The organism is Vibrio sp. TRT 29B02 (genome assembly GCF_050113655.1).
In the GTDB taxonomy this organism is placed as follows: domain Bacteria; phylum Pseudomonadota; class Gammaproteobacteria; order Enterobacterales; family Vibrionaceae; genus Vibrio.
Genome location: NZ_JBNJOJ010000014.1, coordinates 1 through 57,671, shown reverse-complemented (window position 1 = coordinate 57,671; position 57,671 = coordinate 1). Strand labels below are relative to the sequence as shown.

Here is a 57,671-nt window from a genome sequence, read left to right as displayed (position 1 = left end):
AAAGTCTCCCTTCACGGTACTAGGCATGATTAAGTCGAAGTTCTCTGGTTTTACATTAGTAGAGTTGATTATTGTCATCCTACTTATTGCGATTGTTTCTGCGTATGCTGCCAGTCGTTATGCTGGTACTTCCGGCTTTTCTCCCTTTGTTGCTCAAGAGCAGGTAATTTCGGTTATTCGTCAGGTTCAGGTTAACCGCATGCAATCGAATAGGGAGGCTTCATGCGCTGACGATAGCAATACCGCTTTGCGAATATCTTCAACCTGCTTGGGTTCAGTTGAAGGTTGTGTGCTTTCTAATACACAAAGGAGCGACTGGGTGTCTATCGATGGAGTGAATTTTACTCCAGCTTTGAATTGCTTAGAGTTTAATTTACTTGGAGAGCCAAGTGATGCGGTTAATATACAAATCCGCTCAGGTTCTTCTACCTGCCTAGTCTCGATTGCACAAAATGGTTATGTATCACAAGGGAACTGCTCATAATGGAAAAGGTGGAGTCTCGCTTTAAGGGTTTTACCCTTATAGAAAGTGTGATTGTGATAATTATCATGGGCCTGGCGATGATCACGATTACTAATTTTCTTGTTCCACAAATATCCCGTTCTGCTAACCCTCATTATCAAACCCGAGCAGCAGCGTTGGGGCAAAGTGTGATGACGCAAATTTTGGCACGAGGGTTTGATCATAACAGTGACTTCACTGGTGGAGTTAGGCGTTGCGGTGAAGTAATCGCAGGACAGGCTACCGTTAGTTGTACTGCTCAGGCTGATTTTGGTGCAGAAGAGGACGTTGGGGTTGAACCAGAAGCAATTCGCCCAGACCTCTATAACGATGTTGATGATTTTATAGGCTGTTGGGAGCCACAAGCGGCAAATGGTTGTCGTGATCTAAATTTGTTATTAGCTGATAATAGTTATCGTAATTTCCGCTTGGACATTAGTGTTAGTTATGCCAATGGGACAAGCTTAAAAAGAATTAGACTGACAATCTCGGCAACAAATCAATCCCCAGTTAACTTAAGCGCTTATCGAGGTAATTACTGATGAGAGCAAAAGGTTTTACGCTAATTGAAATGGTGATTACTCTGATTGTCGGGGCGATTTTAGTTTTGGGTATTGCTGGTTTTGTAGAGCTAGGAGCGCGGGGTTATACAGATACTATTGACCGCCAGCGTTTACAAACTCAGGCGAAGTTTGTTTTAGAGAAAATGTCGAGAGAAATACGTCACGCTGTACCAAACCTATTTCGCTCACAAGATAATTGTGTGTTTTTTTATCCAATTGTTTACTCGGGATTCTATGCATTATCAGGGAATGATGTGGAGTTTATTGTTGGTCAACGAGATGACCTCAATGCAAATAGCTTTGACGGTTTATCCCTGATTATTAATCCCACAACTAACCTTGGTGTTCGTGATGACTCTATAATTTTGACCAACAAAGTGTCTGTGTTGGCTAATCAGGTTTTCTCATTAGAAAATGAAGCCAGTAATCTTCGCAGTGAATCAGTGGCTAAACGTTATTATATTTTCAATCGCAATCAAGAGCGTAGTTACTGTATTTCAGCTGGAGTAGGTCAAGGACGAGTCGAACGAGATGGTGATGCTCTTTCAGATTTTGTCGTGATAGGAACTCTTAACTATATCCCCGCGACTGTGCAAAACAACGGATTGGTTCGGGCGAATTTAACTTTTAGTCAAAATGGTGAAACAACGAATTTTGAGCAGGATATACAGGTGATTAATGTACCGTAAACATGAGCAAGGGAATCTCTATGTTGTTGTGATATTTGTGCTTGTTGTTATGGGCTTTTTGGCTACGGCATTAAGTCGAATAGAGCTATCTAATAGCGATGCTCATACTCGCGATGTATTGGGAACACAAGCTTGGTTGTTAAGCCACTCAGTGAACGAGCTTGCATTAACTCTGTTTTATCCCCTTAACTCAACCGAGTCCTCGGTTGCTGCGCATTGCGACCCCGATTCAAACAGTAATACCACAGATGTCTCCGCGGAATTGCAAAATCGAGCCAACGCGCTTATTTCAACGGTTGCAAGCTGTAGAAACGTCGAGCTAAGCTGTACTTTAAAGGGGCCACTCGATGGTGAGACATTCTATATATTCGAGAGCAGTGTGACGTGTGGTTCAGGATTATCTGAGGTCGTGAGAAGTCAGCAAGCATGGGTGAAGGAATAATGTACAATGATTAGGCACTTGAACTGTCGAATTAGACTGTTAACTTTATTGTTCATTACACTGTTGTTGCCTTCACTTGCCGTGGCGAAAAATTACTATCTAAATGATTTAAATGACTTTGCGGCATTGTGTTCAGGTGGCGTCTCATACAGCCCATCTCCTGCCCTAAGGCATTATTACTGTAATGGTCAATTCATCGCGCGAAACAGCACAATATATGTCAATAATGGCTCGACTATTGTTGCGTATGGTGGTTATAACCTAGATAACTCGCAGATTGGGCAGTTAGGTGTAACAACCCAGTTACAATCAAGTAATTGGAGTTCAGTCAGTTACTTCGATGACTCGGTTATCTATGGGAATATTAACTTACACACGGGGCTCCAACTATCGGGTACCTATGTTTACGGTTACCTCAAAAATAACGTTAATCAAAATATCTCGATTAATGACGGGAGCTATATCTCGGGTTACGTAGAGGGATTTGGGCGTATTGAGGTCAAAAATTCACAAGTTTATAGTGATGTTTGGAATAATACGAACCAGTCAATCTACATTCATGCAGGCGCGCATATTGAGGGAGGTATTAATGCGGGCACACAAGTAACCATTTTGGATTCAGTGATCAATGGTAACGTAGTCAATCGATCCAATACGGATATTTACATTGGCAATGACTCTCAAATCAATGGTTACGTTGATGTTGGAACCACGCTTACAATAGATGATTCCGTGATACAAGGGAGAGTCTCCAACCGCAGCAATAATCGGATTTTTGTTACGAATGCCTCACGTGTTGATAGTGACGTCATTAGCTTTGGAGAGGTATTTTTAACCGATGTTGAAATAGTCGGTAATGTACAAAGTTATAATCATCATATCAATTTAGACAACACAGTTGTTCGTGGAGACGCCACGGCAGCAAATAACAGCTGGGCCACAATCTTCTTTCGCAACGAGAGCGTGGTTGAAGGGCAGTGCTTATACAGAACTGATCCAGTCAATGCCTGTGATGGCACAACTCTTAGCCCTATAGCTAAGTATCATTTTGATGAAAGCCTCTGGGCAGGTGGTATGACATATGATGTTGTTGATAGTGTTGGCGGTTATGATGGTCGTGCTGTTAACAATCCAAATCTAAATCATGTCCCTTTCTTGCCGGCCTTAGAGAATAACTCACTAGATTATGGTACTTGTGGTTATGCAGAGTTTAATAATCGCGATAACTCTTTTGTTCAAGTTGACCATTCACAAGGTCTTAGTTTTGAAGACGATTTAGCTGTGTCAGCGTGGGTTAAGTTAAGTGACGGATACCCGCGCTCTGGACAACTGTTTACTATTGTGGCTAAAGATACAAACTATGAGTTTCACATCAATAGCCAAGGAAAAATTTACTGGTATTGGTTGCAAAAAAACAATCAGGTCAAAACATTAACCAGCAATACCACGATACAATTAGATACTTGGTACCATATTACTATTGATTACGATGCGAGTAGAAAGAACCAGCAAGCCAAATTATATATTAATGGTTCTTTAGATAAGGTCGTAGGGGGCAATGGCAAGCGAAAGCTGAAAACTAATTTCGAAGCTTTACGTTTAGGAAATGATGCCAATTTTACCACTCGCTCTTTTAACGGATACATAGACGAAGTAACCATTTTTGACCGTTCACTTTCAGACTCTGAAGTATCCACACTCTATCGGCAGCGACACTTATGTGAACCTACAGAAGAACAACTTACTTTCGTCATAGAGCCTCAGTATGAGTTTGCACTTACCTGTGAGGAGTTACCTGTTCTATTTAAAACCATCAATGAGAATGGCGTAATCACTCAACCAGCAACCCCAAATTTTACAGTCAATGCCAATCCTTTCTCTTCAAGCAAGTGGTGCGATAACGGAAATTGTAGTGTTAATGGTTCAAATTATTCCTCTAGTTTGGTGAATGGACAAAAGACACTGCATTTACGTTCAACTGATGTAGGGAGTTACTCGATTTCAGGTTCATGGAATGGAGAAAACGGTCCAGCTAGCAATCAGGTTAACTTTGTACCGTACAAATTTGCGGCCAGTGATATCAACGTTATTGCTGGAAGAGAATATGAACAATCACTTAGTGTGCTGGCGTGTAATGATGGAGCATCGACAGTGGTCAATTACACTGGCACCCCAACGGTCAATTGGCTGCTGCAATTGCCGTCTACAGGGATAATTGGCAGTACACCGGTGTTTAGCCCGGTTTTTCAAAATAACAGTGCAGTATTGACGCCAATTCAGGTAAATGAATCAGGTGTCTTTAAGGTGCAAGTTCAAGATAGCGCATTTCCGTGCAGTGAATTAAGTGATTGTCCAGAGAGTGGCATTGCAAGTTTGGCGGGTAGCTTCTTGGTTAATGCACGTCCATGGACATTTGCGATTTGTAGTGATGATGATATTTCAGGTACATCGAATGGCGGCGTCGGATATAAAGCCTCGGGGGAGAGCTTTGACGTTCAAGTAAAACCAATTATTTGGCAGAGTGGAGGTGCAGTTTCCGGTCCGATAGAGGTTGCAGGACTATGCAATGTGCCCGTAACTAGGAATTTCTTTGATTCCAATTCCGTCTCAACTGCAGTTGAACTAACTCACCAAATAGACTCACCAACTGGCGGAGATCCTGGTCAACTAACTGGTAAGTTGTCGGTTGAACATGATGAGAAAGCATCCAGTGGTAATTATTTTGAGTTCCCAGATTTGAGTTGGAGTGAAGTGGGGAGTGTTCGTTTGCAAGCCGAAAGCTCAAACAGTTACTTAGGGATGGACATTAATCAAGGTTTCCGTCCTATAGGACGCTTCTACCCAGACTATTTTACCATCGAAAGTAATGCGTGGAATGACTCAGTCACCGCAGGGGCTATTCAAGGTTTTACCTATATGAATCAGCCTTTTGAAAGCGTATTGGCAACTGTTGGAGCGTTTAACGTACAAGGTGGTACAGTGAAAAACTACGGCCTGTTCTCTAATGATTTACAAGCAGTGTTTTTCATGGATAACCAAGATAGGCTGCTCAATGCTGATGCTGCTAGTCTCGCTATGAACTCCGATTATCAAGCCCATCAATGGCGATTGAATAGCTCTCAGATTATCTGGAGTAAGGCTCCTAACTTCACTCCCGATGGTCCATATAATTACTTCTCAGGTGATGCTCTTGAAGTGAGTTTGCAGATAGAACCTTCATTGATAGGCGACCCTGTACGCTTTAAGCAGTCCTCTAGTGACCTCGAACCTACCAGCAGTCAGGTGTTACCTGATGAGCAACCCCGCCTCGTTTTTGGTCGATTCAATATGACAGATGTGGGAGGGGTAGAAGCGGCCACGTTACCTGTACCATTACAAGCTCAGTACTGGAATGGCAGTCGCTTCATCACTAATCCTGAAGATAGTTTCTCCTCCTTTGACAGTACACATTACTGCACAGAAATGATCTGGCCTAACGAGAGCGATAAGGGAGATAATGTTCGTCTAACTGGTGTTGGTACATTGGTTGATGGTGCTTCGTCTGCGATTGTTGCGACACAAAACACCCCGAATCGCGAGCAAATCGAAATTTGGTTGAGACTTGATGCTAGTGCTTCATCGGCCACTTGTAATGGCACCAATAATGGTCAAACTTGGCTAATGTATGACTGGGATCAGAATCAGATTAATGAGGAAAACCCCTCAGCAGTGGTGACGTTCGGAATTTATCGAGGAAATGATCGGGTGATCTTCAGAGGTGAACCGGGCTTAACTGGGCAGTAATTTCTGTGTTTTTTTTGCCCATCGTTAGGAATCTGTTAGAAATTGCGTGTTTCAGCCCATGTTTACACTTCAATGCCTTGCTGTAGCGGCAAGGCATTGGTACATTTAGTGCAATTTTCTATCTTATAATTCTTTCAGGACGAGCGAAGAATATGTTCAAAAAACTTCGTGGCATATTTTCAAATGACCTATCTATCGATTTAGGTACTGCCAACACTCTTATCTACGTTAAAGGACAGGGCATCGTCCTAGACGAGCCTTCTGTCGTTGCAATTCGTCAAGACCGCAACCGTGCGGGCAAAAGTGTCGCTGCTGTCGGACACGCCGCAAAGCAGATGCTAGGCCGTACTCCAGGTAACATCTCTGCAATCCGTCCAATGAAAGATGGCGTTATCGCTGATTTCTACGTGACAGAAAAAATGCTTCAGCACTTTATTAAACAAGTGCATGACAATAGCGTACTAAAACCAAGCCCACGTGTACTTGTTTGTGTCCCTTGTGGTTCAACTCAAGTAGAGCGTCGTGCAATCCGTGAATCTGCGCTAGGTGCAGGTGCTCGAGAAGTTTATCTAATTGACGAACCTATGGCAGCAGCGATTGGTGCAGGTCTACGCGTTTCTGAGCCAACGGGTTCCATGGTGGTCGATATTGGTGGTGGTACGACGGAAGTTGCGGTTATCTCACTAAATGGCGTGGTTTACTCTTCGTCAGTGCGTATTGGTGGTGACCGTTTCGATGAAGCGATCATCAACTATGTGCGTCGTAACTACGGTAGCTTGATTGGTGAAGCAACCGCAGAGAAGATCAAACATGAAATCGGTTCTGCTTATCCAGGTGATGAGGTTGAAGAGATCGAAGTTCGTGGTCGTAACCTAGCAGAGGGTGTGCCGCGTAGCTTTAGCCTAAACTCCAATGAGATTCTTGAAGCACTTCAAGAGCCACTAACAGGTATTGTTTCGGCAGTAATGGTTGCACTTGAGCAATGTCCACCAGAGCTTGCTTCTGATATCTCAGAAAACGGTATGGTACTAACGGGTGGTGGTGCGTTACTTAAAGATCTTGATCGTCTTCTGACTGAAGAAACAGGTATCCCTGTTGTTATCGCAGAAGATCCACTAACGTGTGTTGCGCGTGGTGGTGGTAAAGCTCTTGAAATGATCGATATGCACGGCGGCGATCTGTTTAGCGAAGAATAATTGATTGATCTTGGCGTTATGCCAAGATTGGCAAGATAAGGATCTCATATTCTATGAAGCCTATTTTTGGCCGGGGACCTTCACTTCAGCTACGTCTGTTTTTTGCCGTCATTCTATCAGCCAGCCTAATGCTGGCTGATAGTCGTTTAGGCGCATTTGCCCACGTACGTTATCTGCTCAATAGTGTAGTAGCCCCAATCCAATATTTAGCGGATGTTCCTCGCGTAATGTTTGATGGCGCTTATGAGCGTTTTAACATCCGTCAAGATTATATGGAAAGCACTCGTACGCTTAAGCGCGAGGTGTTACGCCTTAAAAACGATCTACTGCTGCTTGATCAGTATCGTGAAGAAAACCAGCGATTACGAAAGCTACTGGGTTCATCATTTATTCGAGATGAACGCAAGGTGGTGACCGAAGTGATGGCGGTTGATACCTCGCCATATCGTCATCAAGTGGTGATAGATAAAGGTCAGATTGACGGTGTTTATGTCGGACAACCAGTCGCCAATGAAAAAGGCATCGTGGGTCAAGTCACCTTCGTGTCGGCTCACAACAGCCGAGTGTTGCTGTTGACTGATAGCCTTAGCGCCATTCCTGTGCAAGTGATTCGCAATGATATTCGAGTTATCGCCTCGGGTAATGGTAAGTCAGATCGTATCAATCTCGATCACATCCCAATCAGTTTAGATATTGAAGAGGGTGATCTATTAGTGACATCGGGTTTAGGTGGCATTTATCCAGAAGGCTTCCCTGTGGCGCATGTTGCCGAGGTTGAGCGAGATACTGCTCGTGAATTTGCTGTGATTGAAGCGGAGCCTGTGGTTGACTTTGAACGCTTACGTTACTTGCTATTGATATGGCCGAATGATTCTCGTCAGGAGAAGATCCAACAAGTACTGCCTGAGAATTTGGAGGAGTAATACCAATGGCGAATAGTGTACTAAAAGGTAAGCTTGTCATTGCTTGCTCTTTCTTAATCGCATTGACGCTTCAGACCATTCCTTGGCCTGGTATGCTTGACCTACTACGCCCATCTTGGTTGCTGTTAGTAGCTTGCTATTGGGTTTTGGCTCTGCCTCATAGAGTGAATGTCGGCAGTGCTCTGATTTTGGGGCTTCTATGGGACTTGTTGCTCGGCTCAACGCTCGGAATTCGCGGTATGATGATGTCTATCGTGGTCTATCTGGTGGCGTTGAACTTCCTTGTGATTCGCAACATGGCTCTTTGGCAGCAAGCCATTTTAATTGGCATTATGTCGATGGTCTTAGATGTACTGATCTTCTGTGGTGAGTATTTGATTCAGGATGTAACGTTTAATCCCGTTTCTCTTTGGAGTGGTTTGATTAACTGCATACTCTGGCCATGGATGTTCCTCTTAATGCGTCGCGTTAGACGCCATTGGCATATACGATAATAAATGAATACATCACTGATTTTGGCCTCAGGTTCGCCGAGACGCAAAGAGCTGCTTGCACAATTAGGCTACTCATTTTCTGTTGTTGTTACTGACGTAGAAGAGTGTCTTAAGACAGGAGAAAGTGCGCAGCAATACGTCGCGCGGCTGTCTAAAGATAAGGCGATGGCTGCGGCTAAGCTTGAACCAGAATCAGTGGTGATTGGCTCTGATACCATCGTTGTTTGTGACGATATGGTATTGGAAAAGCCGCATGACTTGGCGCATGCTAAACAAATGTTATTGATGCTTTCTGGACGAGCGCATCAGGTGATGACAGCGGTGACTGTCGCAACACAAGAGATTCAAGAAACTGTAGTGGTCTCTACAGACGTATGGTTTAAAACCCTGTCAGAACAAGAAATAGAACAATATTGGCAAACGGGTGAACCGTGCGATAAAGCTGGTAGTTATGGTATTCAAGGAATTGGTGGGCGATTTGTAACGCGTATAGAAGGAAGTTACTACGCGGTTGTGGGCCTGCCTCTTTATGAAACCGACCAGCTCTTGCAAAAATTTTTATAATTTATTTTGAGGTGCGCTCATGAGTGCAGAGTTGCTTATCAACGTGACCCCGAGTGAAACTCGAGTGGCCATGATTGAAGGGGGAACCCTACAAGAAATCCATGTTGAACGTGAAGCAAAACGCGGAATTGTCGGAAACATCTATAAAGGCAAAGTGAGCCGAGTCCTACCGGGCATGCAGGCTGCATTTGTTGATATCGGCTTAGAGAAAGCGGCCTTTCTTCATGCTTCGGATATCGTTCCACATACTGAGTGCGTTGCTGAAAATGAAAAGCAGCAGTTTCAGGTTCGTGATATTTCTGAATTGGTACGCCAAGGTCAGGACATTGTCGTTCAAGTGGTAAAAGATCCTCTCGGGACAAAAGGTGCACGCCTAACGACCGACATTACTCTGCCGTCGCGTTACCTAGTCTTTATGCCTGGGGCGAGCCATGTTGGAGTATCGCAGCGAATTGAGAGTGAAGAAGAACGCAATCGACTGAAAAAAGTGGTCGGTCACTACTGTGATGAAAACGGCGGTTTTATCATTCGTACGGCGGCTGAAGGTGCGGATGAAAAAGAGCTCTCCCAAGATGCAGCTTTCCTGAAGCGTCTATGGTCAAAAGTCATGGAACGTCGCAGTAAGTACAAAACACGTTCGACGCTCTATGGCGAACTTGGTCTTTCTCAACGTATCTTACGTGATTTTGTCGGCACTGAGCTTAACAAAATCTTGGTCGACTCCCGTACAGAATTCGAGAATCTCAAAGAGTTCACTTCGGAATATGTCCCTGAATTAACCGAAAAGCTAGAGCTGTACGAAGGCGACAAACCCATCTTTGATATGTATGACACCGAGAATGAAATTCAACGCTCTCTTGAGCGTAAAGTGGATTTGAAATCAGGTGGTTATCTGATCATTGATCAAACTGAAGCCATGACAACGGTGGATATCAACACGGGTGCGTTCGTTGGGCGACGCAATCTCGAAGAGACGATTTTCAACACCAATATCGAAGCGACTCAGGCGATTGCGCGTCAACTTAGATTACGTAATCTTGGCGGGATTATTATTATCGATTTCATCGATATGGCGTCAGATGAGCATCGCAACCGTGTTCTTACATCTTTGGAAGCCGCACTAAACAAAGATCGTGTTAAAACCAATATCAATGGTTTTACTCAGCTTGGATTGGTTGAAATGACCCGTAAGCGCACTCGCGAAAGCATAGAGCACATCTTGTGTTCTTCGTGCCCTACGTGTGAAGGTCGTGGCAGCGTTAAAACTGTTGAGTCTGTATGTTATGAGATCCTACGTGAAATTACTCGCGTCAATCGTGCTTACGATGCGGATAAGTTTGTTGTCTACGCATCCCCAGCCGTTGCAGATACCTTACATGGTGATGAGTCTCACGCATTGGCAGAGCTTGAAGTCTTTATTGGTAAAGAAGTAAAAATTCAGGCAGAACCTTTGTACATTCAAGAACAATTCGATGTCGTAATGATGTAAAGGTTGTTTGTGAGCTCAACTACCACTCGCCTGCTTAGAATATTGCTTTGGTTCACTGTAACGGTATTAGTGTTTTTAGCGATTACCGTTACAGTGCTGCGTATCACCTTACCTCAACTCAACCATTTCCAACCGCAAATTCAGGCTTGGATCAATCAGGGCTCAGGACTTGATTTTGAAGTGTCTGATTTACATGGTTTTTGGCGAAATTCGCACCCTTCGATATCCCTGAAAGGGGTCAAGGCCAATACGCCTGAGAGCAGTGGTATTCATTTTTCAGCAGATACCGTTGAAGTTGAACTTGATCTATTCCAGTCACTGATTCAGAGGGAGCCAGTCGTTGCTGAGCTCAAAATCTATCAACTTAATCTTGATATCACATCGGTTGAGTGGGCCAATACTGAGCAATCGCCGGAATTGAAGCCTCAAGGCGAGCAGAAAGGGGTATTGGAGCAGCTAGACAAACTCCTTCTACGCCAGCTCGACGGTTTCTCTCTAACTCAATCGAAAATTGATTTTCTCGGTATTGATGGAACGCCTCGCACGCTAGCGATCGCTAAACTGAAATGGCAAAACAATGGCCGTCAGCACTTAGCGGATGGCGAAATCAGTTTGGCTAATAGTGAACTCAATTCTGCGCAAGTTAGAGCCGATTTTGTTGATTTTGGCTCGCTGGTTGATGTGAGTGGTGAGTTCTATGTATCCGCTCAAAACGTCTTAGTGACGCCTTGGTTAACAAAGTATCTTAAGACTGAAACGGGTATTGAAAAAGGCCAACTGAGTTTTAGTAGCTGGTTAACGTTGGAACGAAGCCAACCACTCAATGCCTATGTTGAACTGGAATCTTCTGAATTAAGTTGGAAGGAAGGGCAACGGCATGAGCTGTGGATTGAATCTGGAGTTCTTGAGTTAGAACCTAAGTCAGATGGTTGGCAAGTTAACGCTCACTCACTCAATCTGAGTACAGATGACAAGCAGTGGCCTGTGCTTGACGCAGCCTTTGACTGGCAACCTGATCAGTGGCGATTGAACGTATCTCAACTGGATATTTCGGCTATTACCCCATTAGTTAAACTCGCGCCGGACTCTAAAACCACCACAGAGTTACTTCAGAAGTTATCTTTGGGTGGTTTAATTGAAGATGTGCGAGTGTCTATGGGTGAATCAATAGATTCGCTGAAGTATTCGGCACAGCTATCTCAAGGCACCATGTCACAATGGGAGTTGCTGCCGGGTATTCACCATCTGTCGGCATCGATTTCTGGTACCCCAACTCAAGCTAAGGCGAGCGTTAACTTAATCGACGATGTTTTACCTTATGGTGAAGTGTTTCAAGCCCCGTTAAATATCAAGCAAGGACAGGTTGATATTGTATGGCAAAGAGACGACACGGGGTGGCGTCTATGGGCAGATAAAGTCACTGCGGCGACGCCTGATTTACAAGTTCTTGGCGCGTTTCGTCTTGATTTTCCAGATAACAAAAGCCCGTTTCTTTCCTTCTATGCTGAGGCCAATCTTTTCAATGCGGGTGAAACCTGGCGTTATTTGCCTACATTAGCATTGGGATATGAACTTACAGACTATCTCAGCACCGCCATCCAAGGTGGTAAAGTCAATGCGGCGAAGTTGCTATGGTATGGGGAGCTTGCTGACTTCCCGTATAAAAATAATGACGGTATGTTTCAGGCTTGGGTAGGGCTCAAACAAGCAAAATTCAGTTTTGATACGGCGTGGCCACCAATTACCGATCTTCAGCTTGATCTGTTGTTTCAAAACGACGCAATGTACCTAGATTCACGAAGTGCAACCCTGATGGATGTGACGGCCAAACGCATTACTGGTCGTATTCCAGAATTAGCCGAAGGCGGGCATATAGAGATCGAAGCACAGGCTATCGCACAAGGGAATGCGGTCAGAGATTATATGACGGCATCTCCGCTAGTGGATTCAGTTGGCGCAGCGTTAACAGCGATTCAGGTTGATGGCAAAGTGGAATCCAGTTTCCAGCTTAATATCCCGTTTAGTGCCGATAAGGAAGCAAGAGCTTGGGGATACGCCGATCTTGCCGAAAATTACGTCACCATTGAATCACCACCGATGACATTAGAAGCGGTTTCGGGAAGGGTAGAATTTGACAACGATGTTGTCAGTGCTGCTGGTTTATCCGCCGATATACTCACTCAGCCCGTTTCAATTGATTTTCGTGGGGAGAACATTGCTCAAGGGTATGGTGTAGCGATTAATGTGGTTGGTGACTGGGATGTAGAACCTCTGACTCCTTATCTTGGCAACCGCTGGCTTGATCCTCTGGAAGGTCATGCGCCTTGGCAGATGGATATCGACATTCAGCTTAATGACATTGGTTTCACTTATCAGATAGATACTGAAGCCGATCTAAAATCGATTACCAGTCATTTTCCCGCGCCTTTAGCGAAAGCAAGCGGAATGGCAGGCAAAGGACGACTACAAGCGTCGGGTAACCAAGAAAGCATTACGGCTCGTGTACAATTGCCAAACTTTAAATATCAAGCCGAAATTGATATTCGACCAGACACGCCTGTGTTGACCGATACGAATCTTGTTTTAGGCAAAGGTAGCTTCAAAATTAGTCCGGTTGCTGGACATCAGGCTCAGATCAGGCTTAACAAGCTAGATCTCGATCAATGGATTGATCGACTGGCGAGTGAGCAAGGGCCTTCAGAAGCCGTGTTGGCACAGATGAATACGCCCAAAATTCCCCTACCCGCTAGAATTGATATTGATGCCAAGGAGCTGACGTTAGCGGGTATTGAGTGGAACGATGTCGATTTCTCGGCGAAGAGAAAAGGGCTTGGTTGGTACATGAGTTTAGATAGTCAGGAGGCAAAAGGTGAAGCCTCTTATCTTGAGCCGTATGACTTATCGGTTTCACTCCAGCGTCTGCATGTTTACGTTCCTCAATTGGATTCTGCCGAGTACAAAGATAAAACCATGTTTGACAGTGACGCTCAGCAAGCGCCGTTGATTAGCCATTTTGATCGAACCTTCCACCAGCAAGTACCGAATATCACTCTCGCCATCGATGATTTTTGGCTCCAAGGGTATAAAGTCGGTAAGACTCACCTCGATTTGCAGCGACAGGGCGAGAAGTTGGAGTGGAAGAAGCTGACTTTCGAAAGCGGCAGCAATAAGGTCGACATGAAAGGATGGTGGCAGTTGAACGATACCCTGAGCCATACTCGTTTCGATGTGTCGATGTCTGGTGAAAACAACAGTGATGTTATGGAGCGATTTGGTATCTCTTCAGGCATCCAAAAGGCACCGTTTGAGCTCAATGCTAAGGTCGAGTGGGATGGTTCTCCTTGGTCAGGTAAAATTGATACCCTCAAAGGTGAAGTTAACACCAAACTGGGTAAAGGCACGATTTCCGATGTCAGTGGTGCCGCGCGTTTATTGGGCTTGTTCAGTCTTGATTCGATCATTCGTAAAATGCAGCTCGACTTTAGTGATGTTTTTGACAAAGGTATGGCATTTAACTCCATCACAGGCAGTGGTTCTATCCGTAACGGTGTGTTCTTAACAAACGATATCAAGATGGATGCGGTAGCGGGTGAGATGACGATTAAAGGCCTCGCTAACCTCAATACTAGAACCGTGGATGCTGAGGTGAATTTCACTCCTGACATTACCTCCGGTATTCCGGTGTTAACTGCCTTCGCGGTCACACCGCAAACAGCACTTTATGTCTTGGCGATTACGACAGTTATCTCTCCTGTGGTCGAAGTATTTACTCAGGTTAACTATGAGGTAAAAGGCCCGTTAGACGCCCCTATAGTTAAAGAATTGTCACGTAGTAAAGGGGAATTTAAACTCCCTGAAACGCTAAGAGAAGCGATCAAGTAAGGATTTTTGCTCATGGAACGAGTCGGACTCATTCAAATGACATCAGGGCCTAACCCACAGCAGAATATGGCCTATATTCAACAACAGGTAGGTGAGTTGGCGCGTGCAGGGGCTAAATTGATAGTCACTCCGGAAAACGCTCTGGTGTTTGGTAGCCGTAGTGACTACCACCAACATGCGGAGCCATTAGGGGAAGGAACTATCCAGCACTTCCTTGCTCAGTTAGCGCGTGACAATAACGTTTGGCTGTTGATTGGAAGCATGCCAATCAAGCGTGATGTGGGGGTTACAACAACCTCATTACTGTTTGATCCAAACGGAATACGAGTTGCTGATTATGACAAACTACACATGTTTGATGTAGATGTCGCCGATGGACACAAGCGTTACCGCGAGTCAGAAACCTTCACGCCGGGAGAACGAATTGTCTCCTATCAAGCACCGTTTGCCCACCTAGGGTTGACTATCTGCTATGATGTTCGTTTTCCAACCTTATACAGCGAACTGGCTAGATCTGGAGCTAACCTTATTTTTGTTCCTGCGGCTTTTACTGCAGTAACAGGGAAAGCACACTGGGAAATATTGCTACGAGCACGTGCTATTGAAACCCAATCTTGGCTAGTCGCAGTAAATCAAGTCGGAACACACCCGTGTGGACGTGAAACTTGGGGCCACTCGATGGTTATTTCACCTTGGGGAGAGGTTATGAGTAGCCTTTCTGATCAAGCCGATAATTTATTGGTCGATATCGACCTAACTCAAGTAGAAGAATTAAGAGCAGCGATGCCAGTAGCTCAGCATGCTCGATTCAGCAATCAGTTACAACATTAAGAGCAAAGTATGACCATAAATCACGTAGAAGACGCGTTGTTAAAGACCGCCGGGCTCAGCGAACAAGATATTGCTGATACATTGTCGAGCATAGCAACTCGCCAAATTGATTATGCCGATATCTATTTTCAATCGAGTTGGCATGAATCGCTTGTTCTTGAAGATAGCATTATTAAAGATGGTTCGTTCAATATTGACCGTGGTGTCGGCGTTCGTGCAGTAACTGGAGAAAAGACAGGTTTTGCGTACTCTGACCAAATTCACTTGGAAGGTCTTAAGCAGAGTGCAATCGCTGCTCGCGGAATTGCTCAGCAAGGACAGAGCGGCCGTGTACAAGCATTTACGCGCAGTGATAATCAAGATTATTATGCGGCTGTAAACCCACTGGAAAGTTGGGAAAAAGAGCAGAAAACGCAGTTGTTGAAAGAGCTGGATGCTTATATTCGAACTAAGGAACCGTTAATCAAAGAGGTTTCTGTGAGCCTCAGCGGTGTTCATGAGCAGATGCTGGTGGCGGCAACCGATGGCACTTATGCTGGGGATATTCGTCCGCTTGTACGTTTATCTATTAGCGTTCTGGCCCAAAAAGGTGACCGTCGCGAGCGTGGTAGCTCTGGCGGTGGTGGTCGTTTTGGCTACGACTTCTTCCTCACTGAAACTGACGGTGCAAAAGTCGCTTATCAGTATGCTGATGAAGCGATTCGCATGGCTCTCGTTAATCTAGAAGCCGATGCAGCTCCAGCAGGAACAATGCCAGTTGTGCTCGGCTCTGGTTGGCCGGGTGTGTTGCTCCATGAAGCGGTAGGGCATGGTTTAGAAGGTGACTTCAACCGTAAAGAATCTTCGGTCTTTAGTGGCAAGATTGGTGAAAAGGTGACATCAAACCTTTGTACGATCGTTGATGATGGCACATTAAAAGACTTACGTGGCTCTTTGAATGTTGATGATGAAGGCGTGAACGGTCAATACAACACACTGATTGAAAATGGCGTACTAAAAGGCTATATGCAGGACAAGCTCAATGCTCGTTTAATGGGGGTTAACCCGACAGGTAATGGCCGTCGTGAATCCTATGCACATTTGCCTATGCCGCGTATGACTAACACCTACATGTTGCCTGGTCAGCATACACCTGAAGAGATCATTTCAACGGTGAAGAAGGGCCTTTACGCTCCTAACTTTGGCGGTGGTCAGGTTGACATTACATCTGGTAAGTTTGTTTTCTCTGCATCTGAAGCGTATTTGATTGAGGACGGCAAGATTACTCGTCCAGTGAAAGGCGCAACCCTCATCGGCTCAGGTATCGAAGCCATGCAGCAGGTCTCTATGGTAGGTAATGACCTAAGCATTGACCGCGGTGTTGGTATATGTGGTAAAGCAGGCCAGAGCGTACCTGTAGGTGTTGGGCAACCAACATTGAAATTGGACTCAATTACAGTGGGTGGCACGGAGTAGAAATCGAGTACGCATTGCTTCGAGTACCTAGAGCGGACTTCGTCCTTCTAGAGGTAGCGGTGGTAAGTGAGACAAAAATTGAAGGCAGTGATATTTTTTTAGGAGTTAATTGCCTGAATGTAAAAGTAAAGGGTTGACACTTTGTGTCAACCCTTTAAATTTTCGGAACTCGGAACTCGGAACTCGGAACTCGGAACTCGGAACTCGGAACTCGGAACTCGGAACTCGGAACTAGATCCCGTCACGCTCGATAGGGCAACTCATACAACGCGCACCACCACGTCCACGACCCAGTTCATTGCCCGGAATCGTGAGTACTTCAATTCCTGCTTTATCATATTTCTCGTTGGTGTAGACATTGCGTTCGTAGCCGATCACAACCCCTGGCTTGACCGTCAGTACGTTGTTGGCATCATTCCACTGCTCACGCTCCGCTTCGTAACTGTCACCACCAGTAGTGATGATTTTCAGGTAATCGAGCCCAAGAGCTTGTTCAATAGCATGGATAAAGCTTGGCACTTTTTCGACCTTCATATCACCGTGATCTTTTGGTGTCAGGCGCCAAGTATTGAGATCTTTACGCATGATCTCTGGATAGACAGAGAAGGTGTCGATGTCCATATGCGTCATTACGGTATCAAGGTGCATACATGAACGGTGTTTTGGCAACTCAATTGCGATGACTTCTTTAGCTTGACCATGTTTGAACAGACTTGCCGCAAGATTTTCAACACCTTGCGCGGTCGTGCGTTCAGACATGCCGATAAGAACCGCCCCTTTACCAATAACCAGTACATCACCACCTTCAATATTAGCGTTGTCGTAGTGAAGGTCTTCATCGCCAAAATACTTGATGAAATCTTGTCCTGCGAAGACGGGATGCCAACGATAAATTGCTCGTAAATGATTGGTTTCACGTTGACGTGCAGGCTTCATCATAGGGTTGAGCGACACACCACCGTAAACCCAGCAAGAGGTATCACGAGTAAACAAGTGGTTAGGAAGTGGCTCGATAACAAAGTCGAGTGGACGATGCATGCTAGGCAACATAGAGGCTGACTGAATTGGCAGCTCGGAATACGCTAATCCACCTAGTAAAACAGTCGCTAAGTGCTCATTGTCCATCTCTGCGAGATAGTGGCGCAAATCTTTCGCAAATGTCGGCCCATAGCGAAGGTCGGATATCTGGGTATTGAGCAGCCAAGTCTTAGCTTCCTCGACCGCTAAGGTTTCAACAAGTAAGTCGTGTAGTAGTAGTACTTCAACCCCCTGAGAGGTAAGGGTTTGGGCAAACTTATCATGCTCTTCTCCTGCCGCTTCAACCGCGAGAACGTCATCAAAAAGCAGTTCATGACAGTTTGAAGGGGTGAGGTGGGTGAGTGCTCGCTCTGGACGGTTTAACAGAACACGTCTTAATTGACCAACTTCTGAGCCTACGTACAACTTACTCATTTTGTATCCTTACATTAAGTTTCAGAGCGTATTTATGGCAAGATTGTTATAAAGATGCAAGCGCACTTACTGGATGTAATAACTGTCAAATTTGCTTGTTTTAAATTTTAATTCTAGAAATTAACATAAAGGTGGATTTAAATTTTATTTTTTATTTGTAAGTCGAAGTGCCAAAGTGTGCGTCGCTATGCGTTCTTAGATCATGGGTAGAGTGAGGATAATTTGACCCAGCGAGCATAGCTATGCAGATTTTAACCAGTCAGATTTGTATTGGTATGTTTTTATGCAGATTGAATGAAGAGTAGGATATGCAAAGGGCATTAATAAAAACGCATAAAGGATACGTTGCTAACATCGGTAGCGGATTGATAGATAATTCTGAATCGAGCAAATGATAAAAAATTGTTAATTTGCGATCTTGTGAGGTCGATCTTACTTGAGCTTGGGGTTGTAACAGCAGAAAGATCTGGATCCTGTCATATTCCGGGTAGTAATTTTTCTGGATCCATGCGATATTTCGTCGCTGTTAACTAAGATCAACTATGTCACTATCTGGAGCACTAAATATGTCTCACGAAGATGAATATCTATCTGTCGAAGAATTAATTGAGATTCAAAAGGAAGAGACTCGCGAAATCATCCAAGCCCTGCTAGAAGATGGCAGTGATCCAGATGCTCTGTATGAAATTGAGCACCACCTATTTGCTGAAGACTTCAACACCCTAGAAAAAGCTGTTGTTGAAGCGTTCAAAATGGGTTTTGAAGTGCTTGAAGCAGAAGAGACAGAAGACGAAGATGGCAACAAGCTACTATGCTGTGATGCGACAATGGAATCTGCATTGAACGCTGAAGCTATAGACGCGCAAGTTGAAAAACTGGTTCATCTCGCTGAGAAGTACGACATCATCTACGATGGTTGGGGTACTTACTATGAAGGTGAAGACGCACTTTACCCTGATGAAGATGACGACGACGAAGAGTAATCTCTGACATCGCACCGAATTTAAATACCAGCCACTAGGCTGGTATTTTTGTTTTGTCTCAAAGGCTGAGTATCTTTTGCCTGTTGATTCGCATTATAATCAGGCAACTTTGATCTAGGACAATATTTGCACCGATGAAACTCTCCCTTGCAGGCCTTTGGCAAGTTTCCCCACTGACTGATTTATCTATTCCACAAGATGACATCACGTTTCCAGCCCCTTTAAGTCAGGTTTTACCTAACACCTTATCGGAACAAGACATTGCGGAGCAGGAATGGCACTTGATGCACGATATTGAAGTTGATGAAACAATGCTGAACTTCCCATCGGTAGACTTGATCATAGCAGGTGTTGATTATCACGCTGAAGTGCGCCTCAATGGCGTTGCAGTCTTCGACTGTGATAAATCTCAGCCAGTCTACAAAAAAGATATTCGTCCTTATCTGCAAATGGGTCGTAACCGTTTTGAAATTCTGTTTCTTCAAGACGAAGACGATTGGTTACTCGATGAAGAAGACAGCAATGATCTTTGCCATTTAGGAGCCATTGACACACACAAATTTGATGAACGCATTGGCATCTGGAAGGAACCGTATTTGCAGTTCATCCGCAATGTCCGTTTGGAACATGTGGCCACTGAACAGATTTGGCATCACGGCGGAGGTTGTGAGTTTTTGGTTGATCTGCACTACAAAACCTATTTGCCTGGCTTAGTATCCGCATCGGTGAAGTTTAACGGCATGACGTATAACCTGCCCATTGACGTGCGTGATAACCATGCGAGCGCACTGTTTCAAATTGAAGCCCCGATTTATGCCGATAGCGTTGCTCCAAAACTTGAGGATCTTTATTTGCTCGAGGTGACGCTAGACGGCCAAACCCAACGCTTTCACGTTGGGCTGAGTAAAGAGATGTGTGTATCCCACTATCCGCTTTAGGCGTGACTGCAATGCCAGTTAAGGGTAGCGTCCTGTTTGCGCTGCCACACCTTCTCATGGAAGTAGTAAGCGAAGGTATTAATGGTTGGCTCTATTGAGGCCATGATACCTCCAACAAATGCATCCCCAGTCATTACATAAACCACACCAAATGCGACACTAAAATGCACAGCTGCAAAACTGGTTGTCTTGATTTTTGCTGAGCGCGCAAAAGATTTCAGTAACTGGCTTTTTGTCCAGATCTGCTCGTGAAAATAGAAAGCGACAGTGTTTACTGAAGGCTCGATCATCGCGATCAGGCTACCGATGATCAGATCACCTGTCAGCAGGTATGCCACTGTAAATGCAATCGTAAAGTGAAGAGATGCGAATGTTAGTGTCTTTTTCATCTTGATAGCTCGATGTTGTTGTCGATGGAGCTATTATTGATAACTATTCGCATTAATTAAATTGGCTTGTTTCGATATATTTAATAGGAAAAACCTATTAAAAAAGGGTGCCAACACGGCACCCTTTTGAAACACATAGCCAAGGTTGTTAGCCTTGTGGTTTTACTACCAATACATTGATCGGGGAGTTTTGAACCACTTTACTTGCGACAGAGCCAAGTACGACTTTGTCGATCTTCGAACGTTTGTGGCTTGGCATGACGATAAGATCGGCACCAAGTTTCTCTGCGAAATCAAGAATGGTTGAGTAAGGCTTACCTTCCGCTACATGGACTTTGTAGACGATATCTTCAGAGATGTGCTCTACCGCGAACTCTTTGAGCTGATTTTCAACATCGGCTTTCATTTTCATGGCTGCATCTTTAGGGAAGTAGCTAGCCACCATTGACATGTGAATGCCAGGCAATACATTCAAAAGGTGAACCACCGCATTTGAGTGTTTTGCGTGCCAAATAGCAAGCTCGACAGCTTTATCGGAAAAGCCTTTGTCGTTCAGATCGACAGGAACAAGAATTTGCTTATACATTATTGATTCTCTTCATTGTTACGCGCTCAGTTGTTCCTTTCGAGCTCGTCGTTTTTGGTTTAATGCAAGACCAATTAAGAGGATCAGTGCAGGTACGAACACCCACTCTTTCATTGGTCGATCCGCGGCCACGACAACCGAAGTTATCTCCCAGTCGAAATCGATCCCAGCCGCTTCGGCAGGGCTACCAAACTCAACCATATCAACAACCATGCGGCTGTCGGTGTTGTTGAGCATCAAGCCCATCGAACTGATTCTCTCATCGGCGGTGGTGGCATTATCTTCAAATGGAAGACGTACCGTTTTCGAAATGAAATCACCCTCAAGGTTTTCACCCGATACGATCAGTTCAATACTTTCGCCAACATTCAACTGCTCGGTAATTTGAGAAATTTCAGTACCTGGGTAAAGTTCTTTAGCTGGGTAAATCTGATCCCACCAATAACCCGGACGGAAGAAAGTAAAGGTTAGGAAAAGCAGCAGCACAGTCTCCCACCATTTGTTCTTGGTAAACCACCAGCCTTGTGTTGCCGCTGAGAATATCAGCATTGCTATCACAGACGATATGATCGTAAGCAATAAATGCCACCAACTATCAATTCCCATCAATAATAGCTGGGTATTGAAGATGAACATAAATGGCAAGATTGCTGTACGAATATCGTAGGTGAAACCTTGGATACCAGTTCGAATCGGGTCTGACTTTGCTATTGCAGCAGCAGCGAAAGCCGCTAAGCCCACTGGTGGAGTATCATCTGCCAGAATACCGAAGTAGAACACAAATAGATGGACAGCAATCAGTGGAATGATGAAGCCACTTTGAGCGCCTAACGTCACGATCACGGGAGCCATCAGAGTTGAAACAACAATGTAGTTTGCTGTTGTTGGTAGACCCATACCTAAGATCAAGCTGATCACTGCGGTGAACACCAGCATCATGATGATATTGCCGCCAGAGATAAACTCGACAAAGTCAGTCATTACCAAACCGATACCAGTTAGTGTTACGACGCCAACAACGGTACCCGCTGCCGCTGTCGCGACACCGATACCGATCATGTTACGTGCACCTGAGACCAGGCTTTCGGCAAGATCAACAAAACCGACTTTAGTCTGCTCAGCCACGTCGCCCTCTTTCGATAATACGGCGATTAGCGGACGTTGAGTGATCAAGATAAAGATCATAAATACCGTCGCCCAAAACGCCGATAGACCCGGAGAGAAACGTTCAACGGTTAAACACCAAACTAATACAACGATAGGAAGTAGGTAGTGCAAACCTGATTTGATGGTAGGCCCTGGATCTGGAACTTCCGTTAGTTCAGCATCAATCTCGATCGCCCCTTCTTTCGCATAGCTTGCAGATATCTTCACTAAAGCCACATAAGCAATCAGAAGTGCAACAGTGACAATTGGTGTTGCGGCATCACCAAATACATCTTTAGTCCAGCCAACACCGTAATAGACAGCCCCACTGATCACGCAAAGACCTAAGATGGTGCCAGTAAAAGAAAGTAGGCTATTAATAAATTTAGGCGTATGACGACGAGGCAGACCAGTCATGCCCGCTTTACAAGCTTCAAGGTGAACAATGTAAATTAGGGCAATGTATGAGATCAGAGCAGGCAGAATCGCGGCCTTAATGACTTCGACATAGGAAATACCCACATACTCCACCATAAGGAAGGCTGCGGCACCCATAATCGGTGGTGTTAGCTGGCCATTCGTTGAAGCGGCAACTTCAACCGCGCCCGCTTTCGTTCCTGGGAAACCAACACGTTTCATCAAAGGAATGGTGAATGTACCGGTTGTTACTACGTTAGCAATCGACGAGCCTGAAACAAGTCCAGAGAGACCTGATGCAACGACGGCGGCTTTCGCTGGACCGCCTCTCATGTGACCAAGTAGAGAGAAAGCGACTTTAATGAAGTAAGCACCCGCCCCCGCTCGCTCAAGCATTGCTCCAAAGAGTACAAACAGGAAGACAAACGAAGTTGAAACACCCAGTGCCACACCGAATACCCCTTCGGTAGTCAGCCACAAGTGAGACATTGCTTTGCCAAGGCTCGCACCTTTGTGAGCGATAACGTCAGGCATGTAAGGGCCGCCAAAGGTGTACAATAAAAACACAGCAGCAACGACCATCAACGGGGGACCGAGTGCACGACGAGTCGCTTCTAGAAGTAGCAGCATACCTGAGATAGCGATAGCGATGTCAAACGTCGTAGGTGCACCAGAACGGCCCGCGAGTTCGGTATAGAAAATATAGATATAGGCAGCGGAAAAACTACCCGCTAGCGCAAGCAACCAGTCAACAACTGGAATGCGATCACGTGGTGAATTCTTCATTGCTGGGTAGGCTGTAAACGCGAGAAATACAGCGAACATTAAATGAATAGAACGTGCTTCGGTATCGTTGAGTACGCCAAAGTTAAAAATGAACGGCAGAGGGGATGCGTACCAAAGTTGGAACAGTGACCAACATAGCGGCACAAACCATAGGATGCGACCTGACAGTCCAGCAGGAGCACGCGCACCAGTATCGGATTGAGCTACCATTTCTTGCACATCTTGAGACGGAGTTGTTGTCTTCGACATGTACTTAATCCTTATTATAAATGGTCCGTATATTTATGATTATGAGAACCTTTATTTTGCATCTTTCATTGTAGTGAAAAGATGAAATATTGCTCAGTTGTATGGTTTCTTGGGTATATAACGAGGTAGAGCTTCTAGAGAATGAAACTCAAATTAGAGTCTAGTGTTTTAATGAGTACGAGTTTTAACCAAGGAGGCGAATACCTCCTTGGTTTTCAAAGAGGGCTTATTTAAGTAGGCCGATCTCTTTGTAGTACTTCTCTGCACCTGGGTGTAGAGGGATAGAAAGACCTGATTTAACCATGTCTTCTTTCTTCAAGTTTGCAAACGCAGGGTGTAGGCGTTTGAATGTATCGAAGTTCTCGAATACAGATTTAGCAACGTTGTAAGCAACTTCGTCTGACACTTTTGTCGAAGTTACCATTGTTGCCGCAACACCAAAGCTGTTTACGTCTTTGTCTGTACCACGGTACATGCCAGCAGGAACTGTGCTGTATGCGTAGTAAGGGTTGTTTGCAACGATTTCATCGATCTTCGCACCAGTTGCTGAAACGAGTTTCGCATCACATGAAGTTGTTGCTTCTTTGATAGATCCATTTGGGTGACCAACTACGTATACGAACGCGTCGATCTTGTTGTCACAAAGAGCTTGGGAACGCTCAGAACCTTTAAGTTCAGAAGCCAGTTTGAAGTCTTCGTTAGTCCAACCCATTGCTTCCATAACCACGCCCATAGTTGCGCGGTCACCAGAGCCTGGGTTACCAATGTTTACACGCTTACCTTTAAGGTCAGTAACATTTTCAATACCAGCATCGCTACGAGCGATGATGTTGAATGGTTCTGTGTGTAGAGAGAATACAGCACGTAGCTCTTTGTACGGGCCTTGCTCAGCAAACTTACTTGTACCGTTGTAGCCATGGTACTGCCAGTCAGACTGAACGATACCGAAGTCTAGTTCACCAGCACGCATAGTGTTTACGTTGTAAATAGAACCACCAGTTGATTCTACAGAACAACGGATGTTGTGTTCTTTACGGCCTTTGTTGACTAGCTTACAGATAGCACCACCAGTTGGGTAGTAAACACCCGTTACAGAGCCAGTACCAATAGTGATGAACTCTTGAGCGTTAACTGCGCCAGCGCCCATAACAGCAGCTGCAATCGCACCAACTTTAATAAGTTTGTTCAATGCCATGAATTTCCCTTCCTTTATTCATTATTAACCCTAAGCAATTGTAGTTGCTGTGGGAGTTTCCTATAAACGGAAACGGCACCTTTTCCAATCCGTATGTTGAAAAAGCGGCTGAATAATATCAAAAAATTGGCACATAATTACACGATTGTTAAAGAATATAGACAATATGCCTAGTTGTTCTAACAATGTTTAGTGAATATTTCGAGATTAAAATCTTTTAAAATCATCGAGTTATACTCTGATCTAAACCAAAGAATGATTTATTTAAGATGTGATCTAAATCACGCCGCCAAATTGGCGGCGCGATTTATATTTTGCTGTTTTATATGAAACTAGCCTGTGTATTCAAACAGATCGCACACAGAGGCAAAGAGTTGCTCTGTAGTAATTGATAACGTTGGCGTAATGAAGATGGTATCGTCCCCAGCGACAACACCTAAAATGCCTTCTGATTTGCCCAGTGAATCGAGTAAGCGAGCAATTAACTGAGCGGCCCCCGGGCCTGTGTGAATCACAACGAGTGCATTGTTGTGGTCGATATCTAAAACCAGCTCACGCAAAGAGCTTGAAACTGTAGGCACCCCAAGCTCTGCTGGAAGGCAGTAAACCATTTCCATTTTTGCATTGCGAGTACGTACAGCACCGAACTTAGTCAGCATGCGTGATACTTTTGACTGGTTGATATTCTCAAACCCTTCGTTTTTAAGAGCTTCCACAATGTCGCCTTGGGAGCCAAAACGTTCTTCTTTTAGCAGGGCTTTGAAAGCGCGAACGAGGTTATCTTGTTTTTCTGAATGGCGCATGGTTCTCTTTCTATGTTGGTGAATATAAAAAGCAAGTGAATATTCTCGCATAGCTATGCACATAGTGCCAACTTCAAGCCCAATTTCTGTCTAGCATATCACTGTAAACTTCAAGGTTATTTTCCGTAGAAATGCCTCTTAAATCTTTGTCATCAAAGGTAAAGCAGATCATAATAGCCGCAATGTGTGTAGCACGCTTTAGTCGCATTGCGCAAGGTCGCAAAGCTGACGTTAATTGATTGTAATCAGGTTGTGATTGGTTTAGCTTGAACGCAGCTGATTTTAAATCGCCCTACAAAACATATATAAGAGAATCTTCTCAAGGAGAACTACGATGAAAGTAGCTGTTATTGGTGCCGCTGGTGGCATCGGTCAAGCCCTAGCCCTTCTACTTAAAAACCGCCTTCCTGCTGGTACAGATCTCGCTCTGTATGATATTGCGCCTGTGACTCCGGGTGTTGCAGCAGATCTAAGCCACATCCCAACACCAGTATCAATCAAAGGTTATGCTGGTGAAGATCCAACGCCTGCACTCGAAGGTGCTGACGTTGTACTGATCTCTGCGGGTGTGGCACGTAAGCCTGGTATGGACCGTGCGGATCTATTTAACGTAAACGCGGGCATCGTGAAGTCTCTTGCTCAACGCATCGCAGATGTATGTCCAAAAGCAATGGTTGGTATCATTACTAACCCTGTAAATACCACTGTGCCAATTGCAGCTGAAGTTCTTAAGCAAGCTGGTGTTTACGACAAGCGTCGTCTTTTCGGTGTAACTACGCTTGACGTAATTCGTTCAGAAACGTTTGTTGCTGAGCTGAAAGACAAAGATCCAGGCCAAGTACGTGTTCCAGTTATCGGTGGTCACTCAGGTGTTACGATTCTTCCTCTACTGTCTCAAGTTGAGGGTGTTGAGTTTACGGCTGAAGAAGTAGAAGCACTGACTAAACGTATTCAAAACGCAGGTACTGAAGTTGTTGAAGCTAAAGCGGGTGGCGGTAGTGCGACTCTATCTATGGGTCAAGCGGCATGTCGTTTTGGTCTAGCTCTAGTTAAAGCACTTCAAGGTGAAGAAGTGATTGAATACGCATACGTTGAAGGTGATGGCGAGCACGCACCATTCTTCGCACAGCCAGTGAAACTAGGCAAAGACGGTGTAGAAGAAGTACTAAGCTACGGTGAGTTAAGTGACTTCGAGAAATCTGCACTAGATGGCATGCTTGAAACACTTAACGGCGACATCCAAACGGGTGTTGACTTTGTAAACAAGTAATCCAATTTGAATAATGATAAAGCCGACTTTTGAGTCGGCTTTTTTGATCCTTTTGTTTTTCCTGCTGTACTTACTGAGTAGCAGAGGAGAAATAAGATGGATATTAGGGATCTAGAAAAGGGCATGCTAGTTGAATGCCGCCAGGGAGTTGGAGTCGTGGTCGAGACGGATGAAAGTACACATGCGGTCGTGATCGAAGATCGAAGCTCACATCAAAAGTTTGAAGTTGATGTTGAGGATTTGATTGATGAGCCTCAGCTTCATCATGGATGTGAACGTTACTATTAGCAAAAACAAAAAAGCGAGCATTAGAGCTCGCTTTTTTGGGGATGGCTTCGATTACTTACGTACAGCGATGGCTTCGATTTCGATACCAACATCTTTTGGTAGACGAGCAACTTCTACGCAAGAACGTGCTGGGTAGTGAGCAACATTGTGCTCATCAAAGAACTTACCGTAAACCTCGTTTACTGTGCCGAAGTCATTTAGATCTTTTACAAACACCGTTAGTTTTACGATGTCTGATACAGATAGGCCAGAGGCTTCAACTACTGCTTTTACGTTTTCTAGAGACTGACGAGCTTGTTCTGCGATGTCAGATGATACTTCACCCGTAGCTGGGTTTACTGGGATTTGGCCTGAAGTCAGTACCATGTTACCAAGGTCAACACCTTGCACATATGGGCCGATAGCTGCAGGAGCTGATTCAGTGTGAAGTACTTTAGTCATTGTTATATTCCATCTGTTTAGGGTTACTGGAAGAAAACTCAGTTTGCCGCGAATCTCGTGCTTCGTAAAGGTAAAAATCCCTGCTTGAGTTAAGCAGGGACAAATTCTTACCTGAAGTTAACTCTCAAATATTCATTAACGCTCAGTGACGATTTCACGAGAGAAAACTTTCTCACAGTACTTGCACTTCAATCGAATATCGTTGTTTTTCTCGAATACTTTAAAGCTACTTTCTACTGGCTCACCGTGTGTGATGCAGTTGGTGTTCGGACACTCAAATACATTATTCACTTGTTCTGGTAACTCGAGAGCCAGCTTCTTAACAACTTGATAGTCTTCAATTTGGTTGACCGTGGCATGCGGTGCATAAAGCGCTAATTTGCTTGCCTGCTCTTCAGTGATAAACACATTTTCGATCTTGAGTAGGTCTTTATGACCAAGGGCAGATGAAGGCAGGTTTAAGCCTACGGTTACGCGCTGTTGTGATTTATGCATTGAAAACAGCTTGAGCACCTTAATGCCAATTTGTGCTGGAATGTGGTCGATTACGGTGCCATTTTTAATCGCTTCAACCTGCAATTGAGTTTCTTTGTTCATGGTTTTTTCTCCTCGATTACAGTGTTTCATTTAGTACAAGTGCAAGTAGAGCCTGACGTGCATATACGCCATTTTCTGCTTGTTCGAAGTAATAAGCGTGTGGGGTTTTATCAACATCCACTGTGATTTCATCGACACGTGGAAGTGGATGAAGCACTTTAAGATTTTCACGTGCACCTTCTAGCATGGCTGCCGTAAGAATGTATGCGGATTTAATATGTGCGTATTCAGATTCGTCGAAACGCTCTTTTTGAACACGAGTCATGTAAAGAACGTCTAGGTCTGGAATGACACTTTCCATATCGGTGTGCAAACTGTATTGGATGCCAGCTTCGTCGAGTTCTTCGCAAATGTAATCTGGCATTGCAAGTGCCTCTGGAGCGATAAAGAAGAAGCGGATGTTGTTAAATTTTGCCAACGCTTGGGTAAGTGAGTGGACAGTACGACCATATTTAAGATCACCTACGAAAGCGACGTTAAGCTCATCCAGTCGACCTTGCGTTTCTGCAATAGAGAAGAGGTCCAGTACGGTTTGAGTCGGATGTTGATTTGCTCCGTCGCCACCGTTAATTACTGGGACACCATTAGAAAACTCAGCAGCTAGGCGCGCTGCACCTTCTTGAGGGTGGCGCATAACAAAAGCATCAACATACGAAGAGATAACCTGAACGGAATCCGCCAATGTTTCACCTTTCTTCGCCAGTGAAGTATTACCGCCATTATCGAAGCCAATGACATCACCACCAATGCGTTGGATTGCGGTTTCGAAAGAGAGACGTGTGCGGGTTGATGGTTCGAAGAAGCAGCTTGCAACCACTTTGTTTTTAATTAACTCAGGTTGCGGCTTAGCCTTCAGCTCTCCAGCCGTTTTGACAATCAATTCCAGCTCTTCACGTGAAAGCTCAGGAATTGAGATAATATGCTTGTTATAAAGCGTGTTTGTCATAATCATCTTCCCAGTCATGAATTTTAGGCACAAAAAAGCCCCCCATTAAGGGAGGCTTTAGAAATCGGTGAAAATAGAAAAAACAAGTCCCAGTAAGCGTGTTGGCTTACTCACTGTAATACGCTTTTTAGAGCACGAATTACGTGGCATTGTTTTACTATCTCCAGACAAATTGCCGAGCATTATACGCTGAAGAATGGTGAACGCAAGCGATTACATCGACGGTTTTAGTGTCGAATCTTACCTAAGATTAACTACCGAGTGTGGCAACCATCACAGCTTTAATTGTGTGCATTCGGTTTTCCGCTTCATCGAAAACGATAGAGTGTTCGGACTCAAACACGTCTTCCGTCACTTCCAGTCCTTTCATTCCGTATTTCTCAGCGACTTGTTTCCCTACAGTGGTTTCATCATTATGGAACGCAGGTAGACAGTGCATAAACTTCACTTGTGCATTGCCGGTTTTAGCAATCACATCCATGTTGACTTGATAGGGGGTCATCATTGCGACACGTTCATCCCAAGCTTCTGGTGCTTCACCCATGGATACCCACACGTCTGTGTACAAGTAGTCACAACCTTTTACGCCTTCTTCAACGTTTTCGGTTAAGGTGATTTTTGCGCCCGTCTGATCTGCGATCTGCTGGCAAGTGGCGACCAATTCTGCTTCTGGCCAGAACGCTTTTGGTGCGACAAGGCGGATATCCATCCCCATTTTAGCCGCGCCTACGAGTAGGGAGTTGCCCATGTTGTTGCGTGCGTCACCAAGGTAAGCAAACTTAATCTCATGCAGTTGTTTTCCACGCCCATGCTCAAGCATAGTCAAAAAGTCCGCCAGAATTTGTGTCGGGTGAAACTCATCCGTCAGGCCATTCCAAACCGGCACACCTGCGTACTGACCGAGTTCTTCAACAATGGATTGACCAAAACCACGGTATTCAATGCCATCGTACATTCGGCCAAGGACTCGTGCGGTGTCTTTCATCGACTCCTTGTGTCCGATTTGAGATCCAGATGGACCGATATAAGAAACCTGTGCTCCTTGATCAAAAGCGGCAACTTCAAAAGCACAACGTGTGCGAGTCGAGGCCTTTTCGAAGATGAGCGCAATGTTCTTACCGACCAGTTTCTTCTGTTCGGTGCCAGCATATTTGGCTTTCTTCAGATCCGCAGAGAGATCAAGCAGAAACTGAATCTCTTTCGGGGTGAAATCGAGTAGCTTTAGGAAATTTCGGTTACGTAGATTGAAGGCCATACACCAGTCCTGAATGTTGATTCGGTTTAATGGCTTTAGTTAAACATATTTAACGGCTATTTGTGAATAATTATTTTGAATAAATGCCGAGATATGAATTATATCTCGGCAAAAGTGATTATAAATTCTCTTCGGCGTATTCGGCTAGTCGGCTTCGAACCACACCATTGAGGTGAATGTTGGCACTTCCTTCAAAGTTTTTAAATCGCTCGACCATATAGGTTAAGCCAGAAGTGACGGGGGTTAGATAGTGAGAATCGATTTGTGCTAGGTTACCTGAGCAGACGATCTTAGTCCCTTCACCACAACGGGTTATGATGGTTTTGATCTGAGAAGCGGTCAGGTTCTGACACTCATCGAGCAAGACGAAGGCATTTTGGATCGAACGTCCGCGCATAAAGTTGATCGATTTGAACTGAATATTGGCTTTGTCGCAGATGTATTTCAATGAGCCTTCAGTGCAGTGATCGTTTTTATGCAATGCTTCTAATGTATCGGTGACGGCCGCAAGCCATGGCATCATTTTCTCTTCTTCACTACCCGGTAAAAAGCCGATCGCTTCACCTATGTCTGGGGTGTTTCGAGTGACGATGATTTTGTCAAAGATGCCTTTTTCTATGGTTTGCTCTAGTGCAGAGGCGAGAGCGAGTAAGGTTTTACCACTACCAGCTGCCCCAGTTAGGATCACCAGATCAATGTCTGGATCGAGTAGGGCATCTAGCGCCATTCCTTGATAGATGTTTTTTGGGGTGATATCCCAAGCGCGTCGATGCATCATTCTTTCACGGCTGAGATCTTTAATCGTGATCGTATCTTGGTCAATCTCCTCTACGCGCCCTGCGAAGTCGCTGTCCTCATCGATCATGTATTGATTGATATAAGTAGGCTCAAAGGGTTCGCGTGCGATGGTGTGATAGGTTCTGCCTGCAAGGGTTTTACTTTCGACATCTTGGACGTTGTTCCAGAACTCTCCTTCAATTTGCTGGAATCCTTTTGTCAGGTATTGCACGTCATCAATGAGCTGATCTGTGCGGTAGTCTTCAACAAACCTAACCCCAGCCCCTTTTGCCCGTAAGCGCATGTTGATGTCTTTGGTGACTAAGATGACTTCGCGCGGTGCACGTTTGTTTTGCAAATAGAGCACACCATTTAAGATGCGGTTGTCACCGGCTTTGTCGGCAAAAGCTTTGACGGTCTCTTGCAGCTCAAAGTCAGCCAGAATGGCAATGTGTCCGGTATTCTCTTTCTCTTTGTTGGTGGGGATGCCTTCGGATATCTCATCTGGAGTGGCATCTTTAAACATCGCTTCTAGTGCACGTATTGCGACACGCGCATCGCGAGCAACATCGCGTTTACTGTCCTTGATTCGGTCAAGCTCTTCAAGAACAGTCATTGGGATAACGACATCGTGTTCCTTAAATGAGTAGATGGCGAGTGGTTCATGAAGAAGAATGTTGGTGTCTAGGACAAAAATTTTCCGGTCTGTATCACCCATAAGCGTCTCCTTGCCAGTTGGCGGCCTGCTTACTCTTCAAGCTTTGCTATGAAGAGGATCTCTGCGGTTGGTTGCAGCGATGTAGCCAGGTAATCAGAGTTCGCTGATGGTTTGACTACAAAAACTGCAAACCCGTGTTGAACGTCATCCTATTTGAATGCATCAGTTGTGCCAGTCAGAAACTTGACGTGAAATGATGCTGCTCATAGATAAGTATAAACAGCTTTTTCAACACGCTCTTTTAGAAGTGCCACTGATTTCTTACACTTTGATGTCACACTCAGCTTGAGTAAAAAATTGTTGGTTTTTGAGGCCTTTGTACGTGACCAATGTCACAGCTTCAAGTAAGATTAGCGACCTTTTTCGGCGTAACGACTGACCTATTTTTCCTCGTCAGTTTCCTTTCAAGTTGCGCAAGAGTTACTAAAATAAATAGACCCATTTTCGAACAAATTTAGATGAGGTAGTCGATTCATGACATTTGCTTTGGGCCAGCGCTGGATCAGCGATACGGAGAGCGATTTAGGTTTAGGAACCGTTGTAGCATTGGATGCTCGTACTGTGACATTAATGTTTGCAGCTTCTGAAGAAAACCGCGTTTACGCTCGCAACGATGCGCCTGTAACCCGAGTGACCTTTAACGCTGGCGATGTGGTTGAAAGTCAGGAAGGGTGGTCTCTTAAAGTTGAGCAAGTTGTCGAAGACCAAGGACTACTAAGCTACATAGGTTCACGTGAAGACAGCGGTGAAGACGGTATTGTTCTGCGTGAAATTATGTTGAGCAACCAGATTCGTTTTAACAAGCCACAAGATAAGTTGTACGCGGGTCAAATCGATCGTATGGATAATTTTGTGCTCCGTTATCGTGCATTGGTGAACCAATACGAACAGCACAAGAGCCCAATGCGTGGTCTGTGTGGTATGCGTGCAGGCCTTATCCCTCATCAGTTATACATTGCACACGAAGTGGGTCGTCGTCATGCGCCACGCGTACTTTTGGCGGATGAAGTCGGTCTGGGTAAAACCATTGAAGCTGGTATGATCATTCATCAGCAAGTACTGGCTGGCCGCGCTGAGCGTATTTTGATTGTTGTACCAGAAACGCTGCAACATCAGTGGCTGGTCGAGATGATGCGTCGATTTAACCTGCACTTCTCCATCTTTGATGAAGAGCGCTGCATTGAAGCATTTGCCGACTCAGAAAACCCATTTGATACTCAGCAATATGTACTCTGTTCGCTCGACTTCTTGCGCAAGAGTCGTAAACGTTTTGAACAAGCACTGGAAGGTGAGTGGGATCTACTGGTTGTCGATGAGGCGCACCACCTAGAGTGGAGCCCAGAGAAGCCAAGTCGCGAATACCAAGTGGTTGAAGGTTTAGCGGAGCGTACGCCAGGTGTTCTATTATTGACGGCGACACCTGAGCAGCTAGGTCGTGAGAGCCACTTTGCTCGTCTTCGCTTACTGGATTCTGATCGTTTCTTTGACTACCAAGAGTTCATCAAAGAAGAAGAGCAATATGCGCCGGTTGCTGATTCTGTTAGTGCGCTATTCTCTGGTCAAAAGCTGGCAGACGAAGCGAAAAACCAAATTACTGAATTGCTCTCTGAGCAGGATGTGGAGCCACTTTTCCGTATTATCGAAAGTGATAGCGACGAAGAAGCCAAAGCCGCTGCACGCCAAGAACTGATTGATAACCTAATGGATCGTCACGGTACTGGTCGCGTACTTTTCCGTAATACACGTGCTGCAATCAAAGGGTTTCCAACACGTAACGTTCACCTTCTGCCGATGCTGATCCCACAGCAGTACACGACCTCTATGCGTGTGTCGGGCATGATTGGTGGCAAGATGAGTTCGGAAGCTCGTGCGTTAAAGAACCTATACCCAGAAGAGATCTTCCAAGAGTTTGAGGGGGATGATTCAAGTTGGTGGCAATTTGATAGTCGTGTTAACTGGTTACTTGAAAAAATTACCGAAAAGCGCAGTGAGAAAATTTTAGTTATCGCTTCTCGTGCGAGCACTGCACTTCAGTTAGAACAAGCTCTGCGTGAGCGCGAAGGCATTCGAGCTACGGTTTTCCATGAAGGTATGTCGATTCTAGAGCGCGATAAAGCGGCGGCTTATTTTGCCCAGGAAGAGGGCGGTGCTCAGGTACTGATTTGTAGCGAAATTGGCTCTGAAGGTCGTAACTTCCAGTTTGCTAACCAACTGGTGATGTTTGACTTGCCGTTTAATCCGGATTTGCTTGAGCAACGTATTGGCCGTCTTGACCGTATTGGTCAGAACCGCGATATCGATATTCATGTTCCATACCTACAGGGTACGTCACAAGCCATTTTGGCGCGTTGGTTTGATGAAGGCCTTAACGCTTTTGCAGAAACCTGTCCGACAGGTCGCACGGTTTATGACAAATTCGCAGATCGCCTCATTGAAATGCTTGCGTCAGGCGACACGAGTGATTTAGATGATGTGATTGCTGAATCAGCGGTAATGAACAAAGAGTTAAAAGCTCAGTTAGAACAAGGTCGTGACCGTCTATTAGAAATGCACTCTAATGGTGGTGAAAAGGCGCAAGCAATCGTCGATAAGATTGCAGCAACCGACGGCGATACTAACTTAGTGACTTTCGCTTTGAGCCTGTTTGATACGATTGGTCTCGATCAGGACGACAAAGGTGAAAATGCCTTAGTCGTGACGCCATCAGAGCATATGTTGGTTCCGAGTTATCCAGGTCTGCCTTATGAAGGTGCCACCATCACATTTGACCGTGAAACTGCACTGTCTCGTGAGGATATGAACTTTATCAGTTGGGAACACCCAATGATTCAGGGGGGCATTGACTTACTGATGAGTGAAGGCGTAGGTACGACGGCGGTTTCACTACTGAAAAATAAAGCATTGCCCGTTGGTACAATGCTACTAGAACTGGTTTATAAGGTAGATGCTCAAGCGCCTAAGCGCAGCGGAATCAGTCGTTTTCTGCCAACGACGCCAATTCGCTTAATGCTGGACGGAAAAGGTAATGACCTCTCTTCACAAGTTGAGTTTGAGAGTTTTAACCGTCAACTAAGCCCAGTGGGTCGTCATATCGCAACTAAGCTGGTTTCATCGGTACAGGCACAAGTACATCAGATGATTGAAGCCGGCGATAAGCTAGTGGTAGAAAAAGTCGACGCCATTCGCAGCCAAGCTCAGCAAGAGATGCAAGCGAGCCTCAATGCAGAATTAGAGCGCTTACAAGCATTGAAAGCGGTGAACCCAAATATTCGTGATGAAGAACTTGAAGCGATTGAAGAGCAGATTAAGTTACTCACTGGCTATATTGGCCAAGCTCAGTACCAACTAGACTCGTTACGCATGATTGTGGTCTCTCACAACTAATTGGCGTCCTTTAATTGATAAACCCAGCTCTGAGCTGGGTTTTTGTCGGGTATCATTTATGGCAATGACAGAATACAACCCACCACGTGAACCGTGGGTTGAAATCGTGTTTGAAGACGAGCACATCTTAGCGGTGAATAAGCCGTCTGGTTTGCTTTCTGTTCCGGGGCGAGCAGCAGAACATTATGACAGTATGTGGTCTCGCTTGATGGAAAATTACCCTGATGTTCAGGTGGTTCATCGCTTGGATATGGATACATCCGGTCTGATGGTTTTCGCAAAACATAAACATGCTGAAAGGGCGTTAAAGAAGCAGTTTCAGTATCGACTGACGCACAAAGTCTATTATGCGCGAGTCTGGGGGCATGTCGAGCAACAAGAAGGAGTGCTCGACTTCCCATTGATTTGTGACTGGCCGAATAGACCGCGACAGAAGGTTTGCTATCAAGATGGTAAACCATCGAAAACCATTTTCCAGGTGGTGAAACGAGAAGAGAAAACCACCATCGTTAGATTGCTACCTGTGACAGGTCGCTCTCATCAACTGCGCGTTCACATGCAAGCTTTAGGACACCCAATTGTCGGAGATGAATTTTATGCGGAGCAAGAGGCGTATGAATACTCAAATCGCCTAGAGTTGCATGCGGCGGAGCTCAGTTTTTATCATCCGCGCAGTGAATGGCTGCGTAGTATTTTTGTACCGTGTGACTTCTATCTTGAAGCAGAAGAGATGATCTTTGATTATTTTGATCCTGTGCGAAAATTACCAGACTACAAAACGCTGCCACACCAATAACTGTTTATAAGGCAGCAACAAGGAGGTTATATGTCGCTGCCAACTGTTGTTTTTCTTGATCGAGCAACCATCCCTACGCAAATTGAATTGCCATCACTTCCATTTCCGCATCACTGGGTTGAGTATGATTTCACCGCCCCAGCGTTGGTGGTTGAACGTGCTCACCAAGCAGAAGTGATCATTACGAACAAAGTAGTGCTAGATAGCAATATCTTGAGTCAACTAACTAACCTTAAATTGGTCGCTATCTCGGCTACTGGATTTAACAATGTTGATATCGACTATTGTCAGCAACATGGTATCGCTGTGACTAATGTGCAGGGGTATGCCACTCAGTCTGTACCAGAGCATGTGATTGCGATGATGTTTGCGCTTAAACGCAATTTGAAAGGCTATCACAATGATATAGCGGCAGGAGAGTGGCAACGTAATAAGCAGTTCTGTTTCTTTACTCATCCCATTAGCGATACAGCTGGCTCAACGATGGGGGTGATTGGCAGTGGAGCATTAGGGCAAGCGACAGCAGCTGTGGCTAAAGCGTTGGGGATGCATGTTGTCTTTGCGGAACGCAAAGGGATTTCTCCGTGTCGAGAAGGTTATCTGCCGTTCGAACAAGTACTCGCACAAGCCGATGTGTTAACCCTACATTGCCCGTTAAGCGAAGAGACACGTCATCTTATCGGTCGCAATGAACTGGCTGCGATGAAATCATCCAGTATCGTTATCAACACTGGTCGAGGTGGTTTGGTCGATGAAGAGGCGCTGGTGGATGCCCTAAAACAAGGTGTCATTCGTGGCGCGGGCGTCGATGTCTTTACCGATGAGCCAGCGGATGAATCCAACTCACTTATTGCCAATATGCACTTGCCAAACTTATTACTCACGCCACATGTTGCTTGGGGGAGTGATTCATCAATCCAAAATCTTGCCAATATTCTTATTGATAACATCAGTGCATTTATGGATGGGCGTGAACAAAATCGAGTTGTATAGCGCCCAATTCACTGCCCGGTTGACACCATTTGTTTCAGTCCTTGGTTGAAGAGTTTCATCAGCTCTTCGGCCTCTGGATGTGCTTTGGAAAACAATAAGTAACTGTCATTGGTGAGAAACGGTTTAGGGTTGTATGTGATCAACTCTTGGGTCTCAATTGGCATTTTGCCTAATGTGAATAGACCAATATTTTTCTCTTCAGGAACGAGCTCAACCCTTCGATATTTGAGTAACTGGAAGGCCTTATTGGGGGTTTCAACTCGGTTTATTGTAATCTCTTCATCGGCTAACATTTTGTCGAGATTAACACCGTAGCTATAACCGAGTCCCCCTCCCAAATGTTTCCCTTTGATATCCGCTAAGCTCTGCCATTGGAATGGATAATCTTTACGATGGAAGAAGACAAACTGCTCTTGAGCAACGGGATCACTAAACAGAAAATACTCGGTACGCTCCTGAGCAAACATCCACACAGCCGTTGCAACAAAATCGCCTTCGCTGGCCTGTTTGTATGCGCGTTTCCAAGGGAAAAAGTGAAATTCGACCAGATAACCTTGTTTGGCAAATACGTCAGTAATTGTTTTCCCAACATACCCATAATCTTCAAGCTTTTCTCCGATAAAAGGTGGCCAGTTTCCGGCTGCAATTTTGATGACTTTTGGCTCATCAGGCGTCGATGCTTGGGATGAGAAACAGGCCAAAAGAGCACCAACGAAAGCTAAGTAGTGTTTCATGTTCTGGTCTATCCGAGTTGTTCGTCTCTTAAAATTAGAATAATAATCGAAACAAACCAAGCCCATTCAATAATATAGATGTAAATAAAAAGGCTGGTCGTTGAGACCAGCCTTGATATTATTTAATCTAAGAGAACAAACTTACAGCGCTGCAATTGTTGCTTTTTGCTCTTCTAGCTTACTTAATGTCTCTTTGTAGCCTTCTAGTTTCTCACGCTCTTTCGCAACAACAGCTTCCGGTGCTTTAGCAACGAAGCCTTCGTTACCTAGCTTACCGTCAAGACGTTTGATTTCGCCTTGAGTCTTCTTGATTTCACCATCGAGACGAGCAAGTTCCGCATCTTTGTCGATAAGACCAGCCATTGGGATCATCAGTTCAGACTTAGCAACGAGTGCTGTTGCACACGCTGGCGTTTCTTCACCTGACTCAAGAACACGCACTGACTCAAGTTTCGCTAAAGAAACTAGAACTTGTTTGTTTGCTTCTAGTCGAGCTGCATCTTTTTCGTTTGCCGCTTTTAGCATAACTTCAAGTGGTTTACCTGGATTGATGTCGTACTCAGCACGTAGGTTACGAATGCTGGTGATGAATGACTTAACCCACTCGATGTCATCAAGAGCTTCTTGGTTGAAGTTTGCTTCATCAAACTGAGGAAGCGCTTGAAGCATAATGGTGTCACCTTCAACGCCGTCAACAAGAGGCTTGATGCTCTGCCAAATAGTCTCGGTGATGTAAGGAATCACTGGGTGTGCTAGGCGAAGCGTCTTCTCTAGAACTGTGATTAGCGTGCGACGTGTACCACGTTGCTGAGCTTCATTTCCTTTCCATAGAACAGGTTTGGTTAGCTCTAGGTACCAGTCACAGAATTGGTTCCAGATGAACTCATAAATTGTGTTCGCTGCCATGTCTAGACGGTAGTTATCTAGGTGGGCGTTGAACTCTTGCGCTGCAAGCTCAAACTGAGATTCGATCCACTTGTCTGCAAGAGAGTATTCAACTTCACCAGCACCAAAGCCACAATCTTGCTCTTCTGTGTTCATGAGTACGTAACGGCTCGCGTTCCATAGCTTGTTACAGAAGTTACGGTAACCTTCTAGACGTTTCATATCCCAGTTGATGTCACGACCAGTAGAAGCCATCGCCGCGAGAGTGAAACGCAGTGCGTCAGTACCGTATGGTTCGATACCGTTCTCAAATGTCTTACGTGTGTTCTTCTCGATCTTCGCTGCAAGTTGAGGCTGCATCATGTTGCCAGTGCGCTTCTCAACAAGAGACTCTAGGTCGATGCCGTCGATCATATCGATAGGGTCAAGAACGTTGCCTTTAGACTTAGACATCTTGTCGCCGTTTTCGTCACGGATTAGACCAGTAACGTAAACCGTTTTGAATGGTACTTGTGGTTTACCATTCTCATCTTTACAGAAGTGCATCGTCATCATGATCATACGAGCAACCCAGAAGAAGATGATGTCAAAACCCGTAACCAATACATCTGAAGGGTGGAATGTCTTCAGGTCGTCAGTGTTTTCTGGCCAACCTTGAGTACCAAACGTCCATAGTGCAGAAGAGAACCAAGTATCCAGTACGTCGTCGTCTTGGCGTAGAACCACGACTGGCGCTAAGTTGTTGTTAGCACGAACTTCTTCTTCAGAGCGACCTACGTATACATTACCGTCATTGTCGTACCATGCTGGAATGCGGTGACCCCACCATAGCTGACGTGAGATACACCAGTCTTGAATGTCACGCATCCAAGAGAAGTACATGTTTTCGTATTGCTTAGGAACGAATTGGATTTCGCCATCTTCAACCGCTTTTGTTGCCGTTTCAGCTAGAGGTGCTGTGCGAACGTACCATTGGTCTGTCAGCATTGGTTCGATAACCACACCGCCACGGTCACCGTAAGGAACCGTTAGGTCGTGATCTTTCACTTCCTCAAGCAGACCCAGTTCGTCAAACTCAGCAACGATAGCCTTACGCGCAGCGAAACGCTCCATGCCACGGTATTTTTCTGGGATATCTGTAGAGTAAGCATCGCTTGCTTCACCGTTTGTCGTGAAGACTTCAGCCGCATCACGGATATCAGCGTTGAAAGTTAGGATGTTGATCATTGGTAGCTGGTGACGCTTACCTACTTCATAGTCATTGAAGTCGTGAGCTGGTGTGATCTTCACACAGCCAGTACCTTTTTCCATATCCGCGTGTTCATCGCCTACGATAGGGATGCGACGATCAACGATTGGAAGGATGATCTCTTTACCGATAAGATCTTTGTAACGAGGATCTTCTGGGTTAACTGCAACACCAGTATCACCAAGCATTGTTTCAGGACGAGTTGTCGCAACAACAATGTAGTCTTTGCCTTCGGCAGTTTTGACGCCGTCCGCTAGTGGGTAGCGGAAGTGCCACATATGGCCTTTTTTGTCTTTGTTTTCTACTTCTAGATCAGAGATCGCAGTGTGTAGCTTTGGATCCCAGTTAACGAGACGCTTACCGCGGTAGATAAGATCTTCTTCGTATAGACGAACGAAAACTTCTTGAACGGCATTTGATAGACCGTCATCCATTGTGAAACGTTCACGATCCCAGTCTACAGATGCACCAAGACGACGGAGCTGTTTAGTGATCGTACCGCCAGATTCACCTTTCCATTCCCAGATTTTGTCGATGAAAGCATCACGGCCATAGTCGTGTTTTGTTTTGCCTTCTTCAGCAGCAATCTTACGCTCCACAACCATTTGAGTCGCGATACCAGCATGGTCAGTACCTACCTGCCAAAGGGTATTTTTACCCTTCATACGTTCAGCACGGATAAGTGTATCCATGATAGTGTCTTGGAACGCGTGGCCCATATGTAGGCTACCAGTGACGTTCGGTGGCGGGATCATGATGCTGTAAGCTTCTTTAGTCGTGTCACCGTGTGGCTTGAAGTAGCCTTTCTCTTCCCAAGCTTGATATAAAGCCTGTTCAATTGAAGTTGGGTTGTATGTCTTTTCCATAATCGCCTTTTTTCTCGTCATATTTGGGCTGATCGCTGTGTTAACTGCACTCGCAAACCCTAATCAAATACTTAATGTATATTCATAGGGACTTACTCACTGTTGCCTTGCTTTTCGCCCAACTATTTAGAGAAAATCTTATCTGGTTGATGGTAAATCTTAGTCAATCATTATAAGTGAACTCTCTAGAGTGGAGAGCTTAACTATAAGGATTGACCGTTAGTTGTGTTTGATTTCGATCGTTTGTAGCTGATAACCAGCTTGGCGGTAGATTTTATATCTTTCTCGCGCCAGTTGCTTGGCTTTTTCCTCGCAAGGGACGAAGTCTACCACCTCAGCAAACTTGTTCGCAAAGGTTGTCTCATTTTCAGCCAAATTTATTACTAATTGTCTGTTCCATGAAGGCTTGACCCCTTGATAGCCAATCTCGATATTGGTTGCATATCGCGGACCTTCACCGACTAGATTATGAGCCATAAATTCGCTGCTATCGACTTGCCAAAATCGTTCTGCTAACTGTTCTGCATGTGATTTATTATTGCAGTTGAGGTAGACCTTTGCTCCTTGTTTAGCAAAGTGACGAGTAAGAAACAGAATGTACTCTTCGAATCCATCAGGGGTAGCCTGATGAGATTGTTCAGCAATGAGATAAAATGTAGCGTTCGCCATGTTCTGATCCTTTTGCACACAAAGGCAGAAAATAAAAAAGGGCCTGTCGGCCCTTTTTAAGATGTTGAGGTTTATTCCTCTGTCTCTTGGCCACTGCGATTAAGCAGGAATTGGACAAGCATCGAGACTGGACGGCCCGTTGAGCCTTTTGCCGCACCTGACTTCCACGCAGTACCTGCGATATCAATGTGCGCCCAGTGGTACTTCTTCGCGAATTTAGACAAGAAGCAACCCGCAGTAATCGTGCCACCAGGGCGACCACCAATGTTTGCCATATCCGCAAATGGGCTCTTCAATTGCTCATGGTATTCATCAGCCATTGGTAGACGCCATGCACGGTCACTTGCTTGCTCAGAAGCGTTGACTAGCTCGTGAGAAAGAGGGTTATGGTTTGAGATAACACCGCTGATATGGTGACCTAACGCAATCACACAAGCACCGGTTAGCGTTGCAACGTCAACGACACAATCTGGCTCAAAACGTTCAACGTAAGTCAACGCATCACAAAGAACGAGTCGACCTTCCGCATCGGTGTTTAGCACTTCAACCGTTTGACCGGACATCGTTGTTAGGATGTCACCTGGACGGTATGCATTGCTGCCTGGCATGTTTTCACAACCAGCTAAAACGCCGATAACGTTGATTGGCAGGTTCAGTTTCGCCAATGCCTTCATGGTACCGAATACTGAAGCCGCACCACACATGTCGTACTTCATTTCGTCCATGCCTTCGCCTGGCTTAAGTGAGATACCGCCAGAATCGAAAGTTAGACCTTTACCAACAAGAACGATTGGTTTTGCTTCTGGATCTGGGTTGCCCTTGTATTCCATGATAGACATCATAGATTCATTTTTAGAGCCACGGCCTACTGCTAGGTATGAAGTCATACCCAGTTTTTCCATCTCTTGCTCGCCAATGATTTTAGTCGTAACGCTTTCGTAATCGTCTGCTAGGCGACGTGCTTGTGAAGCTAGGTATGCAGGGTTAGCGATATTTGGTGGCATGTTGCCAAGATCTTTCGACGCTTTAACACCAGAGGCAATCGCTAGACCATGTGCGATCGCTTTTTCACCTAGGTTGAGTTCGCGGCGTGTAGGTACGTTGAATACCAGTTTACGCAGAGGGCGACGTGTTTCTGGTTTGACACTCTTGAATTGATCGAAGGTGTAAAGACCATCTTTCGTTGCTTCTACCGCTTGACGTACTTTCCAGTATGTATCGCGGCCTTTAACGTGCAGTTCCGTCAGGAAGCAGACGGCTTCCATCGAACCCGTCTCGTTAAGTGTGTTGATGGTTTTTTGAATGATCTCTTTGTATTGACGTTCGCCAAGCTCACGTTCTTTACCACAACCAACGAGTAGTACGCGCTCTGATAGCACGCCTGGTACTTGATGAAGTAGGAGCATTTGCCCCGGTTTTCCTTCCAGATCACCACGGCGAAGTAGTGAACTGATATAGCCATCGCTGATTTTATCTAGCTGCTCAGCAACTGGAGAAAGGCGACGTGGCTCGAACACGCCCACAACGATACACGCGCTGCGCTGCTTCTCTGGACTGCCACTTTTTACACTGAACTCCATGCGTACTCCTACATCCTGAAGACAAATAGAACTAAATGTTAGATAATGCCGTCTTACTTGTTGATTCCTTACTCGGAACTATCCTTAAATAAGCGCATTAACAGTTAGCCAAAAAATTTAAAAATAAAAGGTTCAACGGGAAATTATAGTGATTCAATTAAAAAAACAAGTTTTGTATAGGTAATTTCAGCGTGATTATTGTTAGATATTTGATCCGCGAGACACTCAAAAGCCAATTAGCGATATTTTTCATCCTGTTTTTAGTGTTCCTCAGCCAAAAACTGATTAAGGTTTTGGCTGATGCTTCGGATGGGGATATCCCCGCGAGTTTGGTCATGCATTATGTTGCCTTGAGCATGCCGTCGATGGGCCTACTGATGTTACCTCTGAGCCTGTTCTTAGGTATTTTGCTGACTTTCGGTCGCTTATATGCGGAAAGTGAAATTACGGTTATGAATGCTACTGGCATTGGTAACAAATTCTTGATCCGTGCGGCTCTGTACCTTGCTGTCATTACCGGAGTTATTGCTGGTTTTAACTCATTTGTCTTTTCACCCTACAGCCAAGACAAATTGGTTCAGCTTCAAGAAGAAGTTGAAGCGGAAAACAGCGTCGATCTGCTTAAAAAAGGTCACTTCCAAGGTACGCCTGACGGTTCATCAGTGGTTTTCATCGATGATATTGATGGCAAACAACTTAAGCATGTTTTTGTCGCGCAGATGAGACCGCGTGACTCTATATTGCCGAGTGTTTCATTCTCGCAATCAGGTGAGGTGAAAGAGCTAAGCGATGGGCGTCAGGTTATTCGCATGTATGATGGTACTCGCTATGAAGGTGTGCCAACGCGAGTGGATTACATGGTGACGAAATTTGATCAATACGAAGGTCTGATTGGTCAACGAGATGTCAAACGTAAAGGGCGAGATTGGGAAGCGATCCCAACGCTAGAATTGATTCAAAATCCAGATCCAAGAGCGCAAGCAGAATTACAGTGGCGTATTTCTCTCGTGGTTTGTATCCCATTACTGACCATGTTGGTCGTACCTCTATCGGCGGTTAACCCTCGTCAGGGGCGTTTTGCCAAAATGGGACCAGCGATATTAATTTATTTAGCGTACTTCCTTTCGATTAGTGCAACCAAATCTGCGCTTGAAGATGGATCTATTCCAGCATTTATTGGTATGTGGCCAATCAATGCTGCACTACTGTTAACTGCAATCGGCATCAACTCGATGGACAGCATTCCTGTTCGCCGCTTTAAAGATAAATTAAGACAAAGAAAGAAGGCAGCGTAAGTCGTGTTTAAAATTCTCGATCTCTATATCGGCAAAACCATCATTGCCACGACCTCTCTAGTGCTGGCTACGTTTGTTGGCCTGTCTGCCATCATCAAATATGTTGAACAGCTGCGTAAAGTTGGCGAAGGTTCTTACGATCTTATTCAAGCACTGTTTTTTGTGCTGTTAAGTATTCCTCGTGATATTGAAATGTTCTTCCCAATGGCGGCACTGTTAGGGGCTCTAATTGGGTTAGGGATGCTGGCTTCAAGCTCAGAACTTGTGGTGATGCAGGCCGCGGGTTTTTCTAAACTTAATATCGGTATGTCCGTGCTTAAAACGGCAGTGCCTCTAATGGTATTGGTGACATTGCTCGGTCAGTGGGGCGCCCCACAGGCTCAAAAAATGGCACGTGATTTACGAGCTTTTTCTACATCTGGTGGTGCGATCTTATCGGTGCGAACGGGGGTGTGGGCGCGTGATGCCAACGATTTTATCTTTATTGGTAAAGTTGAAGACGACAAAATCTATGGCATGAACATGTGGCGTTTTGATGCGAACAAGCGCCTCGAAAGTGTCGTCCATGCTGCGACGGTAGAGTATGTTTCTGATAATACTTGGACCATGAAGGATGTTGAGCTAACTGAGATGGTTGATGAAGTAGAAATTTCGAAGCAAAGCCTACCTGAGTACAGTTGGACGACCTCGCTAGCCCCAGATAAGTTAGCGGTTGTAACGGTAAAACCAGAAGAGCTTTCTTTGGGCGGACTTTATGATTATGTCAGTTATCTCAAGGCATCGGAGCAAGACCCTTCACGCTATGAGCTAGCGTTTTGGCGCAAGGTCACTCAGCCGTTTTCTATTGCGGTGATGATGCTGATGGCGCTCTCTTTTATCTTTGGTCCTTTGCGTAGTGTGACTATGGGTGCTCGGATTCTTTCGGGCGTTATTGCCGGATTCACTTTCTATATTTCGAGTGAGTTCTTTGGTCCTCTTAGCTTGGTTTACAATATTCCCCCAGTATTTGGTGCGGTCATGCCAAGCGTGGTATTCCTGACCATCGCATTGATGTTATTGCGTCGAAAACTGTAGTGCGAAACATATTAATAAAGGCAGCCAACTGGCTGCCTTTTTCATACCTAAAGAAGTTTCTTTAATCGATACAGCTCTTCAAGAGCTTGTCTTGGGGTGAGATCGTCTGGATCGATGTTCGCAAGCGCTTGCTCAACTTCGCTTGGCTCTGGGATCAAGCTCAGTTGATTGGCGATGTCGACAGCAGGAGATTGGCTTGGTTTTTCACCGTTGAGGCTGAGTTGTTCGAGCTGAGTGAGTTTCGTGCGAGCATTTTTAATTACGCTCTTCGGTACGCCTGCAAGTCCAGCAACGGCAAGGCCATATGACTTACTTGCTGCCCCTTCTTGCACAGCATGCATAAATGCAATGCTGTCACCGTGTTCTACGGCGTCAAGGTGGACGTTCGCCAGATGTGGAATTTGATTCGGCAACTCAGTCAGTTCAAAGTAGTGCGTGGCAAACAAGGTCATTGAACCTAGCTGTTTTGCTAGCCACTCTGCACTGGCCCAAGCCAGAGATAGACCATCGTATGTACTGGTGCCTCGACCAATTTCATCCATCAACACTAGGCTGTTTGCGGTTGCATTGTGAAGAATATTGGCGGTTTCTGTCATTTCAACCATAAAAGTCGATCGTCCTGAAGCCAAATCATCAGATGCACCAATGCGGGTAAAAATACGGTCGATTGAGCCAATTTGTGCAGATTCAGCCGGTACGTAAGAGCCGATATGAGCCAGTAACGCAATCAAAGCGGTTTGGCGCATATACGTGGATTTACCCCCCATGTTAGGGCCTGTAATAATCAGCATCTTGCGCTTTGAGTTGAGCTCAATCGGGTTGGCGATGAAAGGTTCATCCATTACTTGTTCAACGACAGGGTGACGACCATTCTGAATGTGAATACCCGCCTCTTTTGTTAAGTTAGGGCGGCAGTAATCTAAGCTGTCGGCTCGTTCGGCAAGGTTCTGAAGAACGTCAATTTGCGATACTGCTGAGGCGAGATTCTGCATCTGTTCTAGATGAGGTAGTAATAGGTCAAATAACTCTTCCCAAAGTTGTTTCTCGACCGCGAGTGCTTTTGATTTCGAGTTTAAAACCTTGTCTTCATGCTCTTTTAGTTCTGGGATGATGTAGCGCTCGGCATTCTTTAACGTTTGGCGGCGCACATAATGGGGTGGCACAAGGTGACTTTGCCCGCGGCTGACTTGGATGAAGAAACCATGAACATTGTTGTAACCCACCTTTAGGCTGTCAATGCCGTGGCGTTCGCGTTCCTCTTGTTCGAGTTGTTCAAGAAACTCGGTTGCACCATCAGCGAGTTTTCGCCATTCGTCGAGTTCCTCGTTGTAGCCAGTCGCAATAACACCACCATCACGAATAACAACGGGTGGATTCTCTTTAATTGCACGTTCGAGCAAGTCACAAACATCGTCCATTGGTGCGGCAAATTGTGCCAGCTTAACCAAATAAGGGTTGGCTAGGCTGCCCATGCTTTCTGCTAACTCTGGTAACTGCTGCATGGCAAATCGGAGACGAGCCATATCACGAGGTCGTGCACTGCGTAACGCAAGTCGTCCTAAGATACGCTCAATATCCCCGATTTGTTTGAGAACAGGATGAAGTTCAGAATAGACAGCCTGCTCTTTGAGCTCCGTGATAGCGTTGAGACGTTGGTTGAGTGTCTCGATGTCTCGCATTGGCTGGTGTAACCAGCGCTTGAGCATGCGACTGCCCATGGCTGTCGCGGTATGGTCGAGCACTCCCGCCAATGTATTGTCTGTACCACCGGCAAGGTTATGGGTGATCTCTAGATTGCGACGTGTCGCTGCATCGAGGATGACTGAGTGATCTTGACGATCAAAAGTTAAAGAGCGGATATGTGGCAGTGCGGTACGTTGGGTATCTTTTACGTACTGGATAAGACAGCCCGCAGCACACAAGCCGAGTTTGGCGTGTTCAACACCAAAGCCAACCAGATCTTTGGTACCAAACTGTTGGTTGAGCTGTTGCTTTGCCGTGTCGAGCTCAAACTCCCACACAGGGCGACGGCGGTTACCATTACGGCCGTTCATCAACTGAACAGGTTCAAAGTCCTCGGGGAATAGTAGCTCACGGGGTGCGGTACGTTGCAGCTCTGCGGCCATGGCTTCTTCAGTTTCTGGCTCCATTAACTGGAAGCGTCCAGAGGTAACGTCAAGTGTTGCGTATCCGAATTTGCCGTTGTGATGGTAAATGGCAGCGATTAGATTATCTAAACGCTCAGAAAGCAGAGCCTCGTCAGTCACTGTACCCGGAGTGACAATACGCACCACGGCGCGTTCGACGGGACCTTTGCTTGTTGCGGGATCGCCAATCTGTTCACAAATCGCGACGGATTCACCAAGCTGAACGAGTTTTGCTAAGTACCCTTCGACAGCATGAAAGGGCACACCAGCCATAGGAATAGGCTCACCAGCGGATGCTCCACGCTTAGTCAGCGATATGTCTAATAGCTGAGATGCGCGCTTGGCATCATCGTAGAAGAGTTCATAGAAGTCTCCCATTCGATAAAACAGCAAAATATCTGGGTTCTCAGCTTTAAGCTTGAGATATTGCTGCATCATAGGTGTGTGTTTTTGTTCAGCTTTCACGGGCAACGTCTTTCGTTTATTTCTATTGCGGCTTAGGATACGTGAATAGCCATTCTGCGAAAAGATGCAATAGGGGGATTTAGACATGGAATCACAGCAAATTCTGTCACTAAAGTTGGGTGAGCAACTTAACCAACGTGGTTTTGTTCTCACGACAGCAGAATCTTGTACCGGTGGAGCTGTCTCCGCGGCGATTACCGACATAGCCGGAAGCTCAGGTTGGTTTGACCGTGCTTTTATCACCTATAGTAACGAAGCCAAAATGGAGATGCTTGGGGTAAAGGAACAAACGCTTGAGTCCCATGGCGCTGTCAGTGAGCAGACGGTTGAAGAAATGGTAAAAGGTGCGTTGGCCAATTCGAATGCCAACATTGGCGTATCGATCAGTGGTATTGCTGGGCCAGGAGGGGCGACAGAAGGTAAGCCTGTCGGTACAGTCTGTATTGGCTGGGCAGACAAAAGTGGCTGGTTGAAAGTGGCGACCTATTATTTTGCTGGCAACCGTTCTCAAGTGCGTCAACAGGCTGTCGAAGTGGCTTTGAAAGTACTGTACGAACAGTTGAAAAGTGACAGTCAATGATTGCTCGAGTAATTTAAAGTGATTAAAAATCAGATGGATATCATCAAATTTCAAAAAAAATCCCCATAGCTATGGACACTGTATGAATCAACAGTATAATGGCTTTCATTGATTGCTTAGCAAAAAAGCTGAGCGGAAGAATTTGATTGATATTCATCAGCATTAGATGAGTCATTTGGAGAAAGTGATGGACGAGAACAAACAGAAGGCGCTCGCCGCTGCGCTAGGTCAAATCGAAAAGCAATTCGGTAAAGGTTCGATTATGCGCCTTGGTGACAACCGTGCAATGGACGTAGAAACAATTTCTACCGGCTCACTTTCTTTAGATATCGCTCTTGGTGCTGGTGGTCTGCCTATGGGTCGTATCGTAGAAATCTACGGTCCGGAATCTTCTGGTAAAACAACACTAACTCTTGAGCTAATCGCTGCTGCACAACGTGAAGGTAAAACTTGTGCGTTTATTGATGCGGAGCATGCGCTCGATCCTGTATATGCGAAAAAACTCGGTGTAGATATCGATGCTCTACTTGTTTCTCAGCCTGATACGGGCGAACAAGCACTAGAAATCTGTGATGCGCTAGCGCGTTCAGGTGCTATCGACGTAATGGTAGTGGACTCGGTTGCAGCACTAACACCTAAAGCTGAAATTGAAGGCGAAATGGGTGACAGCCACATGGGTCTACAAGCACGTATGCTTTCTCAAGCAATGCGTAAGCTAACAGGTAACCTAAAGCAGTCTAACTGTATGTGTGTTTTCATCAACCAAATCCGCATGAAGATTGGTGTGATGTTTGGTAACCCTGAGACGACTACTGGCGGTAACGCACTTAAGTTCTACGCTTCTGTACGTCTTGATATTCGCCGTACTGGTTCAATCAAAGAAGGTGACGAAGTTGTCGGTAACGAAACTCGCATTAAAGTGGTTAAGAACAAGATTGCTGCACCATTTAAACAAGCTGAGACGCAAATTCTATACGGTCAAGGCTTCAACCGTGAAGGTGAGCTAATTGATCTAGGTGTGAAGCATAAGCTGATTGAAAAAGCGGGTGCTTGGTACAGCTACAATGGCGACAAGATTGGTCAAGGTAAGGCAAACGCAGGTAAATTCCTACGTGAAAACCCTCAAGCCGCGAAAGAAATTGATACTAAGCTACGTGAAATGCTGCTTTTACCGGCAGAAGAACAGCCTGTTGAAGCTGAATTAGGCCAGATGCCAGAGCAAGAAGAATTTTAATTCTGTTTAAGTGAAATCAAAGCCCTGCGAATGCGGGGCTTTGTTATATCTAGAATTTGAAAATAAGTAAGTTATGTTTCAAAGAAAACCACCCACATTATCGAGTAAAGAAGCGGCTATGCAGTTGCTAAGCCGCCGTGATCATGGTGAGTATGAGCTTTATCAAAAACTGAGCTTAAAAGGCTATGAGGATGAAGCGATTCAAGAGGCCATCAACTTTTGCCTCGATCACAATTATCTTGATGATTTGCGTTATGCCAAAAGTCAGATACGCCAGCATGTTTATAAAGGACATGGCGAAAGAAGGATTCGCCAAGAGTTAAATCAAAAGCGTGTCGCCGAGGCTACGATAGAAAAAGCGATGGAGCAAGAGCCTCAAGATTGGTTTGAATTGGCAAAAAGTGCAGCAGAGAAGAAATTTAAAGGGATTAAAGCCAAAGACGCAAAAGAGTACGCCAAACAAGTCCGATTCCTGCAATATCGCGGCTATAGTTTTGAACAAATTAGCTATGCTTTAAATCATGAGGCGTAAGAAATTTTTTCTAATTCGAGTTCCGGTAAGAATGCCTATCCATAATGTAGCCACTATTGTTCCAGACATACTGAGCCGCTTTTTCACGCGCAATAACACCGTCTCTGAGAATGAACGTTTAAGGCAACCAGACTGCTTTTTCTACTGCTTATTAAAGCCCTATAACTTCCGATTACCGACTGTCAGGTTGTGAGAGTGCTATTGCTCTCGAGGGCTCCCCGTTCCTACAGAATAAAGAGCAAAACAGCTTGCTTGATGTAGGAATGCTCCTGAATGCACTGTATCGAATTGACAACATCGTAGCCTACATTTAACCATACGCTTTAAAGGGGAATTAGCCATATTTAGCAAAGGAGTGATGTATGCCGCAACCATGCTATTTAAAGATTATTGGCAAGAACCAAGGTTTCATTACCCACAAAGTAGGTACAGCTGACTCTATCGGGGATAGTTTTGTTGAGAATCATCTCGACGAAATTATGGTTCAAAGTGTCAAACACGTTGTTATAACTCCGACAGATATCCAAAGTGGGAAACCTAACAGTAAACGTATTCACGGTGCACTTAAAGTTACATGCGAAATAAACAGAGCTCTGCCATTACTTTATAATGCACTTTGTCAAGGTGAAACATTAGAAACCGTATCTCTTGATTGGTATCGAATGTCCGTAATAGGTAGGCAAGAAAAGTTCTTCAATACAACTCTTACCAATGCTCGATTAAGTAAAATTCAGTTGTTTTTACCTGATTCTAGGGAAACCAAAGCGAAAAGAATTCATCAGCTAGTCAATCTATTCTTTAATTATCGAAAAATAGAGTGGACGCATTTGGTGGCAAACACACATGGTTTAGACGATTGGCGAAAACCTGTAGAGGGTTAGATTATGATAAACATTACTGAATGTGAGATAGACTCAGATCGCTTATCCGTCGAAGGAGTAGACACTTTACAGCAGATAATCGATAAAATAGATAATGCAAACCTACTTACAAAAGTCATGGGTGTTATTCCTTTTATAGATATATTTCTGAAAGGGAAACCTCACGAAAAGCTTACGAATATAGCGGCATACGACTGGAAAGAGTTTTCTAGAGTGATGCGGTCTATCCACGCGGTTGAACGCAAAGTAATAGCTAAGTTAGCGTTTGATCAAGCTTTAGAAAGCACAGGAAAAGAACATGAATTTTGGAAGTGCGTTTACAACGCTATGTAGTCTAACGTTTATTTTAATTTGTCCACTAGTTCATGCGACAGTGGAGGTTGAACAGCAAATAATTTCAACTGAATCCAAAAATGCCTACAAGATTTTTTTGCAAAAAGTGGATGAATGTTCTGATAAAAAAACTCGAAATATCAATCCATACCCAATTAGCTCTTGGCTAATATCACTACCAAGAAAAAAACAGATATCTACGCTTTCATATCTACATCACTTGGCACAATATAATTGTTCAGCAAAAGAGCAAGCTATCTTAGTTGATTCATTACAAAGAAATAATGAAAAGAAAGTGATTTCAATAATGACAGAAAAAGGTTGGTTAGACGCTCCAGTTTTGAAATATGAAGCTGAGTTCACAGAGAGTGATAAGAGGTCACTACAAATATTAATTGATAAAAACTACCTCCCATTTAACGGGGTTGAGCTTGATTCAATAATTAGAAAGCTAAGACCTGAAATTGATGAAAAATGAAATGTACTAACTCCCCTGATTAAATCAACACCTCATAGATAGGCTTATGTAGCACTACTCATGAAAGCGAGCTGTGTCTGTAGCTCGTTTCTCATACGTGTTTAATTGTTCAGATATGTTTTACTGTATTCACTTAATAATCAACCGCTGGTTTCATCTCAGACCAGCCCATTACATGTGTTTGTACTATAGATGCGTTAGCCGTGTTATTCGGCTAAAGAAACGACTAAAGACACAAAAAAGTACGCTAAGTAAGTCCGATACCTGCAATTCGTGGTTATAGTTTTGAATAAATTAGCAATGCTCTTAACTCAAACGATGAGGACAAATCACGAACTAACACCTTAATCTGCGGATTTGTCGCGATTTATCGAATCAGGAGCCTCTTTTCTGCGAGAAAACTAGTCGTAGCGTGAACCATGATCTACAATAGCGCAAAAATTTCACTCGACTATTTTTCAGGAAGAGCTGCATGTACATGAGCACTGATGAGGTTCGTAACGCGTTCCTTAAGTTCTTTGAAAGCAAAGGACACCAAATCGTAGACAGTTCATCGTTGGTTCCACATAACGATCCAACCCTGCTATTCACAAACGCAGGTATGAACCAATTCAAAGATTGCTTCTTAGGCGCAGAAAAGCGTGCCTACACACGAGCAACTACGGCTCAGCGTTGTGTACGTGCGGGTGGTAAACACAACGACCTTGAAAATGTGGGTTTTACAGCTCGTCACCATACTTTCTTTGAAATGCTAGGTAACTTCAGCTTTGGTGATTACTTCAAAGAAGATGCGATTGCGTTTGCATGGGAATTCCTCACTGAGACATTAAAACTGCCTACTGATCGTCTACTAGTAACGGTTTACGAAACAGATGACGAAGCATTCGAAATTTGGAACAAGAAAGTAGGTGTTCCCGCTGATCGTATTATCCGTATCGGCGATAAAGAAGGCGGTAAGCAGTACGAGTCTGACAACTTCTGGACTATGGGTGACACAGGTCCTTGTGGTCCGTGTACTGAAATTTTCTACGATCATGGTGAGCACATCTGGGGTGGCCGTCCAGGTACACCTGAAGAAGATGGTGACCGTTTCATCGAGATCTGGAACAACGTATTTATGCAGTTCAACCGTCATGCTGACGGCACGATGGAGCCGCTACCAAAGCCTTCGGTAGACACGGGCATGGGTATCGAGCGTATCTCTGCAATCATGCAAGGCGTCCACTCAAACTACGAAATCGACGTATTCCAAAAACTAATCAAAGCAGCCGCTGAAACCATCGGTTATGAAGATTTGTCTAACCAGTCTCTACGCGTGATTGCTGACCATATCCGTTCTTGTTCATTCTTGATCGTTGATGGTGTCATGCCTTCGAATGAAGGGCGTGGTTATGTCTTGCGTCGTATCATCCGTCGTGCAGTTCGTCACGGTAACAAACTTGGTGCGAAAGGCGTATTCTTCCACAAACTGGTAGGTGTTCTTGCTGAAGTCATGGGCAGTGCTGGTGAAGAGTTGAAGAAACAACAAGCGGTTGTGGAAAAAGTTCTACGTATCGAAGAAGAGAACTTCGGTCGCACGCTAGAGCGTGGTATGGCGATTCTGAATGAAGCGTTAGATAACCTAGAAGGCAAAGTGCTAGACGGTGAAACCGTATTCAAACTTTACGATACTTACGGTTTCCCTGCTGACCTGACAAACGATGTTGCACGTGAGCGTGATTTCGCTATCGATGAAGAAGGCTTCGAGAAAGCGATGGAAGAGCAGCGTCAGCGTGCTCGCGAAGCCGGTCAGTTCGGTACAGACTACAACGCAACCATCAAAACGGAAGCAGAAACAGAGTTTTGTGGCTACGCTGGTACTCAAGGTGAAAGCACTGTAGTAGAAATTTTTGTTGAAGGCGAAGCGGCTGATACTTTGTCTGCGGGTGACAAAGCCATCATCGTTCTTGGTGAGACTCCGTTCTATGCTGAATCAGGTGGTCAATGTGGTGATGCTGGTCTTGTGAAGACGGAATCGGGTCTATTCAAAGTTGAAGACACACAAAAACTCGGTAATGCGATTGCTCATCATGGGGTCATGGCTGAAGGCGTCCTAGCTAAGGGTGACCAAGTTGAAGCGGTTGTCGATGCAGAGCGTCGTGCAGCGATCTCACTAAACCACTCGGCAACGCACTTACTGCATGCAGCACTAAGACAAGTTCTTGGCGAGCACGTAACGCAGAAAGGTTCTCTCGTTAAGCCTGAAAACCTACGTTTTGACTTCTCTCATCTTGAAGGGGTAACGGCGGCTGAACTTAAAGAAGTTGAGCGTCTAGTCAATGCGCAAGTTCGTCGCAACCACGTTATCGAAACCAATGTCATGGACATCGAATCTGCGAAGCAGAAAGGTGCGATGGCACTCTTCGGCGAGAAGTACGATGATGAAGTTCGCGTGCTATCGATGGGCGAGTTCTCTACTGAGCTTTGTGGTGGTATCCACGCATCAAACACCGGTGATATCGGTCTATTCAAGATCATTTCAGAAGGTGGTATCGCAGCAGGTATTCGTCGTATTGAAGCGGTAACCGGTGAAGCAGCACTTGACGCAATTGAAGCACAACAAGCTAAGTATGAAGAGAAACTGGCTGAATCTGCTTCTAAAGCGAAAACGCTAGAGAAGGAAATCCAGAAGCTGAAAGACAAGATGGCTGCAGCAGAAAGTGCAAACATCATGGGTAAAGCTCAGGAAATTAATGGCGTTAAAGTACTGATTGCTGCAATGGAAGGTGCTGATAGCAAGAACCTACGTACTATGGTTGATGACATCAAAAACCAAATGGGTAGTGGTGTTGTGATGCTTGCAAACATCAGTGATGGCAAGGTTGGTCTAATTGCGGGCGTAACTAAAGATCTGATCGGTAAAGTGAAAGCCGGAGACCTTGTTAAGATGGTTGCAGAACAAGTTGGTGGTAAAGGCGGTGGTCGTCCAGATATGGCTCAAGCGGGTGGTACTGACGTGTCTGCGCTACCAAAAGCGATCGAAAGTGTTCAGCCTTGGCTAGAAGAACGCCTATAGACATCGAATATTAAATGATAACGCTCAATCAGTTCTTTGATTGAGCGTATTTTTTTTGAGCTAACCAAGTGGTTTAATTAGTCGTCTAAAAGACGGTTAAATAGGCCGCTTGGTTTTTGTTATAACTACTGCAAACAATATTCAACATATTGAATGTGGTCCGAATGAGACTTTGGTCTTGGGAAGGTGAAGACTGGTGAAAAAGCCCCTTATCGTGCAAAAGTTTGGTGGAACATCTGTAGGTTCCGTAGAAAGAATTCATACAGTAGCCAAACACATCATTAAGGCGAAAAATGATGGTAATCAAGTTGTCGTAGTTGTCTCTGCGATGTCTGGTGAAACAAACAGACTAATGGATTTGGCTAAACAAGTAGACAGTGTACCTACTGCTCGAGAACTTGATGTTTTGCTCTCTGCTGGTGAACAAGTGTCCATGGCACTACTGGCAATGACTTTAAATAAATTAGGTCATTCTGCTCGTTCACTTACCGGAGCACAAGCGAACATTGTGACGGACAATCAACACAATGACGCGACGATTAAACATATTGACACTAGCGCGATAGATGAACTGTTAGCGCAAGACCAAATTGTCATAGTGGCAGGTTTTCAAGGTATCAATGAAAATGGGGATATCACCACCCTGGGAAGGGGCGGTTCTGATACCAGTGCTGTTACTCTCGCAGGTGCGTTGAGTGCAGATGAGTGCCAGATATTTACCGATGTTGATGGTATTTACACTTGCGATCCTAGAGTCGTTTCTTCGGCGAAGAAACTGGATGTCATTGATTTTCCTTCGATGGAAGAGATGGCTCGTAAAGGCGCAAAAGTGCTTCATTTACCATCGGTTCAATACGCTTGGCGTAACAGTGTACCATTGCGAGTGCTGTCGACGTTTGACACTAACAACGGCAGCTTAGTCAAAGGGGAGCAGTGTTTGGCCTCGGTATGTGGCGTCGCTATTCAACGTGATATGTGTCTGATCAAGATTGAGAAAGATGCGCTTTGCGGTTTAAAAACACAGTGCCAGATGATAGGTGTGACGATTTGGAATGTGATCGAGCATGCAGAATGGGTAGGTGTAGTGATAAAACACGATGCTTATGCAAAACTGGAACTGGTTTTCAACGACAAAATCCGTAATAGTGAATCGGTAAGCTTGTTGACCGCAGTAGGCCTTCATGTCGAAGGACTGGTTGAAAGGTCATACGCTTTGCTCTCAGAACAGGGGATCGATATTGAGCATTATGCGGTAAACCCACAATCGCTGATGCTAGTGTTGCAACCCGAATGTGTCGACAAAGCGGCGAACATACTGCATGATGCTTACATTACGTCTTCACAGGCACTCGATTGCCAACAAAAACATGCCTTTTTAGGTTAGATTCGAACCACAATAGAGTTTACGAAAATATCACTTTTGTTGGATAATAGCTTTGTAGCAAGATAAATCAGAGATTACTCAAGGAGCACAGAATGCTAATTTTAACTCGCCGCGTTGGCGAAACTCTAATGATCGGTGATGAAGTCACAGTAACTGTACTGGGTGTTAAAGGTAACCAAGTACGTATCGGCGTAAATGCACCGAAAGAAGTGTCTGTTCACCGTGAAGAAATCTACATGCGCATTCAGGCAGAAAAAGGTAATGGTAACGTTGCATCTGGCAACTACTAATTACACAAATAGGCTGACGATTTGTCAGCCTTTTTTGTAATGTGAAGGCACCTATTTACAGTAAAAAGAGCGAATTAGCACCGCTTTGATTAAATAGCCAACGGTTGGATGTTTTTTTGCTAATTTTGCCAAGAAAGTGTTTGACATATTTTTGGTAAATCGTAATATGTGCCTCCGCAAGACGGTGAGGTGGCCGAGAGGCTGAAGGCGCTCCCCTGCTAAGGGAGTATACGGTTTGTAGCCGTATCGAGGGTTCGAATCCCTCCTTCACCGCCATTCTTGCTTCTTCTTTCTAAGAAGAATTGTTCTTCGGAACAGCTTTAAAACAAACTTTCTTTAGCAAGAAAGCATAGCGCGTCCTTAGCTCAGCTGGATAGAGTACCTGGCTACGAACCAGGCGGTCGGAGGTTCGAATCCTCCAGGACGCGCCATAATTCCCTTACCAGGGAATAAAACGGTGAGGTGGCCGAGAGGCTGAAGGCGCTCCCCTGCTAAGGGAGTATACGGTTTGTAGCCGTATCGAGGGTTCGAATCCCTCCCTCACCGCCATTAATTGGCTTATGGCCAATTTTTTTGTTTTAAAGCCCTGTTGTTTCAAAGAATCAGTGTGATATACTTCACAACTCTCGTTTTTCGAGAACACTGCGCGTCCTTAGCTCAGCTGGATAGAGTACCTGGCTACGAACCAGGCGGTCGGAGGTTCGAATCCTCCAGGACG

At 45.0% G+C, this 57,671-nt stretch carries 47 protein-coding genes and 3 tRNA genes; 34 read left to right on the top strand and 16 right to left on the bottom strand.

The window, feature by feature from the left end; genetic code table 11:
* The first annotated feature begins 25 nt into the window (after positions 1-25).
* The 13 genes from ACQEXT_RS10545 to tldD all read left to right on the top strand — a co-directional run bounded on the left by ACQEXT_RS10545 (position 26) and on the right by tldD (position 16,813).
* Positions 26-484, top strand: a complete 459-nt coding sequence (locus ACQEXT_RS10545) for a prepilin-type N-terminal cleavage/methylation domain-containing protein (RefSeq protein WP_426951964.1) — start codon at positions 26-28, stop codon at positions 482-484.
* A complete protein-coding gene (locus tag ACQEXT_RS10540) occupies positions 484-1,044 on the top strand; it encodes a type IV pilus modification PilV family protein (RefSeq protein WP_426951963.1) in 561 nt (186 codons plus the stop codon). Before ACQEXT_RS10545 ends, ACQEXT_RS10540 begins: the two co-directional genes overlap by 1 nt.
* On the top strand, positions 1,044-1,754 hold the full coding sequence (locus ACQEXT_RS10535) for a PilW family protein (protein ID WP_426951962.1): 711 nt from the start codon (positions 1,044-1,046) through the stop codon (positions 1,752-1,754). The genes ACQEXT_RS10540 and ACQEXT_RS10535 overlap by 1 nt, the downstream gene beginning before the upstream one ends.
* Positions 1,744-2,196 carry an MSHA biogenesis protein MshP gene (locus tag ACQEXT_RS10530; RefSeq protein WP_426951961.1) on the top strand — a complete coding sequence of 151 codons (453 nt, stop codon included), beginning with the start codon at positions 1,744-1,746 and terminating at the stop codon, positions 2,194-2,196. The genes ACQEXT_RS10535 and ACQEXT_RS10530 overlap by 11 nt, the downstream gene beginning before the upstream one ends.
* Before the next feature lie 6 nt (positions 2,197-2,202).
* Complete coding sequence (locus tag ACQEXT_RS10525) at positions 2,203-5,979, top strand: DUF6701 domain-containing protein (RefSeq protein WP_426951960.1); 3,777 nt, start codon at positions 2,203-2,205, stop codon at positions 5,977-5,979.
* Between the two features lie 152 nt (positions 5,980-6,131).
* Positions 6,132-7,175: a rod shape-determining protein gene (locus ACQEXT_RS10520; RefSeq protein ID WP_004747218.1), complete on the top strand. Its 1,044-nt coding sequence runs from the start codon at positions 6,132-6,134 to the stop codon at positions 7,173-7,175.
* 53 nt (positions 7,176-7,228) lie between these two features.
* On the top strand, positions 7,229-8,098 hold the full coding sequence (gene mreC / locus ACQEXT_RS10515; protein WP_138973823.1) for a rod shape-determining protein MreC: 870 nt from the start codon (positions 7,229-7,231) through the stop codon (positions 8,096-8,098).
* A 5-nt stretch (positions 8,099-8,103) separates the two neighbouring features.
* Entirely contained in the window at positions 8,104-8,592 is a 489-nt protein-coding gene (gene mreD / locus ACQEXT_RS10510; RefSeq protein ID WP_269377959.1) for a rod shape-determining protein MreD, read from the top strand.
* Between the two features lie 3 nt (positions 8,593-8,595).
* Complete coding sequence (locus tag ACQEXT_RS10505) at positions 8,596-9,156, top strand: Maf family protein (protein ID WP_138973821.1); 561 nt, start codon at positions 8,596-8,598, stop codon at positions 9,154-9,156.
* A 19-nt stretch (positions 9,157-9,175) separates the two neighbouring features.
* Entirely contained in the window at positions 9,176-10,645 is a 1,470-nt protein-coding gene (rng, locus tag ACQEXT_RS10500; protein ID WP_426951959.1) for a ribonuclease G, read from the top strand.
* Positions 10,646-10,654: 9 nt separating this feature from the next.
* On the top strand, positions 10,655-14,527 hold the full coding sequence (locus ACQEXT_RS10495) for a YhdP family protein (protein WP_426951957.1): 3,873 nt from the start codon (positions 10,655-10,657) through the stop codon (positions 14,525-14,527).
* A 12-nt stretch (positions 14,528-14,539) separates the two neighbouring features.
* Positions 14,540-15,358 (top strand): carbon-nitrogen hydrolase family protein, encoded by an 819-nt coding sequence (locus ACQEXT_RS10490; protein ID WP_138973818.1) that lies wholly within the window; start codon positions 14,540-14,542, stop codon positions 15,356-15,358.
* A gap of 9 nt (positions 15,359-15,367) precedes the next feature.
* Positions 15,368-16,813 (top strand): metalloprotease TldD, encoded by a 1,446-nt coding sequence (tldD, locus tag ACQEXT_RS10485; RefSeq protein ID WP_426951956.1) that lies wholly within the window; start codon positions 15,368-15,370, stop codon positions 16,811-16,813.
* A 231-nt stretch (positions 16,814-17,044) separates the two neighbouring features.
* Here the strand turns inward: tldD and arcA are convergent, their stop codons facing one another.
* Positions 17,045-18,265, bottom strand: a complete 1,221-nt coding sequence (gene arcA / locus ACQEXT_RS10480; RefSeq protein ID WP_331417540.1) for an arginine deiminase — start codon at positions 18,263-18,265, stop codon at positions 17,045-17,047.
* Positions 18,266-18,831: 566 nt separating this feature from the next.
* On the opposite strand from arcA, the gene rraB reads away from it, so the two are divergent.
* Together rraB and ACQEXT_RS10470 are read left to right on the top strand one after the other, a co-directional pair.
* Positions 18,832-19,248, top strand: coding sequence for a ribonuclease E inhibitor RraB (rraB, locus tag ACQEXT_RS10475; RefSeq protein ID WP_269377966.1), 417 nt, complete (start codon positions 18,832-18,834; stop codon positions 19,246-19,248).
* Positions 19,249-19,382: 134 nt separating this feature from the next.
* A complete protein-coding gene (locus tag ACQEXT_RS10470; protein ID WP_426951955.1) occupies positions 19,383-20,186 on the top strand; it encodes a glycosyl hydrolase 2 galactose-binding domain-containing protein in 804 nt (267 codons plus the stop codon).
* On the opposite strand, the gene ACQEXT_RS10465 is transcribed toward ACQEXT_RS10470, so the two are convergent.
* From ACQEXT_RS10465 to argR, 5 genes are all read right to left on the bottom strand, one after another.
* Positions 20,183-20,575 carry a DUF2061 domain-containing protein gene (locus ACQEXT_RS10465; RefSeq protein WP_426951953.1) on the bottom strand — a complete coding sequence of 131 codons (393 nt, stop codon included), beginning with the start codon at positions 20,573-20,575 and terminating at the stop codon, positions 20,183-20,185. The two genes, ACQEXT_RS10470 and ACQEXT_RS10465, sit on opposite strands and share 4 nt — an antisense overlap.
* A gap of 148 nt (positions 20,576-20,723) precedes the next feature.
* The gene (locus ACQEXT_RS10460; RefSeq protein ID WP_269377969.1) at positions 20,724-21,161 is read right to left on the bottom strand and encodes a universal stress protein; all 438 of its coding nucleotides are present in this window, start codon (positions 21,159-21,161) and stop codon (positions 20,724-20,726) included.
* 18 nt (positions 21,162-21,179) lie between these two features.
* Positions 21,180-23,759 carry a TRAP transporter permease gene (locus tag ACQEXT_RS10455; protein WP_426951951.1) on the bottom strand — a complete coding sequence of 860 codons (2,580 nt, stop codon included), beginning with the start codon at positions 23,757-23,759 and terminating at the stop codon, positions 21,180-21,182.
* Positions 23,760-23,985: 226 nt separating this feature from the next.
* Positions 23,986-24,954 carry a TAXI family TRAP transporter solute-binding subunit gene (locus tag ACQEXT_RS10450; RefSeq protein ID WP_269377971.1) on the bottom strand — a complete coding sequence of 323 codons (969 nt, stop codon included), beginning with the start codon at positions 24,952-24,954 and terminating at the stop codon, positions 23,986-23,988.
* Between the two features lie 332 nt (positions 24,955-25,286).
* Complete coding sequence (gene argR, locus ACQEXT_RS10445; protein WP_269377972.1) at positions 25,287-25,757, bottom strand: transcriptional regulator ArgR; 471 nt, start codon at positions 25,755-25,757, stop codon at positions 25,287-25,289.
* Positions 25,758-26,091: 334 nt separating this feature from the next.
* Here argR and mdh point away from each other — a divergent pair, with 334 nt between their 5' ends.
* Positions 26,092-27,027 (top strand): malate dehydrogenase, encoded by a 936-nt coding sequence (mdh, locus tag ACQEXT_RS10440; protein ID WP_269377973.1) that lies wholly within the window; start codon positions 26,092-26,094, stop codon positions 27,025-27,027.
* Between the two features lie 96 nt (positions 27,028-27,123).
* Positions 27,124-27,315 (top strand): hypothetical protein, encoded by a 192-nt coding sequence (locus ACQEXT_RS10435; protein ID WP_426951949.1) that lies wholly within the window; start codon positions 27,124-27,126, stop codon positions 27,313-27,315.
* A 51-nt stretch (positions 27,316-27,366) separates the two neighbouring features.
* On the opposite strand, the gene ACQEXT_RS10430 is transcribed toward ACQEXT_RS10435, so the two are convergent.
* The 5 genes from ACQEXT_RS10430 to ACQEXT_RS10410 all read right to left on the bottom strand — a co-directional run bounded on the left by ACQEXT_RS10430 (position 27,367) and on the right by ACQEXT_RS10410 (position 32,049).
* A complete protein-coding gene (locus ACQEXT_RS10430; protein WP_269377974.1) occupies positions 27,367-27,756 on the bottom strand; it encodes a RidA family protein in 390 nt (129 codons plus the stop codon).
* A 135-nt stretch (positions 27,757-27,891) separates the two neighbouring features.
* The gene (gene pyrI, locus ACQEXT_RS10425; protein WP_138971931.1) at positions 27,892-28,353 is read right to left on the bottom strand and encodes an aspartate carbamoyltransferase regulatory subunit; all 462 of its coding nucleotides are present in this window, start codon (positions 28,351-28,353) and stop codon (positions 27,892-27,894) included.
* 16 nt (positions 28,354-28,369) lie between these two features.
* Complete coding sequence (gene pyrB / locus ACQEXT_RS10420; protein ID WP_138971932.1) at positions 28,370-29,299, bottom strand: aspartate carbamoyltransferase; 930 nt, start codon at positions 29,297-29,299, stop codon at positions 28,370-28,372.
* 250 nt (positions 29,300-29,549) lie between these two features.
* Positions 29,550-30,554: an ornithine carbamoyltransferase gene (locus tag ACQEXT_RS10415; protein ID WP_426951948.1), complete on the bottom strand. Its 1,005-nt coding sequence runs from the start codon at positions 30,552-30,554 to the stop codon at positions 29,550-29,552.
* Positions 30,555-30,672: 118 nt separating this feature from the next.
* A complete protein-coding gene (locus ACQEXT_RS10410; RefSeq protein ID WP_331417748.1) occupies positions 30,673-32,049 on the bottom strand; it encodes a PhoH family protein in 1,377 nt (458 codons plus the stop codon).
* Positions 32,050-32,523: 474 nt separating this feature from the next.
* Here ACQEXT_RS10410 and rapA point away from each other — a divergent pair, with 474 nt between their 5' ends.
* The 3 genes from rapA to ACQEXT_RS10395 are packed head-to-tail and all read left to right on the top strand — an operon-like array spanning position 32,524 to position 37,222.
* The gene (gene rapA / locus ACQEXT_RS10405) at positions 32,524-35,433 is read left to right on the top strand and encodes an RNA polymerase-associated protein RapA (protein WP_269377978.1); all 2,910 of its coding nucleotides are present in this window, start codon (positions 32,524-32,526) and stop codon (positions 35,431-35,433) included.
* Between the two features lie 58 nt (positions 35,434-35,491).
* Positions 35,492-36,229: a bifunctional tRNA pseudouridine(32) synthase/23S rRNA pseudouridine(746) synthase RluA gene (gene rluA / locus ACQEXT_RS10400; protein WP_138971936.1), complete on the top strand. Its 738-nt coding sequence runs from the start codon at positions 35,492-35,494 to the stop codon at positions 36,227-36,229.
* Positions 36,230-36,259: 30 nt separating this feature from the next.
* A complete protein-coding gene (locus ACQEXT_RS10395) occupies positions 36,260-37,222 on the top strand; it encodes a D-2-hydroxyacid dehydrogenase (RefSeq protein ID WP_426951947.1) in 963 nt (320 codons plus the stop codon).
* A gap of 8 nt (positions 37,223-37,230) precedes the next feature.
* Here the strand turns inward: ACQEXT_RS10395 and ACQEXT_RS10390 are convergent, their stop codons facing one another.
* The 4 genes from ACQEXT_RS10390 to pepA all read right to left on the bottom strand — a co-directional run bounded on the left by ACQEXT_RS10390 (position 37,231) and on the right by pepA (position 43,205).
* The gene (locus ACQEXT_RS10390) at positions 37,231-37,956 is read right to left on the bottom strand and encodes a substrate-binding periplasmic protein (RefSeq protein ID WP_426951945.1); all 726 of its coding nucleotides are present in this window, start codon (positions 37,954-37,956) and stop codon (positions 37,231-37,233) included.
* 141 nt (positions 37,957-38,097) lie between these two features.
* The gene (locus tag ACQEXT_RS10385; RefSeq protein ID WP_426951944.1) at positions 38,098-40,956 is read right to left on the bottom strand and encodes a valine--tRNA ligase; all 2,859 of its coding nucleotides are present in this window, start codon (positions 40,954-40,956) and stop codon (positions 38,098-38,100) included.
* 219 nt (positions 40,957-41,175) lie between these two features.
* A complete protein-coding gene (locus ACQEXT_RS10380; protein WP_331427266.1) occupies positions 41,176-41,625 on the bottom strand; it encodes a DNA polymerase III subunit chi in 450 nt (149 codons plus the stop codon).
* 71 nt (positions 41,626-41,696) lie between these two features.
* Positions 41,697-43,205 (bottom strand): leucyl aminopeptidase, encoded by a 1,509-nt coding sequence (pepA, locus tag ACQEXT_RS10375; protein WP_138971941.1) that lies wholly within the window; start codon positions 43,203-43,205, stop codon positions 41,697-41,699.
* 191 nt (positions 43,206-43,396) lie between these two features.
* On the opposite strand from pepA, the gene lptF reads away from it, so the two are divergent.
* Both lptF and lptG read left to right on the top strand, forming a co-directional pair.
* The gene (gene lptF, locus ACQEXT_RS10370) at positions 43,397-44,500 is read left to right on the top strand and encodes an LPS export ABC transporter permease LptF (RefSeq protein ID WP_331417754.1); all 1,104 of its coding nucleotides are present in this window, start codon (positions 43,397-43,399) and stop codon (positions 44,498-44,500) included.
* A gap of 3 nt (positions 44,501-44,503) precedes the next feature.
* Complete coding sequence (gene lptG / locus ACQEXT_RS10365) at positions 44,504-45,574, top strand: LPS export ABC transporter permease LptG (RefSeq protein ID WP_138971942.1); 1,071 nt, start codon at positions 44,504-44,506, stop codon at positions 45,572-45,574.
* Positions 45,575-45,621: 47 nt separating this feature from the next.
* On the opposite strand, the gene mutS is transcribed toward lptG, so the two are convergent.
* On the bottom strand, positions 45,622-48,186 hold the full coding sequence (gene mutS / locus ACQEXT_RS10360; RefSeq protein ID WP_426951942.1) for a DNA mismatch repair protein MutS: 2,565 nt from the start codon (positions 48,184-48,186) through the stop codon (positions 45,622-45,624).
* Positions 48,187-48,271: 85 nt separating this feature from the next.
* Between mutS and ACQEXT_RS10355 the strand changes: the two genes are divergently transcribed.
* From ACQEXT_RS10355 to ACQEXT_RS10300, 12 genes are all read left to right on the top strand, one after another.
* Positions 48,272-48,766: a CinA family protein gene (locus ACQEXT_RS10355; RefSeq protein WP_426951940.1), complete on the top strand. Its 495-nt coding sequence runs from the start codon at positions 48,272-48,274 to the stop codon at positions 48,764-48,766.
* Between the two features lie 187 nt (positions 48,767-48,953).
* The gene (gene recA / locus ACQEXT_RS10350) at positions 48,954-50,000 is read left to right on the top strand and encodes a recombinase RecA (RefSeq protein ID WP_331417758.1); all 1,047 of its coding nucleotides are present in this window, start codon (positions 48,954-48,956) and stop codon (positions 49,998-50,000) included.
* A gap of 73 nt (positions 50,001-50,073) precedes the next feature.
* A complete protein-coding gene (gene recX / locus ACQEXT_RS10345) occupies positions 50,074-50,532 on the top strand; it encodes a recombination regulator RecX (RefSeq protein WP_426951939.1) in 459 nt (152 codons plus the stop codon).
* Positions 50,533-50,894: 362 nt separating this feature from the next.
* Positions 50,895-51,413, top strand: coding sequence for an Hcp family type VI secretion system effector (locus tag ACQEXT_RS10340; protein WP_426951938.1), 519 nt, complete (start codon positions 50,895-50,897; stop codon positions 51,411-51,413).
* 3 nt (positions 51,414-51,416) lie between these two features.
* Positions 51,417-51,746 (top strand): hypothetical protein, encoded by a 330-nt coding sequence (locus ACQEXT_RS10335; protein WP_331427272.1) that lies wholly within the window; start codon positions 51,417-51,419, stop codon positions 51,744-51,746.
* On the top strand, positions 51,712-52,224 hold the full coding sequence (locus ACQEXT_RS10330) for a hypothetical protein (RefSeq protein ID WP_426951936.1): 513 nt from the start codon (positions 51,712-51,714) through the stop codon (positions 52,222-52,224). Before ACQEXT_RS10335 ends, ACQEXT_RS10330 begins: the two co-directional genes overlap by 35 nt.
* Before the next feature lie 472 nt (positions 52,225-52,696).
* Positions 52,697-55,279, top strand: a complete 2,583-nt coding sequence (gene alaS, locus ACQEXT_RS10325) for an alanine--tRNA ligase (protein WP_426951935.1) — start codon at positions 52,697-52,699, stop codon at positions 55,277-55,279.
* A gap of 196 nt (positions 55,280-55,475) precedes the next feature.
* Positions 55,476-56,663 (top strand): aspartate kinase, encoded by a 1,188-nt coding sequence (locus tag ACQEXT_RS10320; protein ID WP_331427275.1) that lies wholly within the window; start codon positions 55,476-55,478, stop codon positions 56,661-56,663.
* 92 nt (positions 56,664-56,755) lie between these two features.
* Positions 56,756-56,953: a carbon storage regulator CsrA gene (csrA, locus tag ACQEXT_RS10315; RefSeq protein WP_004415691.1), complete on the top strand. Its 198-nt coding sequence runs from the start codon at positions 56,756-56,758 to the stop codon at positions 56,951-56,953.
* Positions 56,954-57,136: 183 nt separating this feature from the next.
* Positions 57,137-57,229: transfer RNA gene (locus ACQEXT_RS10310), tRNA-Ser, on the top strand.
* Positions 57,230-57,307: 78 nt separating this feature from the next.
* Positions 57,308-57,384: transfer RNA gene (locus ACQEXT_RS10305), tRNA-Arg, on the top strand.
* Between the two features lie 25 nt (positions 57,385-57,409).
* Positions 57,410-57,502: transfer RNA gene (locus ACQEXT_RS10300), tRNA-Ser, on the top strand.
* The last annotated feature ends 169 nt before the right edge of the window (positions 57,503-57,671 follow it).

Excerpts from the sequence above, each read along its gene's own strand:
- ACQEXT_RS10545 (WP_426951964.1), top strand. The coding sequence starts at position 26 with ATGATTAAGTCGAAGTTCTCTGGTTTTACATTAGTAGAGTTGATTATT.
- ACQEXT_RS10540 (WP_426951963.1), top strand. The coding sequence starts at position 484 with ATGGAAAAGGTGGAGTCTCGCTTTAAGGGTTTTACCCTTATAGAAAGT.
- ACQEXT_RS10535 (WP_426951962.1), top strand. The coding sequence starts at position 1,044 with ATGAGAGCAAAAGGTTTTACGCTAATTGAAATGGTGATTACTCTGATT.
- ACQEXT_RS10530 (WP_426951961.1), top strand. The coding sequence starts at position 1,744 with ATGTACCGTAAACATGAGCAAGGGAATCTCTATGTTGTTGTGATATTT.
- ACQEXT_RS10525 (WP_426951960.1), top strand. The coding sequence starts at position 2,203 with ATGATTAGGCACTTGAACTGTCGAATTAGACTGTTAACTTTATTGTTC.
- ACQEXT_RS10520 (WP_004747218.1), top strand. The coding sequence starts at position 6,132 with ATGTTCAAAAAACTTCGTGGCATATTTTCAAATGACCTATCTATCGAT.
- mreC (WP_138973823.1), top strand. The coding sequence starts at position 7,229 with ATGAAGCCTATTTTTGGCCGGGGACCTTCACTTCAGCTACGTCTGTTT.
- mreD (WP_269377959.1), top strand. The coding sequence starts at position 8,104 with ATGGCGAATAGTGTACTAAAAGGTAAGCTTGTCATTGCTTGCTCTTTC.
- ACQEXT_RS10505 (WP_138973821.1), top strand. The coding sequence starts at position 8,596 with ATGAATACATCACTGATTTTGGCCTCAGGTTCGCCGAGACGCAAAGAG.
- rng (WP_426951959.1), top strand. The coding sequence starts at position 9,176 with ATGAGTGCAGAGTTGCTTATCAACGTGACCCCGAGTGAAACTCGAGTG.
- ACQEXT_RS10490 (WP_138973818.1), top strand. The coding sequence starts at position 14,540 with ATGGAACGAGTCGGACTCATTCAAATGACATCAGGGCCTAACCCACAG.
- tldD (WP_426951956.1), top strand. The coding sequence starts at position 15,368 with ATGACCATAAATCACGTAGAAGACGCGTTGTTAAAGACCGCCGGGCTC.
- arcA (WP_331417540.1), bottom strand. The coding sequence starts at position 18,265 with ATGAGTAAGTTGTACGTAGGCTCAGAAGTTGGTCAATTAAGACGTGTT.
- rraB (WP_269377966.1), top strand. The coding sequence starts at position 18,832 with ATGTCTCACGAAGATGAATATCTATCTGTCGAAGAATTAATTGAGATT.
- ACQEXT_RS10470 (WP_426951955.1), top strand. The coding sequence starts at position 19,383 with ATGAAACTCTCCCTTGCAGGCCTTTGGCAAGTTTCCCCACTGACTGAT.
- ACQEXT_RS10465 (WP_426951953.1), bottom strand. The coding sequence starts at position 20,575 with ATGAAAAAGACACTAACATTCGCATCTCTTCACTTTACGATTGCATTT.
- ACQEXT_RS10460 (WP_269377969.1), bottom strand. The coding sequence starts at position 21,161 with ATGTATAAGCAAATTCTTGTTCCTGTCGATCTGAACGACAAAGGCTTT.
- ACQEXT_RS10455 (WP_426951951.1), bottom strand. The coding sequence starts at position 23,759 with ATGTCGAAGACAACAACTCCGTCTCAAGATGTGCAAGAAATGGTAGCT.
- ACQEXT_RS10450 (WP_269377971.1), bottom strand. The coding sequence starts at position 24,954 with ATGGCATTGAACAAACTTATTAAAGTTGGTGCGATTGCAGCTGCTGTT.
- argR (WP_269377972.1), bottom strand. The coding sequence starts at position 25,757 with ATGCGCCATTCAGAAAAACAAGATAACCTCGTTCGCGCTTTCAAAGCC.
- mdh (WP_269377973.1), top strand. The coding sequence starts at position 26,092 with ATGAAAGTAGCTGTTATTGGTGCCGCTGGTGGCATCGGTCAAGCCCTA.
- ACQEXT_RS10435 (WP_426951949.1), top strand. The coding sequence starts at position 27,124 with ATGGATATTAGGGATCTAGAAAAGGGCATGCTAGTTGAATGCCGCCAG.
- ACQEXT_RS10430 (WP_269377974.1), bottom strand. The coding sequence starts at position 27,756 with ATGACTAAAGTACTTCACACTGAATCAGCTCCTGCAGCTATCGGCCCA.
- pyrI (WP_138971931.1), bottom strand. The coding sequence starts at position 28,353 with ATGAACAAAGAAACTCAATTGCAGGTTGAAGCGATTAAAAATGGCACC.
- pyrB (WP_138971932.1), bottom strand. The coding sequence starts at position 29,299 with ATGACAAACACGCTTTATAACAAGCATATTATCTCAATTCCTGAGCTT.
- ACQEXT_RS10415 (WP_426951948.1), bottom strand. The coding sequence starts at position 30,554 with ATGGCCTTCAATCTACGTAACCGAAATTTCCTAAAGCTACTCGATTTC.
- ACQEXT_RS10410 (WP_331417748.1), bottom strand. The coding sequence starts at position 32,049 with ATGGGTGATACAGACCGGAAAATTTTTGTCCTAGACACCAACATTCTT.
- rapA (WP_269377978.1), top strand. The coding sequence starts at position 32,524 with ATGACATTTGCTTTGGGCCAGCGCTGGATCAGCGATACGGAGAGCGAT.
- rluA (WP_138971936.1), top strand. The coding sequence starts at position 35,492 with ATGGCAATGACAGAATACAACCCACCACGTGAACCGTGGGTTGAAATC.
- ACQEXT_RS10395 (WP_426951947.1), top strand. The coding sequence starts at position 36,260 with ATGTCGCTGCCAACTGTTGTTTTTCTTGATCGAGCAACCATCCCTACG.
- ACQEXT_RS10390 (WP_426951945.1), bottom strand. The coding sequence starts at position 37,956 with ATGAAACACTACTTAGCTTTCGTTGGTGCTCTTTTGGCCTGTTTCTCA.
- ACQEXT_RS10385 (WP_426951944.1), bottom strand. The coding sequence starts at position 40,956 with ATGGAAAAGACATACAACCCAACTTCAATTGAACAGGCTTTATATCAA.
- ACQEXT_RS10380 (WP_331427266.1), bottom strand. The coding sequence starts at position 41,625 with ATGGCGAACGCTACATTTTATCTCATTGCTGAACAATCTCATCAGGCT.
- pepA (WP_138971941.1), bottom strand. The coding sequence starts at position 43,205 with ATGGAGTTCAGTGTAAAAAGTGGCAGTCCAGAGAAGCAGCGCAGCGCG.
- ACQEXT_RS10355 (WP_426951940.1), top strand. The coding sequence starts at position 48,272 with ATGGAATCACAGCAAATTCTGTCACTAAAGTTGGGTGAGCAACTTAAC.
- recA (WP_331417758.1), top strand. The coding sequence starts at position 48,954 with ATGGACGAGAACAAACAGAAGGCGCTCGCCGCTGCGCTAGGTCAAATC.
- recX (WP_426951939.1), top strand. The coding sequence starts at position 50,074 with ATGTTTCAAAGAAAACCACCCACATTATCGAGTAAAGAAGCGGCTATG.
- ACQEXT_RS10340 (WP_426951938.1), top strand. The coding sequence starts at position 50,895 with ATGCCGCAACCATGCTATTTAAAGATTATTGGCAAGAACCAAGGTTTC.
- ACQEXT_RS10335 (WP_331427272.1), top strand. The coding sequence starts at position 51,417 with ATGATAAACATTACTGAATGTGAGATAGACTCAGATCGCTTATCCGTC.
- ACQEXT_RS10330 (WP_426951936.1), top strand. The coding sequence starts at position 51,712 with ATGAATTTTGGAAGTGCGTTTACAACGCTATGTAGTCTAACGTTTATT.
- alaS (WP_426951935.1), top strand. The coding sequence starts at position 52,697 with ATGTACATGAGCACTGATGAGGTTCGTAACGCGTTCCTTAAGTTCTTT.
- csrA (WP_004415691.1), top strand. The coding sequence starts at position 56,756 with ATGCTAATTTTAACTCGCCGCGTTGGCGAAACTCTAATGATCGGTGAT.